This window comes from Novosphingobium sp. PASSN1, assembly GCF_002278815.1.
In genome coordinates, this window is record NZ_NKIS01000016.1 from 1 (window position 1) to 54,518 (window position 54,518).

The window sequence follows — 54,518 nt, forward strand, 5'->3', positions numbered from 1 at the left end:
ACAAGATGCTGTTCGGCAGCGATTTTCCGCTGATCCACCCGCAAAAGTGGATCGATGCGGCGCTGAAGGTCGGCTTCCGCGACGAAGTGCTGCCCGGCATCATGAAGGACAACGCCGTGCGCCTGCTCGGGCTGGGCTGACCGCACATGACGGGCGATCCGGCCGATATCCGGGGCTGGCAGCGGCTGGGCGGCGAGGTCACCACTTCGGGGCGGATCGAGGAAGCCGATGTTGCAAGGCTTGCTGCGCTGGGCGTGAAGCAGGTCGTCAATCTGGCGCTCGATAGCCATCCCGAAGCGCTGGCGGACGAGGCAGGCAAGTTTGCAGCGGCAGGCATTGCTTACACGCATATTCCCGTGCCGTTCGATGCGCCGGAGGAGGCACATTTTGCGGCGTTTCGTGCTGCGGTGGAGCAAGGGCCGAAGCCGGTTCATGTCCACTGCATCATGAACTGGCGGGTCTCAGCATTCTTCTACCGGTTGCACCGCGATCATCAGGGCATGGCCGAAGCTGAAGCGCGGGCGCTGATGGCCCAGCAATGGGTGCCGGATTCGCCGGATAAACCTGACTGGCGCGCTTGGGCAGAGTTCATCGCATGACCGATCTTTCCGGAAAGCATATCGTCATCACGGGCGCATCCACCGGCATTGGCCGCGCGGCTGCTACATGTTGCGTGGCAGCCGGGGCGCGCGTCACGCTGATTGCGCGGCGGGCGGATTTGCTGGCGGAAGCTGCGCGCGAATTGGGCGGGGCCACGGCCTTTGCGGCCGCCGATGTGGCAGACAAGGTGGGACTATTTGCAGCGCTCGATCAGGCGGTGGCGGCCAATGGCGCGATTGACGGCCTGTTCCTCAATGCCGGGATCGGCGGCATGTTCGCGCCCATCGAGAGCTACACCGACGAAGCGTTCGATGCGGTGATGACGGTCAACGTGCGCGCGGTGTTCTGGGCGATCCAGCATGTGCTGCCTGCGATGAAGACGCGCGGATCGGGCGCGATCCTTGTCACCGGCAGCCTTGCCAGCGAGCGCGGTTTGCCGATGAACGCGGGCTATGTCGCCAGCAAGCACGCGGTGCTCGGCCTTGCGCGTGCAGTGGCGAACGAGGCAGCGGAGTTTGGCGTGCGCTGCAATTGCATTCTGCCCGGCCTGATCGAGACGCCGATGCTGGATGGATTGCCGCCCGAAGCTGCCTCGCAAATGGCCAAGGCCGTGCCGCAAGGCCGCACCGGATCGGCAGCCGAAGTGGCCGAAGTCGCCGCCTTCCTTCTGTCTGATGCGGCCAGCCATGTTACCGCGCAAGCCTGGGCGGTGGATGGCGGGATGCTGGGAACCATGCGAGTCTGAACCCATGACGCTCAAATACTATCACGCCGAACCGCTGGCCAATTCGCTCAAATCCATGGCCCCGCTCAAGGAGAAGGGGCTGGATTACGAGAGCATCTACGTCGATTTGCACAAGTTTGAGCAGCACCAGCCGTGGTTCACCGCGATCAATCCCGAGGGGCAGGTGCCCGTGCTCGATCATGACGGCACGGTGATCACGCACACCACGGTGATCAACGAATATCTGGAGGACGTGTTTCCCGATGCGCAGCCCGCCGATGGCCCGCTGCGGCCGCGCGATGCAGTCGGCGCGGCGCGGATGCGCTACTGGAACAAGTTCGTCGACGAACACGTGATGAACTTCGTCTCGATGCACGGCTGGCACCGCATGGTGGGCGTGATCGCGCGCAACATCGAAAGCGGCGAGTTCGAGAAGCTGCTCGAGAGCATTCCGCTGCCCGACCAGCGCAAGAAATGGGCGACGGCGCGTTCAGGCTTTTCGGAAGGCGATCTGGCGAATGCCACGGCCAAGATCGAATACGCGGTGGACAAGGTGGAGAAGCAGCTGGCCGAAACGCCGTGGCTGGCTGGTGCGACCTACACGCTGGCGGACATCAATTTCTATTCGCACTGCGGGATGATGGTGGAGCGTATGTTCCCAGAAATGGAGATCGCCAAGCGCGCGCCGCGTCTGGTTGAATGGCGCGACCGCGTTACCGCGCGGCCGGGCACGGCGGCGGCGCTGAAGAGCGAAGATCGCACCGCGCCGGGCCTGCGTACCTGGTCGGGGCATGTACGCTGATGGCGGGTTTCGTCCTCATTCATGGGTCGTGGCATGGCGGCTGGTGCTTTGATCCGGTTGCAGCATTGCTGCGCGCGCGCGGGCATACCGTGGTCGCGCCGACGCTGCCCGCGATGGGCGGCACGGCGGAGGAAATGGCAGCGATAACCCTTGGCGAATGGGGTGAATTTGCTGCGCAGCATTGCCGCGATCTGAAGGCTGAGCTGGGCGGTGCGCCGGTCGTGCTGGCAGGCCATTCGCGCGGTGGGTTGGTGGTCAGCACAGCGGCAGAGCGCGATCCTGCGGCGATGGATTCGCTCGTTTATATCTGCGCGATGATGCTGCCTTCGGGCAGTTCGCGCGCCGAGTTCAAGACCATGGAAGCGCCCAATCCCGATTTCGACGCGATCATCAGCAAGGTGCATGGCGGGGTGGCGACGGTGGTCGATCCGGCGCGCGCCGGGCCGGTCTTCGCGCAGCTTTCGCCGCCGGAACTGGTGGCTGGCGTGCTGCCGCGCCTTGTGGCGGAGCCGCATGGACCGCGGGCGGAGCCGCTGGTGCTGACGGCGGAGCGCTGGGGCTCGCGCCCGCGCACCTATGTCGAATGCACCGAGGACCGCACGATTCCGATCAGCAGCCAGCGGCGGATGCAGGCGATGAGCCCCGGCGCGCGGGTGGTGACGCTGGACGCCGATCACAGCCCCTACCTCTCGCGCCCGGTGGAACTGGCCGATGCGCTGGAAGCGGCAATTCCGGCATGATGGGGCATCGCCGTGCGTGAGGTAAGGCTCAGCCCGCAAGGCGATTTCGACAACGCGGCGCGCCGCTATGCCCATATCACCGCGCATCCGCTGACCGCCGCGATGGGGGCGGAGATTACGGGCGTGCATCTGGGCGAGAGCCTGACGGACGCGGCCTTCGCGGAAATCCGCGATGCGCTGTGGCGGCACAAGATGGTGTTCCTGCGCGGGCAGAACCTCACCCATGCCGAGCACGAGGCATTCAGCGCGCGGTTCGGGCCGTTTGCGGTCGATGCCTATACACAAGGGGTCGCGGGGCACCGCAATGTCCACCCGTTGATCAAGGAAGCGGACACGCGGACCAAGGCGCTGTTCGGCAGCGGCTGGCACACCGATTCGCCGTTTCTGGATGAGCCGCCTTCCGTCACGATCCTGCGCGCGGTGGAAGTGCCGCCCTATGGCGGGGATACCGTCTGGGCCGATACGCAGCTGGCGTGGCGGATGCTCAGCCCCGCGATGCAGGCCATGCTGCGCCCGCTGAAAGTGCATATGTCGGCCGAGGCGAACATGGCGACACAGGAGCGGATTACCGGCAAGCCGATGGCCTTTGCCAGCGAAGACCGGCGCACGGCGGCGGTGCAGGGCAATTTCCATCCGCTCGTGCGCATGCATCCCTTCACCGGGCTGCCCTCGCTTTATGTGGATGAAGTCTATGCCGTGGGTATCGAGGGGATGACCCAGGCGGAGAGCCGCCCACTGCTCGATTTCCTGACGCGGCATATCACGCAGGCTGGCTTCAATTGCCGCCTGTGGTGGGAGCCGGGCATGATCGCGATGTGGGACAACCGCGCGGCGCTGCATCTGGCGCCGAATGATTATGATGGGTTCCGGCGCGAGATGTACCGCACGACGATGGCGGGGGAGCGGCCGGAGTAGGTGCCGCCGCCTCGTTACCCCGGATCAGGTCCGGGGTGCGTTGTCTGATGTGGTAGTGCTTGCTCTCAATCCCCGAAGAAATTGAGTTCCAGCAGCACGTTGTTGGGATCGCTGACGAAGATCTGGCGCAGGCCGATGGCATCCACGGTGTTGCGCTGGAAGGGCGTGCCGAGCGATTCCACGCGCGTCATCAACTCGTCATAGCCCGAGCAATTCAGCGCGACGTGGTGCACCGCGCCCGTCAGCGCGCCGGGTTCGACGTGGCGGTCGAAGGCGCGGGGGCAATCGACCGAGTTGATGTGGACGATGGCCTTGCCGCCCGCATCATACATCCACTGCGCGGTCTCTGGCGTCAGCGGCGGGGGCGCGTTGCGGCGTTCGAGGTTCAGCAGCGCCTTGTAGAACTCGGCGGTTTCATCGAGCTTGTCGGTGATCACGTTGACGTGATCGAGCCAGTTGACCTGCATTGTTCTCTCCCGTCCGATATTTCCTTGGCGGCGTGCTGGCGGCAGCATCACATGCCGCCGCCAGCCTTGCAATCAGCTCCGGAACACCACCGTCTTGGTGCCGTTGAGCAGTGCGCGGTCTTCCAGATGGAGGCGCACCGCTTCGGCAAGCACGCGGCGCTCCACGTCGCGGCCCTTGCGGACGAGGTCTTCGGGCGTGTCGGCGTGAGTCACGGTCGTGACGTCCTGGTGGATGATCGGGCCTTCATCGAGATCGGTCGTGACGTAGTGGCCGGTCGCGCCGATCATCTTCACGCCGCGCGCGTGGGCCTGGTGATAGGGCTTCGCGCCCTTGAAGCTCGGCAGGAACGAGTGGTGGATGTTGATGCAGCGCCCGTTGAGGAACGAGGCCATGTCGTCCGAGAGGATCTGCATGTAGCGCGCGAGCACGACGAGCTCTGCGCCGGTTTCGGTAACGATCTGCTTCACCTGCGCTTCCTGCTGCGGTTTGGTGTCCTTGGTGATCGGCAGGTGGTGATAGGGCACATCGCCCAGCAGCGTGATGTTGAGCGCTTCCTTGGGGTGGTTGCCGATGATCGCCACGATCTCCATCGGCAGCTCGCCAATGCGCGTGCGATAAAGCAGATCGCCGAGGCAGTGATCGAACTTGCTGACCATGAGCACGGTGCGGCGCTTTTTCGAGCTATCGCGCATCGTCCATTCCATGCCGAACTGCTCGGCCACTGGCGCAAACGCGCTGCGCAGCGTTTCCTGATCGCCCGAGCCCGGATCGAGCACGACGCGCATGAAGAAGCTGCCGCTTTCGGTATCGTCGAACTGCTGCGCTTCGAGAATGTTGGCCCCGGCCTCATAGAGGTTGCCGGTCACCCGGGCGACAATTCCGGGCTTGTCCTCGCACGAAAGCGTCAGGATCACTGGTGCAGTCATTCAATCTCTCCCCATTCACTCGTTTGTGCGCCGCAGGCCCCATAGAGCGCGCGGGCGTTGGCTGCCAGCCGTGCTTGGGGGCCGCATGGGCCTTGCACAATTTGGCATTGCGAATCTGTCGTGATATTGTATGTGTTGCATACAAATTTCAACCAGCCATTTTTTTGATCGGGAGAGAAACAGTGGCAGCCAACCTCGAACAGGTCCTTCAGGGCCAATCCAATATCGTTGAAATGCTGCGCAACTCGCAGCTGGGTGCCTATGTCTACCCGGTGGTTGCGCCGGAATTTTCCAACTGGCGCTCCGAGCAGTGGGCCTGGCAGCACTCGGCGGTGCTGTTCGACCAGTCGCACCACATGGTGAACCTCTACATTCGCGGCAAGGACGCGGCGAAGCTGCTGTCGGACACGATGATCAACAGCTCGAAGGGTTGGTCGGTCAACAAGGCCAAGCAGTATGTGCCCACCACGCCTTATGGCCATGTGATCGGCGATGGCATCATCTTCTGGGAAGAAGAGGAAAGCTTCACCTACGTAGGCCGTGCACCCGCTTCGAACTGGCTGCGCTATCATGGCGCGACGGGCGGCTACGATGTCGAGATCGAGCTGGATGACCGTTCGCCGATGCGCCCGATGGGCAAGCCCGTCACCCGCAAGGAATGGCGCTTCCAGATCCAGGGTCCGCAGGCGTGGAACGTGATCGAGAAGCTTCACGGCGGGCCGCTGGAGCAGCTCAAGTTCTTCAACATGAGCACGATGAACATTGCCGGCAAGACCGTGCGCACGCTGCGCCACGGCATGTCGGGCGCGCCGGGCCTCGAAATCTGGGGCCCCTATGCCGAGCAGGAAGAAATCCGCGCCGCCATTCTGGAAGCGGGCAAGGAATTCGGCCTGATCGCTTGCGGCAGCCGCGCTTATCCTTCGAACACGCTGGAGAGCGGCTGGATCCCCTCGCCGCTGCCCGCGATCTACACCGGCGAGAAGCTCAAGGGCTTCCGCGAGTGGCTGGGCGCTGACAGCTATGAGGCGACCGGTTCGATCGGCGGCTCGTTCGTGGGTGAGAGCATCGAGGACTACTACCTCAACCCGTGGGAGCTGGGTTACGGCCCGTTCGTCAAGTTCGACCACGATTTCCATGGCCGCGAGGCACTGGAGAAGCTCGACCCCGCCGCGCAGCGCAAGAAGGTAACGCTGGCGTGGAACCCGGAGGATATGGCGAAGATCACTGCTTCGCTGTTCAACCCGGACGGCGACCAGTACAAGTTCTTCGACGTGCCGCTGGCGAACTATGCCTCGTCGAACTACGACCGCGTGGTCGATGCAGGCGGCAAGACGGTCGGCCTCTCGATGTTCACCGGCTATTCCTACAACGAGAAGCAGGCGCTTTCGCTTGCCACCGTTGATCCGGAAATCCCGGTCGGCACCGAAGTGCGCGTCGTTTGGGGTGAGCCTGATGGCGGCAGCCGCAAGACCACGGTTGAGCCGCACAAGCAGATCGAAGTGCGCGCGATCGTCTCCTCGGTGCCCTACAGCCGCGTGGCGCGTGAGAACTACGCCGAAGGCTGGCGCACCGGGCGCTAAACTCAGCAAGCGGGCTCTTGGCCCCCCTCCCGGAGGGGAGGGGTCGGGGGAGGGGGTTCGACCTTTCCTGCAAGCGCTGCGCACCCCCACCCAACCTCCCCCGACCGGGGGAGGGGCAGGTTCGCGTGATTTGAGGAACGCAGCTTATGGCCACGCCGCTGATCCATCCCAACTGGGACAAGCCGCCGCTCGGGATTACCGACGGTTTCAGCCTTGAAATGACCGCCAAGGACGAGGCTTCGCTGCGCGATGCTGCGCACCTGATCCCCGCCGATACGCCGATTGCCGTCACCTTCCTGCCCGGCGAGGATGTTGCCGCGCGGGTGAAGGCGACAGTCGCGGTGCGCGAACTGGGGTTCGAGCCGATGCCGCACTTTTCGGCGCGGCGGATCACCTCGGAAGATGACTTCGAAGGTTATCTCAAGGCCGTGGTCGGGCAGGCGGGGGTGAGCCGGGCCTTCATCGTTGCGGGCGATCCGCCCGAGCCGGTCGGTCCGTATTTTGATACCTCCGCGCTGATCGCCACGGGTGCGTTCGAGCGCAGCGGGATCAAGGCCATCGGCATCGGTGGGCATCCGGACGGGCACCCCAACATGACCGAGCAGCAATGCTGGGATGTGCTGGTGAAGAAGGTGACGGAGATTGAGGCACGCGGTATGGCGCCCTTGATCGTGACGCAGTTCGGGTTTGATCCCGATGCGTTTTTGGCATGGCTGCTGAAGCTGCGCGCGCTGGGCATCGATGCGCCGGTGCGGATCGGGGTGCCGGGTCCGGCGGGCATCAAGCGCCTGCTGGCGTTCGCTGCGCGCTGCGGTGTTGGCGCTTCGACTTCAGTGCTGAAGAAGTACGGGATTTCGGTGACCAACCTGCTCGGCAGCGCCGGGCCGGACAAGCTGGTCGACGCTTTCGCCAAGGGCCTCGGCCCGCAGCATGGCCGCGTGCGGCTGCACTTCTATCCGTTCGGCGGGATGGTGAAGACGCTGGAATGGGTCCACGCCTACAACGCGAAGCATGGCCTGTGACGGACTACGTCCTCGTCCATGGCGCCTGGGGCGGCAGCTTCGGCTATGACCGGGTGGCAGCCGAATTGCGCGCGGCAGGGCACCGCGTGGTGCTGGCGCAGTTGACGGGGCTCGGCACGCGCAAGGGCGAGTTCCATCCCGGCATCACGCTGACGACGCATATCGATGATGTCTGCAACCAGATCACCTCAGCTGGCTACGACAAGTTCGTGCTCGTCGGCCATTCCTATGGCGGGATGATCGTGACCGGCGTGGCGACGCGGCTGGGCGCGCGGATCACGGCGCTCGTCTACATCGATGCGTTCCTGCCGCAGGACGGCCAGTCGCTCTGGGATCTCACCGGCGATTTCGAGCACCATCACTACATCGACAGCCAGAAGTTCACGCCGGGCGCCGTCGCACCGCTGCCGGGGCTGGAAAACCCGGTGCTGAGCCGACATCCGTTGCTGACCCTGCTCGAAGCGGTGAAGTTCACCGGTGAGGAGGCCAAGGTTGGCCGCCGCATCTACGTGTTCGCCAATGCGTGGGAGCCGACCCCGTTCCGCAAGTTCGTGAAGCGCGTGACGAGCGAGAAGGGCTGGGAATACCACGAGTCCAAGGCCAGCCACAACGTGATGGGCGATCAGCCCGAGCAGACCCTGGCGATCCTGGTGGGCTGTGCTTAGATCTCGGGCCAACTGGTGAACCCGTCGGCCCGTGCTTGACACGGGCCTTGGCTTTTCCTTCGGGAGCTGCGCCGGAAGAACAGCCTAACCCCGTGTCAAGCACGGGGTGACGGGGAAGAGGTGACACTCAGAACTTGGCGTCCCGCGACTTCCGCCTAGCCTCCGCAAACGCATCGCGGCGGAACTTCTCGAACGCCACGCGCTGGTCGTGGCCGGGGTCCTTCGGGTAGTCCTGATACTCCGCGATGATCTCGTCGAAGATCTCGCGCATCTCTTCCTTGTGGTCCGGATGGCTGAAGATGTGCAGGCGGTTCGCCTTCATCGCTTCGATCACCCGCGCGCCGATCACGTCTGGCTCCATGCCGAATTCGTGGATGCCCGCAAGGCGCTCGACCGCTTCCGAATTGACCGGCTTCATCGCGCCTTTCAGTTCATCCGGGCGGATATCATCGCTGGCGTAGATGTAGCTCTTCACGAGGCCGGGGCAGAGCACCGAGACGCCGATTTCATATTGCAGCAGCGAATAGTGCAGCGATTCGGAAAGGCCGCGCACGGCGAACTTGGTGGTGTTGTAGATGCCCGGCGTGCCTGCTGCGAGGAACGCGGCCATCGACGCGGTGTTGACGACGTGGCCGCCTTTCTGCTCGCCCGCCTTGATGCGCTCGACCATGCGCGGGACGAAGGTCATCACCCCGTTGATCACGCCGTGGAGGTTGACGCCCAAGAGCCAGTCCCAATCGTCGAACGAGCTTTCCTCGATCGGCTGGAACAGGTTGACCCCGGCGTTGTTGCACAGGATCGAAACCGGGCCGAACTTGGCCTCGACTTCATCTGCCGCGGCCTTGAAGCCGTCGCGGCTGGCTACATCGAGCTGGACGCCCATGACCTCGCGGTTGTCGAGCGACTTGAGCGCCTGATCGATCGAGTCCTGCCGGATATCGGCGATGGCGACCTTGCAGCCTTCGTTCAAAAGCTGGCGGACGAGCCCGATGCCGACGCCATTGGCGCCGCCGGTGACGAAAGCGGTGCGGCCTGCAAAGTCCTTCATGCTGCGGTTCCTTCTGCACGGGCAGCCTTCAGCGAATCCTGCCGGGCGATCTCGGCAGTGATCGCCGGATTGCGGAACAGCATCGCGAACGTCTGCTTGTATTCGTCGTTTTCAGGGAGGTGCGTCTGCACGGCTGCCGTGGTCGCCTCGCCGCGCTCGCGCACGCCGCCCAGGAATTCGCTGTGGGTGAGGATGTAGAGCTCGTCGTTCAGGATGCCCTCCAGCACGCGCTGGCCGACTTCTTCCTTGGTCTGGTAAAGGTGCATGAAGTTGCCGCCCGAAGCGCGGCGCTTGTCGGCTTCGGCATAACCGGTTTCGGCAAGGTCGGCGGGGCGGGTCTTGCCGGCGTCCGCAATGTTCGATTGCACCGCGCCGGGGCAGAAGGCAGAGCAGATCACGCCGCGCGATTCGAGTTCGGGGCGCATGCATTCCATCATCGAAGTGACGGCAGCCTTGCCAGCGGAATAAATCGTGGTGCCGCCGACGGGCACGAGCGCCGACATCGAAGCGGTATTGACGATATGCCCGCCTTCGCCGTGGGCCAGAATGCGCGGCAGGATCGTCACGATGCCGTTGATCGTGCCGCCCACGTTCACGCCCATCACCCAGTCCCAATCGGCGAAGGTGGCGAGGTCAGTGGGCCCGACAACCGCGACACCGGCGTTGTTGCACAGCACGTGGATCTTGCCGAACTTCGCTTCCGTCGCGTCAGCCGCAGCGGCAAAGGCGGCGCGGTCGGTCACGTCGAGCTTGAGCGGCAAGACCCTGTCGCCGCCCGCCAGCTCGGCTTCGGCGGCGGCAAGGTGATCGTCGCGGATATCGGCGATGGCCACGTTCATGCCCGCGCCCAGCAGCGCCTTGGCGATGCCGAGGCCGATGCCGCTGGCACCGCCGGTGATGAAGGCTGTCTTGCCGGGGAGGTTCTGCATCATCGCTCTCCTGAGGGCGTGGGGAGCCTTTTCTGACTCCACCGATTGTTAGGTTGCCTTTTCTATTCACCACAGCGAGATTGTATGCAAGACTAACAATTATTCCGAACGAAAAAGGCTGCGCGGTTCCTGCGTAGCGGCCAGCGGGTGAGAGGAGAAGGCATGGCAGGTCCCACGGTTGTGGCCGATCCGGCGGCGGCGGAGAGCCGCGGCGCAGAGCGCGAATGGCCCTCCACCGGCGCGGCCTACTGGGCGCTCACGGTGATCGTGCTGGCCACGTTCCTCACGTTCTTCGATGCGGTGACCTTCGGTATGCTGGCCGAGCGGATCAAGCACGATTTCGGCCTCACCGATTCGCAGCTGGGCTTTCTGGCCGGGCCGGCGAGCATCATCTGCTATCTGTTCGTGGGCATTCCGCTGGCGCGGCTGGCGGATATCTACCCGCGCAAATATGTGCTGGCGGGCGGCGCGGCGGTGGTGGGCGTGATCATTTCGCTGGGCGGCTTCGCGCAGACTTTCGTGCAGTTCGTCGGCAGCCGGGTGTTTCTGGCGGCGGGCGGTTCGGCCCATGCGCCTTCGTCCTACTCGCTGCTGGCCGATGCGTTCCCGCCCAAGAAGCTCACCCGCGCGTTTGCGCTGCTGCAGTTCGGCTTCATCGGCGGGACCACGCTTGGACCGCTGATCGGCGGGGCGCTGGTGGTGATGACCGCCAACTGGGAGCCCGCGCAGCTCGGCCCGCTGACCATTCGCGGCTGGCAGTGGATCCTGATGTTCATGGGTCTGCCCGGCCTGCTGGTGGGCCTGCTGTTTCTGACCGTGCAGGAACCGGTGCGGCTGGCCCCTGCTGCCGATGCGCCCAAAGTGCCGCAAGGCGCCGGGCTGGGCCGCAAGATCCTGACCTTCATGGGCCTCGATGCCCTGCGGGCGATCAACGCCAAGCCGCGCGTATACTATCCGCTGTTCGGTGCGCTGGCCTTGAGCGCGGTCGAGGTGTTCGGTCTCCAGTTCTGGCGCGTGCCGTTCATGATCCGCACGTTTGGCTGGAACGAGCAGCAGATCGGCGCGGCGTTGGGGATCACGGTGCTGGCAGGTTCGCTTTCAGGCCTGCTGCTCGGCAGCGTCCTGGTGGAATGGCTGGCGAAGCGGCACAAGGACGCCAATGTGCGCGCCGCCGCCATCTGCTTTGCGGGCACCACGGTCAGTTCGATTGCCGCGATCCTGATGCCGACAGCCTGGGGCTCGATGATCCTGTTCGGCTTTTCGGGCATGTTCGGGCTAGCGGGCGCAGTGCCGCAAAACGCCGCGGTGCAGCGCGTGGCCCCCAACGACATGCGCGGGCAGGTGACGGCGTTCTATCTGTTCATGTTCACGTTCTTCGGCGCGATGGGCAGCTTCGTGGTGGGCCGGGTGCAGGACGTGATCATCGGTGATCCGACGCAGCTGTGGAAGGCCCTGCTGATCACGGCCTGCACGCTGCTGCCGCTCGCCACGTTCCTGATGATCCGCGCGATAAAACCCTACCGCGAGGAAGTGGAGCGGCTGGAGGCTGCCGGGCTCTGACCTGAACGGCGTTGACAGCACCGCGCCGAGTGATGATTGTTAGGTATACGAACTAATTGGGAGACGTCCGATGTCTGAAGACCGCATTTCCGCGCTGGAAGGCAAGCTCGCCGAAATGGAGCGCCGCCTCACGGTGCGCGAGGATGAGCTTGATATCCGCAAGCTGCAGCACCTCTATGGCTATCTGATCGACAAGTGCCTCTACAACGAGACGGTCGATCTGTTCACGCCGGACGGCGAAGTGCGCTTCTTCGGCGGCGTGTGGAAGGGCCAGGAAGGCGTGCGGCGGCTTTATGTGGAGCGGTTCCAGAAGCGCTTCACTTATGGCAACAACGGCCCGATCGATGGCTTCCTGCTCGATCATCCGCAATTGCAGGACATCATCAACGTGCAGCCCTGCGGCGAAATCGCCTTCGGCCGCGCGCGTTCGATGATGCAGGCCGGCCGCCACAAGGACTATGAAGGCGATGCGCCGCACCTCAAGGCCCGCCAGTGGTGGGAAGGCGGCATTTACGAGAACACCTACAAGAAGGTGGACGGGGTGTGGCGGATGCACATCCTCAATTACATGCCGATCTGGCATGCCGATTTCGAGCACGGCTGGGCGCATACCCCGCACGAATACGTGCCGTTCCCCAAGGTCACCTACCCCACCGACCCGACCGGGCCGGACGAGCTGATCAAGGATCACTGGCTGTGGCCCACGCACAAGCTCAACGCGTTCCACATGAAGCACCCGGTGACGGGCCAGGAAATCGTGGCGCAGCGGTGGCAGGGTGATATCGACCGTGAAAACGCCAAGGCCAAAGGCTGATCATTCCATGACATATCCTTCGCTGCACATGATCATCGCCGGGGAACGCATCTCCGGCGGTGGCCGCCGCACCCATGCGGTGGTCAATCCGGCCACGGGCGAGACCATCGGCGAACTGCCGCTGGCCGAGCCCGCCGATCTCGATCGCGCGTTGGAGACGGCGCAGCGCGGGTTCAAGCTGTGGCGCAAGTCTACCCCGCATCAGCGCGCCGCCGTGCTCAATGGCGCAGCGCGGCTGATGCTGGAGCGGCAGGAAGATCTCGCCCGGATTGCCACGCTGGAGCAGGGCAAGACGCTGGCGGAAACCCGCATCGAAGTCATGATGAACGTGGGGCTGTTCCAGTTCTACGCGGGCGAGGTGTTCCGCATCTATGGCCGCACGCTGGTGCGCCCGGAAGGCATGCGCTCCACCGTGACGCACGAGCCAGTCGGTCCGGTGGCGGCGTTTGCGCCGTGGAACTTCCCGCTCGGCAATCCGGGGCGCAAGCTCGGCGCGCCGATCGCGGCGGGCTGTTCGGTGATCCTCAAGGCTGCGGAGGAAACCCCGGCCTCGGCGCTCGGCGTGCTGCAATGCCTGCTCGATGCGGGCCTGCCGTCCGAGGTGGCGCAGGCGGTGTTCGGCGTGCCCGATGAAGTGAGCCGCCACTTGCTGGGCAGCCCGATCATCCGCAAGCTGAGCTTCACCGGCTCGACGGTGGTGGGCAAGCACCTTGCCAAGCTCGCCGCCGAGGACATGAAGCGCACGACGATGGAACTGGGCGGACACGGCCCGGTGCTGGTGTTCGGCGATGCGGATCTGGAGCGCGTACTCGATACGGTCGTCACGCAGAAGTACCGCAACGCCGGGCAAGTCTGCGTCAGCCCGACGCGGTTTATCGTCGAGGAAAGCGTCTACGACCAGTTCCGCAATGCCTTTGCGCAGCGGGCCAAGGCCATCACCGTGGGCAATGGTCTGGATGAGGCGACGCGGATGGGGCCTATGGCCAATCCGCGGCGGCCTGAGGCGATGGACCGGCTGATCGGCGATGCCGTGCAGCGCGGCGCGAAGCTGCATACGGGCGGCGAGCGGCCAAAGGGCGAAGGGATTGGCAATGCCGGGTTCTTCTATGCGCCCTCGGTGCTGTCGGACATTCCGCCCGATGCGGCTGTGATGAACGAGGAGCCGTTCGGCCCCGTCGCGTTGATCAACGCCTATGCGGGCGAGGAAGCGATGATCGCGGAGGCGAACCGGCTGCCCTATGGCCTCGCCGCCTTTGCTTGGACCACGGACGGCAAGCGCCAGCAGCGTCTGGCGCGTGAAATCGAGGCGGGCATGGTCGGCATCAACACCAACATGATCGCGGGCGCCGATTCGCCCTTCGGCGGCGTGCGCTGGTCGGGCCACGGCGCGGAGGACGGGCCGGAAGGCGTGCTGGCGTGCATGGTGACCAAGGCGGTCCACGAAGGATAGGAAAGCGACATGACCGAACTCAAGACCGGCGGCGCGCAGGGCTATTTGCGCATCGCGACCGAAGAAGCCTTCGCCACGCGCGAGCAGGTCGATGTGTTCCTGCGCATGATCCGCGATGGCACGGCGGACAAGGGCATGGTCTCGCTCTGGGGCTTCTACGCCACCAGTCCTTCCGAGCGCGCCACGCAAATCATGGACCGGCTGCTGGACCTTGGCGAACGGCGCATTGCCGATATGGATGCCACCGGGATCGACAAGGCAATCTTGGCGCTGACTTCGCCCGGCGTGCAGCCGATGCTCGATGCAGACGAGGCCAAAGGCATTGCGCGCCGCGCGAACGACACCCTCGCGGCGGCCTGCGAAAAGTATCCGGACCGCTTCATCGGCCTCGGCACCGTGGCACCGCAGGATCCGGAATGGTCCGCCGCCGAGATCCGGCGCGGGGCGAGCGAACTGGGCTTCAAGGGCATCCAGATCAACAGCCACACGCAAGGCGAGTATCTCGACGATCCGAAGTTCGATCCGATCTTCCGGGCTTTGGTGGATGTTGGCCAGCCGCTCTATATCCATCCCGCCACGCCGCCCGACAGCATGATCGGCCCGATGCTCGATGCAGGGCTCGATGGCGCGATCTTCGGTTTCGGGGTGGAGACGGGGATGCACCTCCTGCGCCTCATCACCATCGGCATCTTCGACAAGTACCCGGACCTGCAGATCATGGTCGGCCATATGGGCGAGGCGCTGCCCTACTGGCTCTACCGGCTGGACTACATGCACCAGGCGGGCGTGCGCTCGCAGCGCTATGAGCGGATGAAGCCGCTGAAGAAGACCATTGCCGAATACATGCGCTCCAACGTGCTGATCACCAATTCGGGCATGGCGTGGGAACCGGCGATCAAGTTCTGCCAGCAGGTGGTGGGCGAGGACCGGGTGCTTTACGCGATGGACTATCCCTATCAGTATGTGGCGGACGAAGTGCGCGCGATGGATGCGATGGACATGAGCCCCGAGACCAAGAAGAAGTTCTTCCAGACCAACGCCGAGCGCTGGTTCAAGCTGTGAGCGAAGCCGGCGCGCCGTCGCTTCCCACGGTCGTTGCCAAGGGCGGGCGCTATGCGCTGGTGCTGCTGGCGCTGACGCAGGCGATGAGCCTGCTCGACCGGCAGATCCTCGCGATCCTCGCGCCCGCGATCAAGAAAGACCTCGGCGTCGGCGATGCCGAGATGGGGCTGCTTTACGGCACCGTGTTCGCGCTGTTCTACGCGCTGTTCTCGCTGCCGGTGGGGCGGCTGGCCGATGGCTGGGTGCGCACGCGGCTGCTGGCGATCAGCCTGCTGTTCTGGTCGGCCGCGACGGGCCTCGCGGGGCTGACGACGAGCTTTGCCATGCTTGCGCTTTCGCGGCTGGGGGTGGGCATCGGCGAGGCGGCGACGTCTCCGGCGGGCACATCGCTGCTCTATGATTATTGGCCCCGGCCGAAGCGCGGGTTTGCGATGGCGGTCATGGCCTCGGCGATTGCGCTGGGACTGGGCGGTTCGCTGATCCTGGGCGGGTTGGCAGCAAACTGGTGGGATACGGCGCATCCCGGCGCGGCGCTGCGCGGCTGGCAGTTCGCGTTTCTGGTGGCGGCTGCGCCGGGCTTCGTGCTGGCCGCGTTCCTGTGGATGCTGCCCGAGCCGGAGCGCGGGGTGATGGATGGTATTGCCACGCCGCCCGATCCGCGGCCCTTTGCCGCCAGCCTTGAAATGCTGGGCGCGGTAATGCCGGGCTTTCACCTGCTGGTGATGCGTGCGCGGCATGCCGGGGCGGCGATGATCGCACGCAACCTTGTGGCTATCGGCGTGATTGCCGCGGTAATGATGGCGCTCATCGTGCTGACCACCGGGCTTTCGCCGCGCCCGCCGCTGGTGTTCGGCAGCGTGGCCATCAATCCCCATGCGCTGCAATGGGCGGTGATCGGCTTCGGCCTTATCGTGATCGTCAATCTGGTGCAGAGCGTGAGCCTCAGTGACCCGCAGGCCAGCCGGGTGATCCGGGGATCGCCCACGGTGATCCTGTGCATGGCGGTCGGCATGCTGCAATCGGTGATCAACTACGGGATGATGGCCTTCAACCCCACGTTCCTGATCCGCACCTATCACCTCTCGCTGGGCGAAACGGCGCTGAAATTCGGCTTTCTCTCGGCAGGGATGGGGATCATCGGGCCGCTCTTGTGGGGGCCGCTGTCCGATCGGCTGCAAAAGCGCTGGCCGGGTTCGGGCCGCGCAGGCGTGGCGGCGTTTGCGATGATCGCTTCGCCGCTGATGTCGCTGTGGGTCTATACCGCGCCCGATGCCGAGACCTTCTTCTGGCGCTTCCTGCCCTACAGCTTCATCCTCACCGGCTGGATGCCGCCGCTCTACGCGATCATGTACGAGCAAGTGCTGCCCCGGATGCGTGGGCTGACCTCAAGCCTCTACCTGCTGGTGATGACGATCCTCGGGCTCGGCATCGGGCCTTATGTGGTGGGCCTGCTCTCTGACGCCACGGGTGATTTGCGCTTCGCGATGCTGAGCATCCAGTGGGTGGCGGTGCCGATTGCGGTGCTGATGCTGGTCATCGCTCTGCGTGCGGAGCGCGACGAGCAGGGGCTGCTGGGAAGGGCTGAGGGGTAGGTGCTTACGATTGCGCGGTTGCTGTAGGCTTGGGCTTTGCTAAGTCTTAAGCCATGGCTATACCTGACTACCAATCATTGATGCTTCCTGTGCTCACTGCTGCCGCAGAGGGACAAATCCGAGTGCCGGCAGCCGCGGAGATGATTGCAGACCGACTTGGCCTCACTGAAGAAGAGCGTGAGGAGATGCTGCCAAGCGGCAAACAGCGGCTCTTTCACAATCGGGTGCATTGGGCAAAGTTCTATCTGACCAAGGCTGGGCTGATCGAAAGTCCGAAGCGCGGAGTGTTCGTCGCATCTGCTGCTGGACGGGGCCTTCTCGATCAGAAACCCACGAGGATCGATCTCGACACCCTGAAGCAGATTCCTCTATTCAGTGATTACTACAGCCAATTTGCCAAGTCTGGAAAAAACTCCGATGACATTGAAGTGCTGGTTGCTTCATCGGCATCAGAGGCGACGCCAGAAGAGCAGATTGATGCGGCCTACGCACTGCTTAATACGACCTTGAAGATCGATCTCCTGACCCGGGTCCTTGAGCAGTCACCATCATTCTTCGAGCGGCTGATTGTCGATTTGCTGGTGGCAATGGGCTACGGTGGTTCCCACGAAGATGCTGCCCGCAAGTTGGGTAAATCTGGCGATGGCGGGATCGATGGCATCATTGATGAAGACCGGCTTGGTCTTGATCGAATTTACGTTCAGGCAAAACGCTATGGAGCCGGTTCGGTGGTTGGCCGTCCAGAGGTTCAGGGATTTGTCGGAAGTCTTGTAGGCCTCGGTGCGAACAAAGGTGTTTTCGTCACGACTTCGACCTTCAGCAAACAAGCATTGGACTACGCGAGGGCCTTGCAACAGCGGGTGATTTTGATCGACGGTTCACGGCTTACTGAATTGATGGTCGAGTTCGGTGTCGGGGTACGTGCCAGTCGAGTGATCGAGGTTCGGCGCCTCGACGAAGATTTCTTCGCAGATGAAGGGTAAGCCTGCCTCTCACCGCCCCTTCTTCGCGATGCTCGCGTTGAAATCGGGATCCTTGTTTGCCACCCAATCGACGAACTTGCGCACGGACGGGTTCGCCAGCAGCTGATCGACATCCATCCCGGCGCGTTGCAGTTCGGAGTTGGTGAAGTTCGTGATCAGCGTGTTCTGGCAAATCGCGTGCATCGGCACGGTATCGCGCCCGCCGCGGCTTTTGGGCACGGGGTGATGCAATACGATGGTCGAGCCGCAGGGGCGGCCGCAGAGCCAGCAGGGCGGCGGGGGCGGAGCCTCGGCGGCTTCGTCCTCATCGTCTCGCCATCCGCCTTTGGAATGCTTGCGGGCCATGCACTTGCCTTTGCTACCGGGTTCGCGGGTGCCATACCCGCCGAGCGCGCGCGCGGCTAGGGCTGTTCACCTTCGGCCATGAGCCGTTCCAGCCACGCCCGCGCCTGCTTGGGTTCGCCCACCGCCTGCGCGCGCACCGGGCCGCGCGCGGCAAGGAATTGCTGGTGCAGCGCGAAGGGTTCATCGATCATGAGCTGCTCGCGCAAGTCTGCGATCTCTTCGGCCAGTTCTTCCAGTTCTGCCACAGCCGGTGCCGCGCGGGCGCGGTCGTGGCGGTCCTGCCGGTGATCGAACAGGCCCCAGTTGCCCGCAGCGGTTTCCTTGAGCGCGGCGATCAGCGCCTCGCGGTAGTCTTCCTCCAGCCCTTCGCGGCGGCGGTCGAGGCGTTCGAGGCGGTCGGCACGGGCCATGACGGTGTCCTTGGTTCGCCGGGCCGCGCGATCACAGGACGCGCCACACCCAGAGCTTGATGCCAAGGGGATAGCGCGCGCCCGAGCAGATGAAAATGGAGCGGTTCATCCAATCGTATGGCCCCTCGGGCGCGATGAATTCAGGCACAGTGCGGAAGTAGTAAGCGGCAGGGTCCACGTCCTCCCCCGCCGCCAGCCGCGCCATCACTTCGGGCGGGCCGTGGCGCAGGCCGCGATTGCGGATCTGGATCACCACGCCGTCATCGGTTTCGAGCGCGTAGATCGCGTCGGCCACGGTCACGCCATCGGGCCGGGTCAGCTGCCAATCGGCCGCGTTCCCGATCAGCTTGCCCTTGATGCGCGGGCCTTCGACGCGCCCGCCGCCCACAATGGGGATGATCCGCCGCGTGCCGTCATACGTCGTGCCGATGGCGACCGGCGGTTCGAGATCGCCGGTCGCTTCGTAGACGAAGTCGAGATCGGGCTTGATCATGGTTTTGTCGGCGTGCGCGCGATGGCGTGGAAGTAGTCCAGCACTTCGCCCGTCAGCCATTCCGGCTCCACCGGCGGGTTGTAGCTCAGCTTCACGATCACCGTGCGCGTGGTGGGGTGGACATAGATAAACTGTCCCGCGAGGCCGACCGCGCTGTAGGCGCCGGGCTCCTTGTCCACCTGCCAGGTCTGGTAGCCATAGCCCTCGAACTCGGCCTTGCGGCCATAGGCGGCGGGGAAGGGGATCATCGTGGTCATTTCCTTGACCCAGCCGGCTGGGATCACCTGCTGCCCATTTGCCTTCCCGCCATCGAGCATCATCTGGCCGAGCCGGGCAAAATCGCGCAGCACCGCGTTGTAGCCCATGCCATTGAGCGCGCGGCCATTGCCCGGCGGGCCATCGGCCATCCAGAACGCGCCCGATTCAGCGCCCAGCGGGCCCCACAGGCGGCTGGCAGTGAAGGCTTCCAGCTTCTCGCCCGTCGCGCGCTCCAGAATCCACCCCAGCACCGCAGTATCAAGCGTGGCGTAGTTGAAGGTGCTGCCGGGTGCGGTTTTCTTGCCGATCGTCACGGCCGGATCGGCAAAGCGCATTTCATTGCGCACGATCGCCTTGGTGTGGATCGTCGCAGCAAGGCTGGGGTTCACGCCGAAATCATAGCGTTCCTCGTAGTCCACGCCCGAACGCATCTGGAGGATTTGGCGGATCGTGGCATCGCCGTAGCCGCCGCTCTTGAGTTCGGGAACATAGTCACCCGCCTTGTCATCGAGCGAGCGGATCTTGTGTTCGCTGAGCGCGATGCCGACGAGCAGCGCGGTGATGGTCTTGGCCATCGAGAACGAGACGAAGTGCGTCGCCGCGTCCGACTTGTTGCGATAGTCCTCGAAGACGACCTTGCCGTCCTTCAGCACCAGCAGGGCGTTGGTGAAGGTGCGGTCAGCCCAGCCATCGTAACCCATGGTCATGCTGCCGGTGCTGTGTGCGGGCATGGTCAGCGCCGCGCCTGCGGCCAGCGGCGCAACCGGGCCTGAGCGCGGCACATCGCGGCTTTCGAAGACCTTGTTGGTCTCGCGGAAGGTGAAGCTGTTGACCGCCGGGTTGAGCCACTGCTCGCGCATCGAGATGACGGCGGGGGAGGGGCCTGCAGGGGCGGTCTGCGCCGAGGCGGCCAAGGGGGCCAGGGCAACGCTTGCCGCCAGCACGGCATTCCACAGGCGAACGGACATCAGATTCTCCCTCTCCGGTTATTGTTATATAAAATAGCAATGACCGGAGAGGTGGAAAAGCTCTTTCAGGCGGCAAGCCCGATTTCGGCCGCATCGGCCCAGTTGCCATGCAGGCCGAAGCGCAGGCGGATGGGGATCTGCACCGTGGCGACCGGGCCTTTCGCGATCTCCAGCGCATCGAAAATCAGCAGATCGCTGCGGTGTTCCTCCAGCCGGTTGCACACTTGCAGGATCCAGCCGTCGCCTTCAGGCGCGTCCTTGCTGCGGGGCACGAAGCAGGGTTCCTGCAAGCTGGAGACGGGGCCGCACCACCAGTGCTGTTCCGCGCCGGTCTCCAGATCCTTGTAAAACAGGCAGTTCATGATGAGCCCGCCCGCGCTGCCGCCCTTGAGCTCGACCGGGCGGCGCACGTCCATTTCGAGGAACCAGCCGTGGCGCGTCTTCGTACCCGTGAAGCGGTCGTCGATGCGGGGGAACTCGCCCATCGCATCGGAGAGCTTGTTGATCTCGGCAAAGTCCTCGCCGTTGCTCGCCATATCGACCACCCAGTCGGTGGGATGGCTCATCGCCTCCATCCCGTTGAACGGTGCGCCGTGGACGTCGGGGAAGAAGGGGAACATGTTGTTCTTCGCTTCGCAGGTGACAAAGTGGACTTTCGTGCCCTCCTGCCATGCGTTGAGGACGTGGCTGGCAAAGCAATTATCCCGCTTGAACCAGCGGATATCGTCCTGCGTCACCCCATCCCGGCGCGGGATGATCCCGAGATAAACCGGCATCGTGGTGTCGAACCCGAAGTGCGGCAGGCCCTGTTCGAGCCGCTCCCAGCTGCCGATCGAGGGCACGATGTGGAGCACGAGGTAATCCTCGGTGATCCCGAAATCGTGCATCATGCAGTAGTAGGGCACCTTGAACCACACCTCGCGGACGAGATCGCCTTCGGGGCTGACTTCCATGTAAGTCACATCATCGGTGCACAGGCCGCTGGCGGCATAGCCGATGGCGACCATGTTGCCGGTCTTCGGATCGACCTTGGGGTGCGCGGTGAAAGTCTGGCCGGTCATCTTGCCGCCGAACTTCTCGTAGCCATGGGTTTCCATGGTGGCCGGGTCCATCACGAGGCCGGGGCTGTCTTCCTTCAAGGCCCAGAGCTTGCCGCCGAAGACGAAAGCGTTGGTGTTTGCCGTGCCGCGGATTTCGCCCTTCACGGCCTCGTCGTCCGTCAGCGGATTGCGGTAGGCGCCGAACAGGCCCTTGCCCGCCGCGTTTTCCAGCTTCCACTTGTCGGTCTTCGCCCAGCGCTGGCAGAAATCGACCTGGCCATCGTGGATGTGGAAGCGGGTGATCATGCCGTCGCCGTTGAACGCGATATCGTCGCCCAGACGCGGAGGAAATTGCGGGTCGGGCTGGACGCGGAAGAACGCGCCGTTTAGCTCTTTGGGGATCGTGCCTTCGTGCGCGAGGTCTGCAATGTCGGCCTCGATCCGCGAAGGTGTGTTGAACCCGGTGAAGCTAGGGCTGTTGGGGAAATGGGCCATGGCGCGTCCTCTTGGGCTTTTTTGCTTGGGTCGGGATTGTAAGTGTTGCTAACAAATAGGCAAGGCGCATCAAGGGGCCAGATGTAAGGATGGGGCATTGATCAAGGACAAGTTTGCCGATGCGGTGACGACCAAGCCCCTTGGGCCGCCGCCGCCCCATGCCGAGGCTGCGGACGAAGCCGATATCGGCGCGATCAAGGACATTCTGGGGTTCCACATCCGCCTCGCGCATGGCGCGTGCCTGCGGCATTTTACCGAGACGTTCACCGATCTCGATCTCACGCAGAAGCAGGTTTCGGTGCTGTGGCTGGTGGACGATCATCCCGGCATCGCGCAGACCGATCTGGCACAGCGCCTGCGCATGGACCGCGCCACCACGATGGCGATCATCAACCGGCTTCAGGCCAAGCACTTCCTGCGGCGCGACCGGTCTGACAAGGATGGCCGCAAGCAGGCGCTGTTTCTCGATCCGGCGGGCAAGGCGATGCTGGCGCGCGCCAAGACCGCGATTGGCGAGCATGAGGCCTGGGTGAAAAGCCGCTTCAACGACAAGGAAGTGCGCCTGCTGATTGAACTGCTTTCGCGGATTCACGAATAGAAGCCGCCAACTTCCAAACCCCGGATCAAGGCTCCCTCGAGCGGGTCGAAGGGGCCGGGGTGACGAAGAAAAGAAGAAATGAATTGGACAGCGATGTCCTCGGGAGAATGCCAATGACCACCGATCCGCGCGAGATCATTCGCGAGACGACCATGAGTGCGGCGCAATGGATCGCCGTCGTGCTGATGATTGCGCTCAACGCGCTCGACGGGTTTGACGTGCTCTCCAGCGCCTTTGCCGCGCCCGGCATCGCCAAGGAATGGGGCATCGCGCGCGATGCGCTCGGCGTGGTGCTGGCGATGGAACTGGTCGGCATGGGTGTCGGCTCGATCCTGCTTGGCGGCGCGGCAGACCGGTTTGGCCGCCGCCCGACGATGCTGGGCTGCCTTGTCGTGATGGCCAGTGGCATGTGGCTCGCCACCACGGCGCAGAACCCGCAGATGCTGGGGCTGTGGCGCTTCATCACCGGGCTTGGCATTGGCGGGATGCTGGCGGCGATCAATGCCGTCACGGCAGAGCTTTCCAGTGCGAAGGGCCGCAGTCTTGCGATGTCGCTCATGGTCATCGGCTATCCGCTGGGCGCGACCATCGGCGGGATCATCGCGGCCCTGCTACTGAAGGCCGGCGATTGGCGCGTGGTGTTCGAATTCGGCGCCATTGCGACCGTGGTGTTCATTCCGCTGATCTGGTTGTTCGTCCCCGAAACCCCGGCCTATCTCCTCGCGCGGCGACCGGAAGGCGCGCTGGCGCGGATCAACGCCTCTATGGCCAAGCTGCGCCTGCCCACTATCGATGCGCTGCCGCCGGTGGATGTGCGCGATAGCAAGGCGAGCGTGCTCGATATCCTGAAGCCCGGCCTCATCGGCACGACGATGGTTCTCACCATCGGCTATTCGCTCCATGCGATCACCTTCTACTATATCCTAAAATGGTCGCCCAAGATCGTGGCGGACTTCGGCTTTGCCGCGCCGCAGGCGGCCAGCGTGCTGGTCTGGGCCAATATCGGCGGGGCAAGCGGCGGGGCGCTGTTCGGCTTCCTGATGCACCGCTTCGGGATCAAGTGGCCGACCATCGTGATGCTGCTGCTGGGGGCGGCGGCCGTGGTGGTGTTCGGGCTGGGCGGCAGCGAAACCTCGCTGGTCGGCTGGCGCTTTGCGGTGTTCTGCACTGGCTTTGCCACCAATGCGGCCATCGTCGGCTTCTACAGCGCCTTTGCCCACGGCTTCCCGGCGCATGTGCGCGCCACTGGCACGGGCTTTGCCATCGGCGCGGGGCGCATCGGTTCGGCCGGATCGCCCATTCTGGCGGGCACGCTGTTTACCGCAGGCGGGATGAGCCTGTTCACCGTTTCGGCGATCATGGCATGCGGTTCGGTCATGGCCGCAGCGCTTATGCTCATGCTCGCCCTAAGAGAGGCTGATTGAGCCGCGAACCTGATTGAACACACGGCCCGCTTTGCCTATCGGCAGGGCTGATATTTTTCCGGGGGAGGATTACCCATGAAGACCCGCGCCGCTGTTGCGTTTGAAGCCAAGAAGCCGCTCGAAATCGTCGAGCTTGATCTCGAAGGCCCCAAGGCGGGCGAAGTGCTGGTCGAGATCATGGCGACCGGCATCTGCCACACCGATGCCTACACGCTCGACGGGTTCGACAGCGAAGGCATCTTCCCGAGCGTCCTCGGCCACGAAGGCGCAGGGATCGTGCGCGAAGTGGGCGCGGGCGTGACGTCCGTGAAGCCCGGCGATCACGTGATCCCGCTCTACACGCCCGAATGCCGCCAGTGCAAAAGCTGCCTTTCGGGCAAGACCAACTTGTGCACCGCGATCCGCGCCACGCAGGGCAAGGGCCTGATGCCGGACGGCACCAGCCGCTTTTCGTACAAGGGCCAGACCGTGTTCCACTACATGGGCTGCTCCACTTTCTCGAACTTCACCGTCCTGCCCGAAATCGCGCTCGCCAAGATCCGTGAAGACGCGCCGTTCCAGTCCTCGTGCTACATCGGCTGCGGCGTGACCACGGGCGTCGGCGCGGTGATCAACACCGCCAAGGTGCAGGTGGGCGACAACGTCGTGATTTTCGGCCTCGGCGGCATTGGCCTCAACGTGATCCAGGGCGCGCGGCTGGCCGGTGCGAACAAGATCGTCGGCGTCGATATCAACCCCGACCGCGAGGAATGGGGCCGCCGCTTCGGCATGACCGACTTCCTCAACACCAAGGGCATGAGCCGCGAGGACACCGTGGCGGCGATCGTCGCGCTGACCGACGGCGGCGCGGACTACACCTTCGACGCCACCGGCAACACCGAAGTGATGCGCACCGCGCTGGAAGCCTGCCATCGCGGCTGGGGCACCTCGATCATCATCGGCGTGGCCGAAGCGGGCAAGGAAATCGCCACGCGTCCGTTCCAGCTCGTCACGGGCCGCAACTGGCGCGGCACAGCGTTCGGCGGGGCCAAGGGCCGCACCGATGTGCCCAAGATCGTCGACATGTACATGCAGGGCAAGATCGAGATTGATCCCATGATCACCCACGTCATGGGCCTCGAAGAAATCAACACCGCGTTCGATCTGATGCACGCGGGCAAGTCGATCCGTTCGGTCGTCGTGTTCTGAACCAAGGAAACCAAAGCATGTTTACCCATACCGTTCTCGGCACCAACGACATTGAAAAGTCGCGCGCCTTCTACACCGCCGTGATGGGCGCGCTCGGCCATCAGGCTGTGCCGCTGCCGAATGGCACGCTGTTCCCCTCCGCCGCTGGTGCGCTGATGATCCGCACGCCTGCGAATGGCGAGCCGCAGACCTGGTCGAACGGCTACACGCAGGGTTTTGCTGCCAAGACCTTTGCCGAAGTCGATGCGTTCCACGCCGCGGGCCTTGCCAATGGCGGCACCTGCGAAGGCGCGCCGGGCGTGCGTGAAAACGCGCCGGGCAAGCAGTATGGCGCTTATTTGCGTGATACCGACGGCAACAAGATCTGCGCCTTCGCGCCGAACCCCAACGCCTGATTTCAGGCAAGATCACGACGCCCGCGCGGGTCCGTCCACATCAGGCGGCCCTCGCGGGCGTTGTCGCGTTCAGGCCAGCCGCAGCAGCATTGTCCCCCCGGCAATGATCGCCGCCGCCGTGATCCGCGCCGGGCCGACCCGTTCGCGCAGGATGAACGCCGAGATCGCGGTGGCGAACAGGATCGAGGTTTCGCGCAGCGCCGCGACCATCGCGATGGGGGCCATCGTCATCGCCCAGAGCGCGATGGTGTAGGACACGATCGTCCCCAGCCCGCCGATCAGCCCGACATGCCAATTGCGCCGGGCATAGCTGACCAGCGCGCCGCCGCGCGCCGGGATGGCCCAGACCGCCATGGCGATGCCGGTCAGCAGCGAAAGCCACAGCGTATAGGCCGCAGGCGTGCCCGAAGCGCGCGCACCCACGCCGTCGATCAGCGTATAGGCCGCGATAATCGCCGCATTGACGAGGGTCATGGCAAGGCCCGACAGGCTCAAGGCCCCGCGCGCGCCCATGGCCATCGCCAGAATGCCGATGCAGATTGTGGCGATGCCGATCCAGCCGATGCCGGGCAGCACTTCGCCCAGCCACAGCGTGCTGATCAGCGCCACCGTGAGCGGCGCGCTGCCGCGCATCAGCGGATAGGCAAGGCTCATGTCCACCGTGTGGTAGATCCGCACGAGCAGCACGAGATAGACCACCTGCATCGCGGCGGAGACCGCCAGCCAAGGCCAGCTTGCCGGCGCTGGGGCGGGCAGGAAGGGCAAGGCTACGACTGCAATCAGCGCCGCGCCGCCCATCACCAGCGTGGTGGAAAGCAGCGTATCGCTGCTGCCCTTGAGGAAGGCATTCCAGCTCGCGTGCAGGGCCGCGGCAAACAGGATGAGGCCGAAGACCGGCAGGCTTATCATGGGTCAGTGGTCCTGTTCAGGACCGATCACATCGCCGAGATGCCGCCGTCCAGCTTCAGCTCCGCGCCGGTCATGAAGCGGCTTTCGTCGCTGGCGAGGTAGAGCACGCCGTTGGCGATGTCGTTCGGCTCGCCCACGCGGCCTAGCGGGATCTGGCGCGCCAGCTTGCCCATCACCACGTCCTTCTCGATCCCGGCGTTCTTGCTGATGCCGTCAAGGATCGGCGTATCGACAAACGTCGGGTGGACCGAATTGCAGCGGATGTCCCACCCGCGCTTGGCGCAATAGAGCGCGACCGACTTGGTCAGCATCCACACCGCTGCCTTGCTGGCATTGTAGCCGGGCATGGTGTGCGAGGCGATGAGGCCCGCGATCGAGCTGATGTTCACGATCGAGCCGGGCTGGTTGTCCTTCATGAGCGGCAGCGCCTTCTGGCAGCCGAGGAACACCGAATCGACGTTGATCGCAAAGCCGCGGTGCCATTCCTCCAGCGTGCAGGTCTCGATATCGCCGCGCACGCCGACCCCGGCGTTGTTGACGAGCACGGAAAGCCCGCCGAGCTTATTCGCCGCCATCGCGATGGCGGCGTCCCAATCATCGGCGCTGGTCACATCATGGCGCATGGCGAACGCAGTGCCTGCGCCAAGCTCGGCGTTGATCGCATCTGCCTGCGCAGCGGCAGCATCGCCTTGAATGTCGGTCAGCAGCACGCGCGCGCCCTCGCGCGCCAGCAGCCAGGCATGGGCCGCGCCCAAGCCCTGTGCCGCGCCGCTCACCAACGCCAGCTTGCCTGAAACCCTGCCCATACCCCGCGTCCTCTCGTTTATTTCGTTAGCCACTCAGGGCTTAGCAGCATCAGCATGCGCACGTCGATGGCATAGCCTTGTGCCCGCTTCGCCGCGAGGAAATCGGCCAGCTGCGTGCGCGGCACGTGGTGCACGGTGATACCTTCGCCTTCCACCCCGCCGCCGGGGCCAATGCGGGTGAGGTCGTAGGCGCGGAACAGCGTGAAGGCTTCCGTCACCATGCCGGGGCTGGAATAGTATTCGCCGAGATCTTCCATGCGCGCGGCGTGGTAGCCGGTTTCCTCTTCCAGCTCGCGGATCGCGGCGGTAGCGGCGTCCTCGTCCTCGCCGCCGGCATCGTCGCCGATCAGGCCAGCCGGAAGCTCGATACAGGGGCGGCCCAGCGGCACGCGGAACTGTTCGACCAGCACGACTTCGTCCTCGGGCGTGAACGCGAGGATCACCGCCGCCTTGATGCCGCGCGCGCGGGAGACATATTCCCAGCGTCCCCGCGTCTTGGCGGCGATGAAGCGGCCCTGCCAGCGCGTTTCCTCGGGCACGTCGCGAAATTCGTCTTCAAGGCTCATACTTCGATCACCCGGTCTGGCAGTTCGTTGTCGTCGTCTGCCGCGCGGGGCAGGTGTTCGGCGAGCACCGCGCCGACCTTGGCGATGGCGGCTACCATGCCCTCGCCGATCTGGCCGGCGCGGATCGGCACCAGCAGCGCATGCATGGCATCACCCCAGACTTCGGGGGTGACTTTGCTGGCGATGGCCTCGTCGGCGATGATTTCGGCGCGGTGCTCGGCGAGCGAAAGGTAGATGAGGATGCCGGTGCGCCCGGTCGTCCGCCCTTCCGCGCCGATGCGGAAGCACGTGAGCGCGCGGGCATGGACGCGCGCGGCCTTGATCGGCGCAGGCGTGAGGAGGAGACGCAAGGGCCGCCACGCCATGAGCAGCAACATGCCGAGGAACTTGAGCACCGCGACGGTCAGCGCGATTCCCAGCACCGCGCGCGGCGTCCATTCGTGCGCCCACAGGCCCAGCAGTCGCTCGATCAGGCCGAGGTAGAAGCCGGGCGCAAACTCCAGCGCGGCGAGCGCGAGGAACGCGATGGCGATACTCCACGCCAGCGCGACATCGCGGTAACTGTCGGATTGCAGCGTCACGATCGTGACGATTTCGCCCGCGCTGGCGGCTTCAGCCGCAGACACGGCCTCGGCAATGCGCTTGCGGTCTTCGTTCGTCAGCATCTCACCAACTCCCCGAAGAACCGCCGCCGCCGAAGCTGCCGCCGCCGCCCGAAAAGCCGCCGCCGCCGCCCCAATCGCTGCCGCCGCCCCAGTCCGATCCGCCGCTGCTCCAGCCGCCGGAGGGGAAGATCATCACGCCGGAGGAGCCATAGCGCTTCCCGCCGCCGCGCATCGCACGGATGAAGGGGAGCACGAAAAACAGGAAGAAGATCACGAGGAAGATCACCGTGCCCGCATCGAACTGGATGTCCTCGCCCTTCGAGCCCGCCTTGGCGGCCACTTTGCGCGCCTCGTCCTCGGGCAATTGCAGCTGCGCGATCAGCTGATCCGTCGCCGCCGCGATGCCGCCGGGATAGTCCTTCGCCTTGAAGCGGGGGACAACCTCGCGGCTGATGATCACGCTGGAGAGGGCATCGGTGATGATGCCTTCGAGGCCATACCCGACCTCGATGCGCACTTTGCGTTCGGTGGGCGCGACAAGCAGCAGCACGCCGTCGTTGCGCTGCTTGTCGCCGATCCCCCACGCGCGGCCGAGCCGGTAGCCATAGTCCTCGATCTCGTAGCCTTCGAGGCTGGGGACCGTGGCGATGACCATCTGGCGCTGGGATTGGGTTTCCAGCGCCGCCAGCTTGGCATCGAGCGCGGTGACTTGTTCGGGCGAGAGCAAGTGCGCTTCATCGACCACGCGGCCGGTGAGCTTGGGGAACGTCTGCGCGGCTGCTGGTCCGGCAAGCAGGACCAGCACCGCGAAGACGAAATGAAAGAGACGCTTCATCGCCGGGGCTCCGTGCCCCGGATCAGTTCGCGCCCGCCTTGCTCGCGCCGCTGTTGTCGCCCGCCTGAGCCGCCGGGCCATCGAAGCTTACGGTGGGGGCGGTGTCTGCACCCGGCGTGGTTGCCGCAAACGGCACCATCGGCTTGGCGCCATAGACGACCTTGGCGGCGATGATCGCGGGGAAGGTGCGGATCGTGGTGTTATAAGCCTGCACCGCCTCGTTATAATCGCGTCGGGCGACGGCGATGCGGTTTTCCGTGCCTTCAAGCTGGCTCTGCAGCGCGAGGAAGTTCTCGTTCGACTTGAGGTCCGGATAGGCCTCGACCGAAGCGAGCAGGCGGCCAAGGCCCTGCGAAAGCTGGCCTTGGGCTGCCTGATACTGCGCGACCTTGTCAGGATCGGTGAGGTCTGCGGCGGAGATCTGGACTGAAGTCGCCTTGGCGCGCGCCTCGGTCACTTTCACCAACGTGTCCTGCTCCTGCTTGGCATAGCCCTTCACCGTGGCGACGAGGTTCGGCACCAGATCGGAGCGGCGCTGGTACTGGTTCTGCACGTCGGCCCACTTGGCCTTGGCGGCTTCCTCGGCCGTGGGGATCGCGTTCACTCCGCAGCCGGCCAGGCCTGCGGCAGCTGCGGCGACGAAGGCAAAACGGGTGAAGCGGGCAAGCAGTGAAGCGGCCATCGAGATGTGTTCCCTAAAGGATCCCCGACGTGGTCGCCGGGCATTGGATCGCAGGTAGATGTAGCGGGTCCGTGTGGCGGTTCAAGGGCTACCGGGCGGCGGTGACTTGGCCCGGATCGGAGCAGCACCCCCCTTGTTGCAAAGGATTGCGGCTGGCAGGAAGCGCATGGGTGAATATGCCTAACAGGAGATAAGACATGGGCATGATGGGAGAATTCCGGGACTTCGTGGCGCGGGGCAACGTGCTCGATCTGGCGGTGGGTGTGATCATCGGCGCAGCATTCGGCAAAGTGGTGACATCGCTTACCGAAGACCTGATCATGCCGGTGATCGGCTTCCTGACCGGCGGGGTCGATTTTTCGAGCAAGTTCATCGTGCTGGGCGCAATTCCAGATACTTACACCGGTTCGCTCACCGATTACGCCGCGCTCAAGAAGGCGGGCGTCGCCATGCTGGGCTATGGTGCGTTCGTCACCGCGATCATCAGCTTCCTGCTGATGGCCTTCGTGATCTTCCAGATCGTGCGCGCGGCCAACAAGATGATGCCTGCCAAGCCCGAAGCGCCCGCCGCGCCTGCAGGTCCGAGCGAGGTCGATCTCCTCACCGAAATCCGCGATGCGCTGAAGAAGGCCTGATCTTTTGCGCCAATGATCTTTTGGAGTTGGAAGGGGCAACCCCTTCCCATCCGCGTCCGCTCCGCCTATATCAGCGTTGCCGGGTTCGCCCGGCTATGACGATAAATTGTACCGTACAATAGGCGCAGCGGACCCGGGGGCGGTACCCGGCGGCTCCACCATCACCACCGGCTGGAATAGGCCGGGCTCTGTTGTCGCAGGGGTGTTGATGGGGCCGAACTAGGATCGACGTGTGTTGAAAAGCGGTGTTTTCGTCCGGGCTGAGTAACCCGTTAAAGGCTCAAAACCCACAAGTGCCAACGACAACGAAGCACTCGCTCTCGCAGCGTAATCTGACGGCTTAACGGCCTGATCTTACAAAGCAAAAGCGCGGTTGAACCCACCGGGCAACAGAAGGGAATTCAGCGGCTCGGGGAGGGCCGGGCAACAGAACCTCCCCACCCTATTCTGCGCAGCCTCGGCGCCCGGCCTGCCCCAAATCGAACGATGCAGGCGTACCGGGCAACAGAAACGCCTCCACTTTCCTCACGCTTCAGCTTCTGCCTTCACGGCAAGCGCCCGGCCTTCGCGCTCGTACTTCATTGCGTCCATGATCTTCGCGCCGGCCATGAACACGGCGACGCAGCTGGCGAGGAACAGCAGCTTGCCGCCAAAGCCCGGATACTGCGACAGATAAATCTGCCCCCGCTCTGCCGAACCCAGCGCCAGCGCATAGATGATGGCGCTGGCCTCGAACCGGTTCTTGATCACGAACAGGCGGCCGATCTTGCGCAGGAGGGGCGTTTTTTGTTTCATTGCATCCCTCTCCGCAACCTTCGTGCCAGATCAGCAATGGCTGGCCCAGCAGGCAGATCATAGCGTGGCAGTGTAAAGCACGGCGACAGGCCATGGTAAAGCCGGGCTTAACCCGCCTGAAGCAGACCGTACCGTTTCAGGCCAGTACGGAAAGCTCCAGCGCCTCAAGCAGCGCAGCGCGGGCGGCGATCACGCTGGAAGCGAGCGAGTCGCGCCCCAGATCGGCAGGGTCGATCTGCTCTGGCCAAGCCTTGGCAATCAGTGTTTCCAGCAGATCTGCGCGCGGTTCGGTGAGGAGGAAGCGCGGATCGACGGTGGCAGGATCGGCGACAACGCGCAGGCGCAGGCAGGCTGGGCCGCCGCCATTGGCCATCGACTGGCGCACATCGACCGGCAGCACGCGGCGGATCGGGCCGTTGGAGGCCAGCATCCCATCGAGCCACGCGCGGACGGCCTTGTGTTCCCACGCCTCCAGCGGGATGACGAGGCCCATTTCGCCGGAGGGGAGGGTGAGCAGCTGCGCATTGAACAGATAGCTCGCGATGGCATCGGCGAGGCTGACTGCGCTGGCCGGAACCACCACGATTTCCGCCTCGGGCAGGGCCGCGCGGATCGCCGCATAGGTGCCGTCGGGATCGGCGAAGGCCTGTTCGTGGGTGAACAGCACCCGCTCGTTGGCCACGGCGACGACATCGTTGTGGAACGCGCCTGCCGCGATGGCCTCGCCCGATTGCTCGACAAACAGGCAGCGCGCCGGATCGAGGCCGTGGAGGCGGGCCACCGCGCGGCTGGCCTGTTCGTGCTGGCGCGCGGGAAATGCGCCGCCAGTCTTGCCGTAGACGAAGATTTCGAGGCCCGGCGCGGCGTGGCTGGTGCCTATGCGCATGTGGTTTGCCGCGCCTTCATCGCCGAAGCAGGCGGGCACGGCATCGTGGACGGCAAAGTGGGCGCTATCGGCAAAGGCTACGCGCAGCTGGCGCACGGTATCGGGCCATTCCTGCGAACGATGCGGCATGGTGACCAGGTTTGCCGCCGTCAGGTGACAACGCCCGTCGGCGCAATCGGGCGCGGGCGAGACGGTGGCGGCATTGGCCGTCCACATCGAGCTGGCCGACCATGCAGCGGCGCGCAGGCGGCGTTCGGTCTCATCAGCGGGTTCGGTGATACCCAGCGCGCCAAGGAAGGCATGGTTGGGGCGCGGCAGCGGGCAGAGCAGCCCTTGCACGAGGCCCAGCGCCATGTTGTGCCGCATCTTGGCCACGCCCTGCAGCGCGGCGGCGCGGGGATAGGACACGGTGCCGCCGTGCTTCGCCGAAGCGAGGTTGCCGAGGCTGAGCCCGGCGTAGTTGTGGCTCGGCCCGACGAGGCCGTCGAAGTTGATCTCGACAAGGTTGCTCATCACCCGTTCCCTCAGCGCGCCACGTGCCACACGGTATCGCCGGGGCCGGCGCCCAGCGCCTGCGCGGCGGCGGGATCGAGCGCGACGCCTTCTTCACCGGGCATGATCTGCGCAAACGTGCAGCGGAAATCGCCAAGACGGCCCGTGGCGGCCAGCGCGCGGGTGGCGGTGTCGTCTGCTGGGCGCACTTGCGTGACCTGCATCATCTTGGCTTCGGCGATGGAGCGCACGCGGTCGGTGCGCGCGGTCATCGTCGGGCCGCCATCGAAGATGTCGATATAGCCTTCCGCCGCAAAGCCTTCGGTTTCGAGCATCCGCATGGCCGCGCGGCCGCTGGGGTGCGGCAGGCCGATGGCGGAGCGCGCGGTTTCGGGCAGCATGGCGATGTAGACGGGGTGCTTGGGCATCAGATCGGCGATGAACTGGTTGCCGTTGATCGCGTTGAAATAGTCGGCATCCTGGAAGTTCATGCCGAAGAAGCGCCCGGCCACGCCGTCCCAGAACGGCGAGCCGCCGCGTTCGTCGATCACGCCGCGCAGTTCGGCAAGGATGCGATCGGCAAAGCGTTTGCGGTGCATGGCGATGAACAAGTAGCGGCTGCGCGCTAGCAGCATGCCGAGGCCACCTGCGCGCTCGCCCGGATGGAGGAACAGGCCGCCCACTTCGCTCGATCCTTCAAGGTCGGTCACGAGGTTGAGCATTTCGGCGCGGAAGGTGCGGCCCAGTTCCTTGGAATGCTGCGTCAGCGTGGCGTGGCGGTAGGAATAGAACGGCCACGTCTGCCCGACGCGGGTGAAGATCTGGCAAGTGCCGCGCACTTCGCCCGTGGCGGTATCCTCAAGGATCAGCACGAACAGCTCATCCCGCCCGGAGTGTTCGGGGGGCTCGGCATCGCCGTCATCGTCATGGGCGAAGGCCGTGGCAGCACGTTCGAGCTTGGCGGTGAGCGCGCGGCGATCGGGCGGCAGGTTGGTGAACCCGCCGCCGGTGAGCTTGGCCATTTCGTAGAGATGTTCGAGATCGGCGGCGCGGGCCGCGCGGATAACGTGAGTCACGCTGGTTATTTCCCTCCGGAAAGGCGGTGCAGCACGAGCGCCGAGAGCGCGGCCCGCTCGGCCAGTGATGGCACGATCATGTATTCCTGCGGCGAATGGATCGCCCCGCCGCGCACGCCCATCGTATCGACGACGGGCACACCGAGCGCGGCGATGTTGTTGCCATCGCAGACCCCGCCCGAGCTTTGCCAGCGGATGGATTGCCCCAGCGCCGCGCCGCACGTGCGGACGAGATCGAACAACTGCTCCGCTGCGGGGGTGAGCGGCTTGGGCGGGCGGCTGATCCCGCCGTGGAGGTGAATCGAAACCTCGTGCGCCAGTTCCACCTCACGCAGCAGGGGGCCGATGGCGGCGGCAAAGCGCGCCGCGTCTTCTTCGGCACGGGGGCGGATGTTGAAGCGCAGCACGGCGTGATCCGGCACGACGTTGTTCGCCGAACCGCCATCGATCCGCGCCGGGTTGATGGCGAGGCCGTCTCCCTGCAGCGCCTTGAGGCCGAGCGCGAGATCGGCGGCGGCGACCAGCGCGTTGCGCCCATCCTGCGGGTTGCGCCCGGCGTGGGCGGAGCGGCCCGTCACGATGGCGCTGTAGTTGCCGCTGCCCCCGCGTGCGCCCGCCAAAGTGCCATCGGGCAGTGCAGAGGGTTCGTAGGTAAGCGCCGCCGCCTTGCCCTCGGCCAGCTCTGCGATGAGCGGGGCGGAAGCGAGGCTGCCGGTTTCCTCGTCCGAATTGATCAGCACATCATAACCGACATAAGGCGAAACGAGGCTGGTTTCGAAGGCTTGCAGCGCGGCTAGGATGACTGCAATGCCGCCCTTCATGTCGGCGGTGCCGGGGCCGCCGAGGGTTTGCTCGTCGAGCCAGGTCAGCGTCTGGAACGGGTGGTCCGCCGGATAGACCGTGTCCATGTGCCCGGTGAGGAGATAGCGGCGCGGGGCGTGGGGGCGGACGACAAGCACCATATGCGCGCCGTGGTCTTGTTCCACCGCGCGGCCATCGGCGGCAATCGCCTCAACCGGGGCGGCGGGCACGAGGCGGACTTCGCCCGGCAGCCCGGCAAAGGCATCGGCCAGAAGCGCGGCCTGCGTTTTCAGCCCGGCAAGGTTGCGCGTGCCGGTGTTGATGGCGCACCACCGCTCCACATTGGCCAGCATGGCTGCGGCATCGATCCCCTCGACGAGGGCGGCCTCGGTGGCGGCAAGTGTTCCCATGACGCCGTTCTAGCCTGCCCGCGCGCCGGGGTGAACCCCCCCGTCCGGAGGGATTGTTTCATCTGCAACCGTGGGCGGATGGGCTCGCCGTAGGATCTAGCGTGAAAGCAGGCCCGCGATGGCGACGAAATCGGTGATGGCCAGCGTTTCGGCGCGGCGCTGGGGATCGAGGCCGAGGGTTTCCAGCGCCTCGAGCGCGCCGGGCAGGCCCTTGAGCGACTGGCGCAGCATCTTGCGGCGCTGGCCGAAGGCGGCTTCCGTAACGCGCTCGAGCATGCGGGCCGAGACGCCTGCGGGCATCGCGGCGGGCTCAACGTGGATGATCGCCGACATGACCTTGGGCGGCGGAGTGAAGGCGCTGCGGTGGACGCGCATGGCGATGCGGGGTTTTGCGCGCCACTGGGCCAGCACCGCGAGGCGGCCGTAGGCATCGCTGCCGGGGGCGGCGATGATGCGTTCGGCCACTTCCTGCTGGAACATCAGCGTCAGGCTGCGCCACTGCGGCGGCCAGTCCGGGCCGGAAAGCCAGCCGACGAACAACGCGGTGCCGACGTTGTAGGGCAAGTTGGCGACGACGTGCCACGGCGCGTCAAACAACGTTTCGGGCGCGATTTTCGTGGCATCGCCTTCGATCACGGTTAGCTGGCCGGGGAAGGCTTCGGCCAGTTCGGCGAGCGCAGGGAGGCAGCGGCGGTCCATTTCGATGGCGGTGACGTTCGCGCCCCGGCGCAGCAGCGCGCGGGTGAGGCCGCCGGGGCCGGGGCCGACTTCGAGGACGTTCTGCCCCTTGAGATCGCCGGGGACCATGGCGATGCGGGCGAGGAGCTGTTCGTCGAACAGGAAGTTCTGGCCGAGCGCCTTGGTGGCAATGAGGCCGTGTCGCTGGACGACTTCGCGCAAGGGGGGGAGATCGGGAAGGTTGGTCATGCGGTGGCGGCGGCTCTGCGCGCGGCGCATTGTCCGGCCATGCGGATCGCGGCGATGGTCGCGCCGGGGCGGGCGACATTGGTGCCGGCGATGCCGAATGCGGTGCCGTGATCGGGCGAAGTGCGCACGATCGGCAGGCCAAGCGTGACGTTTACGCCTTCATCGAAATCGAGCACCTTGATCGGGATCAGCGCCTGATCGTGGTACATGCAGATCGCCGCATCATACGTGGCGCGGGCCTCTGCGTGAAACATCGTGTCGGCCGGCAGGGGGCCGCGCGCATCGATCCCGGCGGCTTGCAGGGCGGCGATGGCGGGGGCGATGATCGCGGCGTCTTCCGTGCCCATGCGGCCATCCTCTCCGGCATGGGGATTGAGCGCGGCGACGGCGAGGCGCGGCGCGGCAACGCCGAAATCGCGCACGAGCGCGGCGGCGGCAATCGCTGAACGGCTGCGAATGAGCTCTGCGGTGAGCAGTCCGGGCACGGCGGCAAGCGCGACGTGGACCGTGATCGGCACGACCCGCAAGTGCGGCCCCGCTAGCATCATCACCGCGTTTTCGGGCGTGATCCCGCACGCCTCCGCCACGAATTCGGTCTGTCCCGGCTGGTTGAACCCGATGCGGGCAAGGCGGCTTTTCGCAATCGGGCCGGTGACGAGCGCAGCCGCCGCGCCTTGACGGACGAGGCTGGTGGCGACTTCGAGCGCGCGCAGGGCCAGCGCCGCCCCGGCATCATCGGGCTGGCCGGGCGTATAGGCCGCCACGCCGACATCGAGGACGGGGAGCGCGTGAGGGAATACGGCGGCGGCTTCATCGGGCGCGGCAATGGCGACGATGGGGATCGTCAGGCCGCGCGCCGCTGCTGCCGCCGCGATGAGATCGCGGTTGCCCACAGCGAAGAACGGCGGGAGCGCTTCGGCATCGCTCAGCGCCCAGGCGGCGGCGATGAGCTCTGGGCCCACACCGGCGGGATCGCCGAGGCTGATGGCCAGCGGCAGCGATGGGGAGAGGGGCGAGTTCATGCCCCCTGCCTCAATTATACTCGATCACCGCATCGCGGCGCAGGTCGCGCAGGTAGGTCTGGGCGCGCTTGTTGACGCGGTCGTCTTCCATCTGGGACTGGAGCTGCTCGAAGTTGGGACCGCTTTCGACCTTCGGGTCATCGCGGCCGCAGAGCATGAGGACGCGCACGCCGTCTTCGATCGAGCCGAAGGGCGGGGTCGTTTCGCCGACCGAGAGCTTGAGCATCGTATCCTGCAGCGCGGTGGGCAGGTCTTTCACGCGGATCTGGTCGTTGGCAACTACAGTTGCACCGATCGGCGCAGCGGCGGCTTCGGCAGCGCCGCAGCCCTTGATCTCCTTCACCGCCTTGGCGAAAGCGGAGGCGCGGGCGGCGCCGTCCTTTTCGGGGGTGCCCTTGGCGAAGCTGATCGAGATCTGCTTGAGGCTGAGGATCGCATCGCGCGGATCGGCGGTGAGGACCTGACGCTTGTCGATCAGATAGAGCAGCGAATAGCCCGAGGCGAGTTCGATTGGACCGACAAGCTGGCCCGGGGTCATCTGGGCGGCGGGCGTGCCGAGTTCGGGCGGGAGCTGGGCGAGGCGGATCCAGCCGAGATCGCCGCCGACGGAGGCCGAGGACGACTGTGAATACTGCCGGGCATAGGCGACGAAGCTGCCGCCGCCCTTGAGCTGCTCCAGAATTTTCTGCGCGTTGGCGAGGACCTGCGGCTTGGTTTCCTGCGTGGCAGCGAGGTAGATTTCGCCGATGCGGTATTCCTCGGTGCCCTTGGCGGCCTTGAGGCGGTCCATCATTTCGCGGACTTCACCGTCCGACACGTTGATGAACGGCTGGACGTTGCGGCGCAGCAGGCGCTGCCAGGCGAGTTCGCCCTTGATCTGGCGCTTGAGCGAGCCTGCGGACGAGCCGATGCCGGTGAGGTATTTTTCGAGCGCGGCAGGGGTCTGGCCGAAGTTCTGCTGGGCGACGCGGTTGAAGGTCTGCATGACTTCCTCCTCGTCGACATCCGAGTTGGCGGCCTTGGCTTCCTGAATCTGGAGCGTTTCGTCGATCAGGTTGCGCAGGACCTGAAGGCGCAGGCGCTCCATTTCCTCGGGCGCGACTTTGCCGCCATTGGCGCTGATGATCAGCGCGAGGCGCTGGTCGACATCGGTTCCGGTGATGATTTCACCGTTCACGATGGCCGTGGCGCGGCGCAAGTGCGGATCGGCCTTGCCGAAGATGGTGGGATTGGCGGGCAGATTGAGATCGCCGCCTGCCGGAGACGCGGTTTCATCAGCGAGGCTCTGCGCCTGCGCGAGCGAACCGGCAATCGGTGCGGCGGCAACTGCGAGGGCACCAAGGGTGAGCGCGGCGCGCGCCGAAACAGAAAACAAGCGAAACCCGGTGATCATGGCAATCCGATAGTCCTGTCTCTTGGCGCCGTGCGGTGTGTGCCACATGGTCCCCGCGCCGTCATTTCCTTGCATGGTTCGGCTGAACCCAAGGTGAGTGGCGCGGCGATAGACCGATTGCAACGCTGATGGAAGCGCAGCGGGGGAAAAACAGGAGAGCGCCTGATTGCAGAGCCGGGCAAAGGCGCGCCGGATCAGCGCACGCCGAGGCCCTTGAACGCGATATTGAACTGGATGGTGTTGCCGCGCGTCGCATCGCCGGTGGTGATATAGTCGCGCCGCCAGGTGAGCGCGAGATCGAGGCAATCGTCGGCATAAGCGAAGCCGAGGCGGTGGCGCAGCATCTGGAAGCCGTCCGAAGTCTTGCTCGGATCTTCGGCCTTGCGGGTGAGGTTGGACACCCCCGAACCGAACACCGACCAGTTGCGCGCGAAGGCGATGCGGCCCGAGACGCGCAGTTCCTCCCGGTCACGCAAGTCCTCGAACGTGGCGGGGATGTTGCGGTTGAGGCGCAAGTAGCCGATCTCGGCATAAGTGCGGTGGTTGCCGATGGTCGCGTCGAATTCGTTGCGCCGCAGCTTCAGGCCGTCCTTGTCGAGCCGGTAGCGGTGGGTGAACTGGACGATATCGCGAAAGCGCAGGTCGGTGCGCCCGACGATATCCGAAGCGCGCGAAGACAGGCCCGTACCATCGGGCAGCACGGTCTTCTGGGTCGAGAGGCGATAGCTCTGGCCGATGGTGCTGGAAACGCGCCAGCCGGGCCGGGTGAGCTTCCAGTCCGCGCCATACGTCACGCGCACGCCGTCCTCGATGCGGTCGTAGCCGGGGAAGCGGTTGAGCGAGAAGAGGTTGGAATCCTCCAGCTCCACCGAACGCGAATCCTCGTTGGGAATGGCGAGGTTGCGGATATTGGGGATCGCGACGATCTGGACGCGCGGGGTGAACACGTGCGTGCCGCCGAGCGCTGCGCCGACCAGCGGCCACTTGATATCGAGCGCGGCGGTGGCGATGCCGCGGCCCTGCCAGCCCGATTGCCCGCGATAGAGCAGGTTGCTGGTGAGATCGTTCTGCCGCGAATGGTACACATCGCCGCGGACGAGGCCGGTCAGCGTGATTTCCTGCCCCATGCGCGTGATCGTGCGCAGATCCCATTGCGCCTTGGCGAAGGCGCGCTGGGTATCCTGACCGCTGCTGCGGGTGAGCGCGAGCGTATTGACCTGCAGTTCGAGCGTGCCGCCGATCCTGGGCGGCACGATCCGGCGACGATATTCGAGCGCGGGGAGCGCAATGGGCACAAGGCCCTGACGATCGCCGCTGCGCAGGGTTTGCACCGCCCACCCGGCGAGGCTGAAGTAGCTGTTCGCGTCGAGCCGTTCGAGGTTGATCGTCGAGCGCAGGCGGTCATCGCGGCTGATATCGTAGCGGCGCAGGAATGTGCGGTCGCTGGCGTACCGGCCATAGCCGGTGAGGCTCCAGTGTTCGCCGAACTGGAAACGGCCATTGGATTCGACGTAGCCGCGGAAGACCTGCTCTTGCGCGTTGACATCGGTGACGTTGCCGCCGCCGACGTTGATGCGCGCGCTGCGGGTGAGATAGGCGGTGGACTGGAACGCGCCCTTGTCGGTCAACTGGCGGTAGCGGGCCGAGATCATCGGCAGCGCGCCGGTGAAGACCGAGCCGGTGAGCGCGAGGTCCTTGTTGCTGGCAAGGCGCCAGTAATAGGTGTCGCTGATCTGCGCGCCGTTGGCCGCGCTGAAGCGGAAATCGGGGATCAGCAGTCCGCTTTCTGCACGGAAATCCGAAGTGTGGGCAAGGCCGGGCAGCGGCAGGATCGGCAGGCCGAACACGCGCAGCAACGCGCCCTTGTAGCGAACGCGCTGGTCCTTCGCGTCATAGGTGACGCGGGCCGCGGTGACTTCCCAACTGGGGCGCTTGGCGCAGCCGTCCTCGCCTTCGACCGCACAGCCTGAGAAAGCGGCATCGCGCAGGATCATGTCGCCGTTGCCGTCCCGCGTGCCGCTGCGCGCGGCGAGGCGGCCGCCCTGGCGCAGGACGAGGAGCAAGTCCTCCACCGCGCCGGCCTTGAGCGCGTCGGTCAGCTCCACCTTGTCCGTATAGAGCACGTTGCCCGCATCATCGACGAAGCGGATGTTGCCGCTGGCTTCGATCAGGCCGGACTTGCGGTTCCACGTGACGACATCGGCGCGCACGGTCTGTTCTTCGCGGCGCAGGACGACATTGCCGGTGGCCGTTACGGTTTCGGCATCGCTGGCATAGGAAACACGGTCTGCCTGAAAGCGGATTTCGGGCGACGCGTTTGCCCCCTCAGCGGGCGCGGTGGCGGTTTGAGCGTGCGCGGCGGCGGGCACTGCGGCCAGAACAAGCACACTGAACACGCCGCAGGCCGGGCGGAAGGCCGCGACGCGCGCACGCCGCAAGCATCGGGACAAGGCTTGCGGCAAGGGCCGCGCGGGGGCTCGCATGGCCTTGCCTATCGCACCGGTGCCGCTTAACTGCAAACCCACAATTCGCCTAGGGCGCGCCGAAGCCTTCGGGGTGTGCCCTTTTTCCGGCAGGAGCCTTTCATGATCATTGCATTCGCCGCCGCCGATACGGCCCTTCCCCGCCTTGTTGCCAAGCTGGTGGTGCAGGACGGGCTCCCCGCCGATGCGGGCGCGCTGGTGCAGGCGGCTGCGGCTGCGGCGCGCTTTACCGGCAAGGCCGGGCAGCTGTTTGATGTGCTGGTGCCTGCGGGCGATGGCACCGCACGGCTGGCCTTTGCCGGGATCGGCGAGCCGGGCGCAGCCGGGCGCAAGTCCGCGCTGGAACGGGCAGGCGGCGGGATCACCGCGAAATACCTCACCTCGGGCGAGACCGAGCTGGCCATCGACTTTGCCGGGAGCGGGCTTACGGCTGAGGAAGCGACCGCCGTGCTGCTGGCGGGGCGGCTGCGGGCGTGGCGGCATGATGTGTATCGGACCAAGCTGAGCGACGAGCAGAAGCCTTCGCTGGCGAAGATCGTGGCAGTGGGCGCGCCCGATGGCACCGACGAGCTTTGGGAAACCGAAGCCGCGATCGCCGAAGGCGTGGAGTTCACCCGCGAACTGGTGACCGAACCGGCTAACGTGATCTATCCGGCCAGCTTCGTGGAGCGCTGCAAGGCGCGGCTGGAAGGCACCGGCATCGAGATCGTGGTTCTGGGCCTTGAAGAAATGACCGCGCTCGGCATGGGCGCGCTGCTGGGCGTGGCGCAGGGTTCGGTGCGCGAGCCCAAGATTCTCGCCATGCGCTGGAAGGGCAAGGCGGGCGCGCGGCCGACGGCGTTCGTGGGCAAGGGCGTGACCTTCGATACCGGCGGCATCTCGATCAAGCCGGCTGGCGGCATGGAAGACATGAAGTGGGACATGGGCGGCGCGGGCGCAGTTGCGGGCACGATGCTCGCGCTGGCGCGGCGCAAGGCGCAGGCCGACGTGATCGGCGTGTGCGGGCTCGTTGAGAACATGCCCGACGGCAATGCGCAGCGTCCGGGTGATGTCGTCACTTCGATGTCGGGCCAGACCATCGAAGTGATCAACACCGATGCCGAAGGGCGGCTGGTGCTGTGCGATGCGGTCACGTGGGTGCAGAAGGAATACAACCCGGCCACGATCATCGATCTCGCCACGCTGACCGGCGCGATCATCATTTCGCTGGGGCATGAACATGCAGGCATGTTCAGCAATAACGACCTGCTCGCAGGCCAGCTCGATGCGGCGGGCAAGGCGAGCGGCGACACGCTGTGGCGCTTCCCGATTGGCCCGGCCTACGACAAGCTGATCGACAGCCCGATTGCCGACATGAAGAACGTTGGCCCGCGCTATGGCGGTTCGATCACGGCGGCGCAGTTCATCCAGCGCTTCGTCGACAAGGGCGTGGCCTGGGCGCACCTTGATATCGCGGGGACGGTGTGGGTCGACAAGCCCGGCGCGACGCATGACAAGGGCGCGACCGGCTTTGGCGTGCGGCTGCTCGATCGCTACGTGCGCGACGTGCTGGAAAGCTGATGCCCAAGATGCGCCGCAAGGCGGACTTGCCGAGCAAGCTCTGCGCCGCCTGCGGCCTGCCGTTCACGTGGCGCAAGAAATGGGAGCGCGATTGGGACAACGTGAAGTTCTGCTCGGATCGCTGCCGCGGCGGCAAGGGCCAGAAACCTCTGAAGGGTGCGGCATGAACGGCGGGCTTTCCCGGCGCAGGATGCTGGCAGGGGCGGGCGGCCTGGCGGCGCTTTCGGCCTTGCCGCTCTCGCCGCTGCGCGCGGCACCCGCTCGCCTCGCCGATGCGGCGGTGCCGATCACCCCCGCCGAGCGCATGGCGCGGATCGCCAAAGTGCAGGGGCTGATGGCCGAGCAGGGCGTGGCCGCGCTGCTGGTGGAGAGCGGCAGCAGCCTGACCTACTTTACCGGAGTGCGCTGGTCGCGTTCGGAGCGGATTACGGCGGCGGTGATTCCGGCAAGCGGCCAACCGATCATCGTGACCCCGTTCTTCGAGGCGCCTTCGGTGCAGGAAACGCTGGCGGTTCCGGCGGAACTGCGGACCTGGCACGAGGACGCCAGCCCTTTCGCGCTGATTGCCGATGCGCTGAAGGGCCGCACCGGCCCGGTGGCGGTGGAGCAGACGACGCGGGCGTTCATCACCGAAGGTCTGGCGCGCGAGGGCAAGTTCGCGGTCGTTTCGGGCGCGGGGCTGGTGGGTGCCTGCCGCCAGATCAAATCGCCTGCCGAACTGGCGCTGATGCGGATCGCCAATGCGGTGACTCTGGCGGCGCTGCGCGAGGCGCGCGGCGCGGTGCAGAAGGGGATGAGCGCAGCGGACATCGGCGAACTGGTGGGCGCGGCGACCACGCGGATGGGGGCCGAGCATGATTTCGCGCTGGTGCTGCTGAATGAGGCGAGCGCCTATCCGCATGGCTCCAAGACGCCGCAAGTGGTGCGCGAGGGTTCGGTAGTGCTGATGGACTGCGGCTGCGTGGTTGAGGACTACCAGTCCGACATTTCGCGCACCTTCGTGTTCGGCGAGCCGAGCGCGCGGCAGCGCAAGGTGTGGGACACGGTGCGGCGCGGGCAGGGCATGGTGTTTGGCGCGGCCAAGGTGGGCACGCCGGTCAGCGCGCTCGATGCGGCGGTGCGGCGGTTCTATGAACGCGAGGGCTGGGGACCGGGCTTCGCGCTGCCGGGGCTTTCGCACCGCGCGGGGCACGGGATCGGGATGGATGGGCACGAAAGTCCCTACCTTGTCGGCAGTGATTCCACGCCGCTCGCGCCGGGCATGTGTTTTTCGAACGAGCCGGGGCTCTATATTCCGGGCGAATTCGGGATGCGACTGGAGGACTGCTGGGTGATGACCGCGGCTGGCCCGCAGAGCTTCACGCCGCTCGCGCGTTCGCTCGACGATCCGATCTGAACGTGCGCGTCGACTTCTATCAGCTTTCGCGCGATCCGGCGGAACTGGTGCTGCCGCGCCTTGCGCAAGGCACGCTGGGCGCGGGCGAGCGGTTACTGGTGGTCTCAGAAGACGCCGCGCAGCTGGGCCGGATCAGCGAGGCGCTGTGGACGCGCATTCCCGAAAGCTTCCTCGCCCACGGCATGGCGGGCGGCGAGCACGATGCGCGCCAACCGATCCTGCTTTCGCATGAGGCAGCGCCCGCCAACGGCGCGCGCTATCTGGCGCTGGCGGATGGGGTGTGGCGCGAGTTTGAGGACGCGGCGCGCGTGTTTCTGCTGTTTCCGCCCGAGCGGATCGACGATGCCCGCGCGACCTGGCGGATGCTGGGCAAGCGCGAGGGGGCGGAGCGCAAATACTGGCGGCAGGAAGGCGGCAAGTGGCTTGAGGGGCCCTAACCGCCCTCAACCTTGCAGTGCAGCACAAACCCCGCTAGGGGCGCGGCCAGCAAAACACCCCCCAAACATCGCAAGGAACATCCCATGGCGGTTACCCGCACCTTTTCGATCATCAAGCCCGATGCCACGCGCCGCAACCTGACCGGCGCGGTCACCAAGATGCTCGAGGAAGCCGGCCTGCGCGTCGTCGCTTCGAAGCGCATCCACATGAGCCGCGAGCAGGCCGAGGGCTTTTACGCCGTCCACCGCGAGCGTCCGTTCTTCAACGATCTGGTTGAATTCATGATTTCCGGCCCTGTCGTGGTGCAGGTGCTCGAAGGCGAGAACGCCATGCAGCGCAACCGTGACATCATGGGCGCGACCAACCCCGCCAATGCCGAGCCGGGCACGATCCGCAAGGAACTGGCCGAGTCGATCGAGGCGAACTCGGTCCACGGTTCGGATTCGGACGAGAACGCGGCGATCGAGATCGCCTATTTCTTCAAGCCGGAAGAAATCGTCGGCTGATCCTGCCCTTGGCAGTTGCTATAGCAGGGGCCGTCGGAGCGATCCGGCGGCCTTTTGCGTTTGAGGGTGATACACGATGATGGGAATGGGGGACGGTTCCTGCCCGTTCGAATTCAACTTCGATCCGGCCACGTTCAAGGTGGGCGATATGGTGAGCTACCGCGTGACGGGCAGCCTTGAAGGGATGCCGTTCGTGGGCACCTTGCTCGAAGTGCATGAGGACCACGTGGTGATCTCGCCCGGCGAGAGCGAACCCGATGCGCGCTATCGCGGCACGCGCGAGGATCGGCCGGTGGTGGAGATCAGCGAGATTTAGGCGCTTAGCGCGCGGCGTGCGTACCAGCGGTCGAGCATCAGGGCCATTGTCGCAATGGCTATGAGGCCGAGCAGGATCGGCAGGCGGAAGCTGGCCCCGCCCGCCAGCATGGCCGCCGCGATCAGGCAGGCGGCGGCGCAGCCGAGGTCCCAGCCGCCTTCGGTCGCCATCGAGAAGCGCAGCACGCAGGGGCTCTGCCGTGCCATCGCATAGAGCGGGGCAAGCATGGCGGTGCTGGTCATCGGCACGACGAGTGCGCCCAATGCAGTGGCGATCACGGCGAGGAGGGGATGCGCGAACGCCGCGCCCTTGAGCGCGAGGGCCAGCGCGGCGGCGCCATAGGCGATTCCCAGCGAATGGCGCGGGTGGCCGCCATCGATCAGCCGGCCCATGGCAAGGCTGCCCGCCGCAGCGGCGATCCCGGCAAAGGCGATGGCCCCGCCGAACGCATCGAAGTGCTGCCCCAGCGAAGCGAACAGCGCGAGGTTCCAGATCACCACGCCGCAGCCGGAGTGGAACCCTTCCCCCAGATAGAGCCGCCGGGCATGGGCCGCGACCGCAGGATCAAGCGCGGCGTCCGCGTCCACCACCGGGTTGGGCGCGCCGAGCAGCGGGAGCGCGGTCGCTAGTTGCAGCGCGGCGATGGCGAGAAACGCGGCGAGCGGCCCGGCATGGGCCAGCAGCAGCCCGCCGCTGACTGGCGCGAGGATGCCGACGACGGCGCTCGTCGCCTGCTGGATGCTGACCTGCCGCCCGCCTTTGCCGGTTTCGGTGAGCGCGGGCATGAAGGCGTGCCACGCCGTCCAGTAGAGCACGCTGCCCAGACCGCTGACGGCGAGGAACAGCACGAGCAGCGGGCCGACGCTGGTGACGAAGGGAAGCAGCGCGAAGCTCAGCGCGCGGATCACGACGCCGATCAGCAGCGTACCCTTCAGCCCCGTGCGAAGCGCCAGCGGCAGGACCAGCGGGCGCAAGCCAAAGCGCGAAAGCACGATGAGGGCGAAGCTGGCGAGCGCGGCGGGATAGGAAAAGCCCCGCGTCACGAGGAACCCGGCGACGAAGATGCCGCCGCTGGCCTCTACAAACGATTGCAGGCCTGAGTGAACATATACGCGCTGCAAGGGTGTGATCGCAATGGCGGGCATGGGATCAGAATTCCATCATCGCCGCGAGCTTGCGCGGCGCTACGGCTTGCCACGAGCGGCGCAGCCATTCGCCGATATCGTCCCAGTCGACATCGCCGAGGTCAAGACGAATAGCTATCCACCCATCGCCGAAATAGACGGGCCGGAAGAAGCGTTCCGGATCGCTTTCGATGAGCTGTTCCTGCTCGTCGACGCCGCTGATCTTGACGAGGAGCGCGGTTTTCCCGTCCGCGTGATGATCGGCCCTGACCCACGCGAACTTCTTGCCCTTCACGATGCCGAAGCAGGCCATGCCGTGGCTGAGGCTTTCCTCAGCTTCGGGAAGCGCCATGGCGCGGGCGCGGACCTGCTGGGTGAGCCAGGCGGGATCGGCTTCGCGCGTCACCAGTTCGGCAAGGCAGCGTGCATAGAGTTGGTGCTCGGCGAAGAGGACACGCGCGGCGAGGGTATCGGCCGTATCGCCGGGGAGGATCGCGACGGGGATCTGGCCGAGGACCGGGCCTTCATCGAGATCGGCGGTGACGAGGTGGACGGTGCAGCCTGCATGGCTGTCGCCCGCCGCGATGGCGCGCTCGTGGGTGTGTAGGCCGGTGTATTTCGGCAGGAGCGAGGGGTGGATATTGACCATCCGCCCCTCCCAGCGCCCCACGAACTCGGGGCTGAGGATGCGCATGTAGCCCGCCAGCGCGATCCACCCTGCGCCGTGGCGGCGGACCTCGGCTTCCATCGCCGCATCATGCTCGGCGCGGGGCACGCCCTTGTGCGGGAGCACGAAGGTGGGCACGCCCTCTGCCGCCGCCAGCTTCAGGCCGCCCGCTTCGGGGTTGTTGGACAGCACGAGGACGATCTCGAACGGGCAGGCGGCGAGGCGGCTCGCGTAAAGCAGTGCGGCCATGTTGGTGCCGCTGCCCGAGATGAAGACGGCGACTTTGGCGCGTGCTTCAGCCAATGTGGACCGCTTCCCACGCATCGCGCGCGGACCACGCTTCCTCGCTGCCGAAGACGGTGCAGCCCTTTTCGCCCGCCACGATCTCGCCCACGGTGAAGGCGGTTTCGCCAGCGGCGGTGAGATCGGCGATGAGGGGCCCGGCTTCATCGGCGGCGACGGCGAGGATCATGCCCACGCCGCAGTTGAAGGTACGGGCCATTTCCTCGGGCTCGATCTGGCCCTGCGCTTGCAGGAAGGCCATCAGGCGCGGCTGCTCCCATGCGTCCGCATCGATGCGCGCGTGGAGCCCCTTCGGCAGCACGCGGGGCACGTTTTCGAGAAGGCCGCCGCCGGTGATGTGGGCGAGCGCGTGAATCCGTCCCGAACGGATGAACGGCAGCAGGCTCTTCACATAGATGCGCGTCGGCTCGATCAGGTGGTCGATCAGCAGGCGCTCATTATCAAACAGGGCGGGGCGATCGAGCTTCCAGCCCTTGTCTGTCGCAAGGCGGCGGACGAGCGAATAGCCGTTGGAATGGACGCCGGAGGAGGCGAGGCCGATCAGCACGTCTCCGGCCGCGACGCGGTTGCCGTTGAGCTGTTCGCCGCGCTCCACCGCGCCGACGCAGAAGCCCGCAAGGTCATAGTCACCCGGAGCATACATGCCGGGCATTTCGGCGGTTTCGCCACCGATCAGCGCGCAGCCGGCCATGCGGCAGCCTTCGGCAATGCCCGCCACGACTCGCTCGGCAACGCCGGTATCGAGTTTGCCCGTGGCAAAATAATCGAGGAAGAACAAAGGCTCTGCGCCCTGCACGATCAGATCGTTGACGCACATGGCGACCAGATCGATGCCGATGGCATCGTGCCGATCATGGTCGATCGCAAGCTTGACCTTGGTGCCGACACCATCGTTGCCCGCAACCAGCAGCGGGTCCTTGTAGCCCGCCGCCTTGAGATCGAAAAACGCGCCAAAACCGCCGAGTTCGGCGTCTGCGCCGGGGCGTGCGGTCATCCGCGCGAGGGGACCGATGGCCTTTACCAGCGCATTGCCGGCAGCGATGTCTACCCCCGCCTTGGCGTAGGAGTAGGACTGCTCTGCTTTATCGTTCGAAGACATGCGCAGCCGCCTAGCGCTTTCCTGCTTGGATTTCCACTTGCCTTTGGGCAAAAGCGCAGCCAGCCGAAGACCAGCGCATGCCCGCGTCCGCAGATGGAGTTCCCTTGGCCGCCTTGCGCCTCACATTGCCCGGATCGATGGCCAGGCCAGACCTGTCTCGCAAAGCGCGCCTTGCGCTGCTGGCGGGCCTCGGGCTGCTGCTCGTGGGCGCAGGCGCGGCGATCTATGCGCAAATCGAGGGTGATCGTGGGATCGCGCCGATTGCCAGCAACGGCGATTACGAAGTGACCGGGATCGAAGTGAACGTGACCGGCAAGACCGCCGAGGACGCGCGCGCCAATGGCTGGAAGCAGGCGCAGCGGCTGGCGTGGGAAAAGCTGTGGAAGTCCAACGGCCTTGGCGGCGGGAGCGCGCCGGGGCTGGATGATGGCACCATCGAAGGCATGGTTTCCGCCGTGGTGGTGGGGCAGGAGCAGATCGGGCCGCACCGCTATATCGCAACGCTGGGCGTGATCTTCGACCGCACGCGGACCAGCGGCTACCTTGGCATGCAGGGCCAGATTGCCCGTTCGGCGCCGCTGCTGGTGATTCCGGTGCTCACGCAAGGCGGGGTGACGGCGGTGTTCGAAACGCGCACGCCCTGGCAGAAGGCGTGGGCCGAGTTTCGCACCGGCGCGAGCGTGATCGATTATGTGCGCCCGAACGGGGCCGGGGCGGATTCGCTGCTGCTGACCGCCGGGCAAGTGAGCCGTCGCAGCCGCAACTGGTGGCGGCTGGTGCTCGATTCGTTTGGCGCTGCAGATGTGATCATGCCGATGGCCAAGCTGGAACGGCTGTGGCCGGGCGGCCCGGTGCGCGGCACGTTCACCGCGCGGCGCGGGCCGGACAACCAGTTCATCGGCAGTTTCGAACTGACCGCGCCCAGCGAGGACAAGCTGCCTGCGATGCTGGCCGAGGCGATCACGAAGCTTGATGCGCTCTATGCCGGGGCGTTGGCGGCGGGGCAGCTCGCGCCCGATCCTTCGCTTTCGATGCGGCCCGATCTCGATCCGGCGCTGGTGGAAAGCATCGTCGCCAAGCTGGGGCCTGCTCCGGCGGCGACGGCGGCGGCTGGCCCCGATGCGGCTGCGACCACGGCGGCCGTGCCGACGACGGTGGTGACGGTGCAGTTCGTGACGCCTGATGGCGCGGCGGTCGATGCGGCGCTTGGCGCGCTGCGGCGGGTGGACGGCGTGAAGGAAGCGGCAACCACCAGCCTTGCCATCGGCGGGACTTCAGTGATGCGCGTGACCTTTGCTGGCGAGATCGACGCGCTGGCCGCGGCCCTGCGCGCGCAGGGCTGGCGCGTGACCCAAGGGGCCGGTGCGCTCAGCATCCGCAAGTAGCTGCCGCATGAGCCAGATTGCCTTGCCCCTCGTCACGGCGACCAGTGCCGAGACGGTGCTGACCGGACCGAGCCTTGAACCCGTGCTGGTGCTGTTGGCAGGCGCAGCGGACTGGCCATTTCGCGCTGCCGTGCTGGCCGGGCCGCCGCGTTCGGGCAAGAGCCTGCTGGCGCGGTGGTTTGCCGCAAGCGGGCTGGGCGATGCGCTGGATGATGCCGATAGCCTGCCCGAAGACGCGGTGTTTCACCGCTGGAACCGCGCGCAGGCCGATGGACGGCCGCTGCTGATCGTGGCGAACCGCGCGCCGGGGACATGGGCGGTGGCGCTGCCCGATCTGGCCTCGCGGCTGGGCGCGGCGCTGATGATCGAGATTGCCGCGCCGGACGATGACTTGCTGCGCGCGCTGGTGGAGACCCACGCGGCGCGGCGCGGGCTGGCGCTGGGCGAGGCGGTGCTGGGCTATATCCTGCCCCGGCTGGAGCGCAGCCATGCGGCGGCCGAGGCGCTGGTCGAAACAATTGATCGCCTGTCCCTTGAGCGCAAGGCCGCCGTCACCATATCCCTTGCGCGGGATGCGCTGGCCGAGCGGGTACATGGGGTGCCCGAAGCCGAACGGCAGCCCCGGCTTTTATAGGCCCGCTTGCTTTGAGGGGCCAAAAGGGGGTATCTGCACGCATGTTTGCTAGCCTCACCACCTATCTGGACTCGATCCGTGCGCGCGATCCCGCGCCGCGTTCGCGCTGGGAAATCCTGCTTTATCCGGGGCTTCATGCGGTGGGTTTTCATCGCGTTGCGCACTGGCTGTTCGTGCGGCGGATGTTCTTCCTCGCGCGGTTCGTGAACCATCTGGCGCGGTTCTTTACCGGCATCGACATTCACCCCGGCGCGACGATCGGGCGGCACCTGTTTATCGACCACGGCTTTACCGTGATCGGTGAGACGGCCGAGATCGGCAACAATGTAACGATCTATCAGTGCGTTACCCTGGGCGGCACGAACCCGGCCAATGGCGTGCCGGGCAAGCGGCACCCGACGCTGAGCGACAATGCGATCATCGGTTCGGGTGCACAGATTCTGGGTCCGATCACCGTTGGGCCGCGGGCGCGTGTGGGCGCCAATGCCGTGGTAACTGAAGACGTGCCCGAAGGCGCGACGATGGTAGGCCTCAAGGCGCGCTCCACGCTGGTGCCGGTCGAAACCTGGCTCAAGGACTTCATTCCCTATGGCACGCCCTGCAAGGAGCCGTGCGAGCCCACCGGCGGGACGCGAGTCGACGAACTGGAGGCTGAAGTTGCGCTGCTCAAGGCGCAAGTCGCAGCGCTCTTGGAGCGGCAGGGCGAACCTGCTGAGCCGGGGCGCGGCGGGCCGCAGCGCAGGAGCCGCAGCTGAGCGTGATCGGCAGCGATTTGGGCGGGGCGGGCAGCCCCACGGTTCTGACGTTTCCAAACCAGCGCGGCGAGCCGCAGGTCGGGTTTGACCGGGCGGAGCTGCAGCGCATTCTCGATCTCTATGGCCGCATGGTCGCTGCTGGCGAATGGCGCGATTATGCGATGAGCTTCGGCAAGGATGCCGCGCACTTTGCCGCGTTCCGGCGCACGGCGGAGCGCCCCACCGCGCGCATTGAAAAACGCCCAGCCTTGCGCGCGAAGCAGGGCATGTGGACGCTGTTTGGCGAAGCGGGGCAAGTGCTGAAGCGCGGGCACGAGCTGGCCGGAGTGCTTGCCGTAATGGAGCGCAAGCTGCTGAAGATCGTCGAGGATTGAGAAGCGCGCTGGCGCTGGCGGCGTTGCTGGCGCTGGGCGCCTGCGATGCTGCTCCCGCTCCTCGCAGCAAGCCGGATCAGGGCTCTGCGCTGCTGCGCGTCGTCTACCGCGATGCCGATGCCGACATGGTGCTGATGGTGCCTGAAAAAGGCAGCCGCAAGGCCGTGCCCAAGGCTGTCGAACGCGATTGCGCAGCGCCGCTGCTCATCGATGGGCGCACCAAGGCAGTGCGCGTTCTGGACGAAGCCGAAGTGCAGGCGCGGCTGAAGACGATGCAACTGGCGGGGGCGACGCGCGGCGCCTGTCCTTGACCTAACATGCCCCCGCCCGTGATCGATCAGCGTTTCATCGCTGCCTGAAGCTGCACCAGAATCGCCTGGCTCTGTTCCGCGCCCGATTGGGGCACGAAATCGCCGGTGCGGTCCGAGATCTGGTCCCAGTGCGCGGCGAAGCCTTCGACTGTCCGCTCTTCGGGGGGCAACAGCACGCCCTTGTTCATCGTTACCCACGCCGAGTGATAGGCCCCTGCGCCCGCGCCGACGATGGCGTTGCTGGGCGCATCGTCAGAGACGAGGAAGAGCGCGGCAGGTGCGACGTTTTCGGGGCCGAACAGCTTGAAAGCTTCCTCGGGGAAGATGTCCTCGGTCATGCGCGTGGCGGCCACGGGCACCAGCGTGTTGACCTTGATGTTGTTCTTTGCGCCTTCAAGGTAGAGCGTCTTGGTCAGGCCCGCGAGGCCGAGCTTGGCCGCACCGTAGTTGGCCTGGCCGAAATTGCCGAACAGGCCAGTGGACGAAGCGGTCATCAGGATGCGGCCGTAGTTCTGCTCGCGCATCGTGTCCCAGCAGGCCTTGGTGGCGAAAGCGGAACCGATGAGGTGGACCTTCACGACCATCTCGAAGTCCGCCGGGTCCATCTTGGTGAAGCTCTTGTCGCGCAGGATGCCGGCGTTGTTGATGAGGATGTGGACACCGCCCCACTTTTCCTTCGCGCGTGCGACCATCTCGGCCATCTGCTCGAATTCGGTCACCGAGCCGCCGTTCGACATCGCTTCGCCGCCAGCGGCCTGGATTTCCTCTACGACCTTGAGCGCGGCATCAGAATGGCCCGTGCCATCGCGCGCGCCGCCGAGATCGTTGACGACGACCTTGGCGCCGCGGCGGCCGAGTTCGAGGGCATATTCACGGCCGATCCCGCCGCCTGCGCCCGTGACGATGGCGACCTTGTCCTTGAACGAAATGCTCATGGCATACCTCTCCCACGCGCCCTAACTGGGCGATTAAGGGAAGGGCGATGGCACGGCGCAAACGCCTTGGCAACAGCAGGATCAGCCGATGCGGTGGACCCAGCCGTGGGGGTCTGCCGCTTCGCCGCGCTGGATCGAGACGAGGCGCTGGCGCAGCTTTTGCGTGAGCTGGCCGGGGCCGCCGCTGCCGATCACGAAGCTGTCCGCCGCGCTCGTCACCTTGCCGACCGGCGTGACCACGGCAGCGGTTCCGCAGGCGAAGGTTTCGGTGAGCGCGCCCGAGGTGGCATCGGCCTGCCACTGCTCCAGCGAATAGCGTTCCTCGCGCACGGTGAGGCCTTCTTCCCGTGCCAGCTTGATCAGGCTTTCGCGGGTGATGCCGGGCAGGATCGTGCCGCCCAGCGGCGGCGTGATGATCGAGCCATCGGCCATCACGAAAAACAGGTTCATGCCGCCCAGTTCCTCGATCCACTTGCGCTCCACAGCATCGAGGAACAGCACCTGATCGTGCCCGCGCGAAAAGGCTTCTGCGGTGGGGACGAGGCTGGCGGCATAGTTGCCGCCGCACTTGGCCGCGCCCGTGCCGCCGGGGGCCGCGCGGCTATAGTCGCTCACCCAGAGCGAGACGGCGGGCGCGCCGGACTTGAAATAGTTGCCGGCCGGGCTGGCGATGACGAGGAAACGGTACTGCTTCGACGGGCGCACACCGAGGAACGCCTCGGTCGCGAACAGGAAGGGGCGCAGATAGAGCGAGCCGCCTTCGACCGTCGGGAACCAGTCCTTGTCGGCGCGGACGAGCTGCTCGACCGCTGCCACGAGCAGGCCATCGGGCAGCGCAGGCATGGCCAGCCGTTCAGCCGAGGCGTTGAAGCGCGCGGCGTTCGCCTCAGGACGGAACAGGGCAATACCGCCATCGGCGAGGCGGTAAGCCTTCAGCCCTTCGAAGATTTCCTGCGCATAGTGGAGCACGGCGGCGGCGGGATCGAGCGCGATAGGGCCATATGGCAGCACTTCGGCGCTGTGCCAGCCCTTGCCCTCTTCATAAGTGACGGAGACCATGTGGTCTGAAAAGGCGGTGCCGAAGCCCGGATTGGCGAGGATTTGCGCGCGCACGTCTGCCGCGATGGGCGAGGGATGGGGCAGGTGCGTGAAGGAAAACGGGGCAGCGGTTGCGGGCGTCGCCATCGGGCGGTCCTTTGGGAATGGTTAAGCGTCAGGGCGCGCCGTGAACGATTGTTGCGCAAATGGCAAGCGGTTTGCAACAAATGTGAAGGGCCGCTTCCGGCAATCGGAAGCGGCCCTTCGCATGGTCAGCGGCCGGAAGTGCCGCCCACGGATGCCTTTATCGCTTGAACAAACTATCGATAATGCTCCGCGATGCGCAATGCCGACCCCTCTGCTGAACCATGAGACATCGGATCACCTCCTTTCGCGCTGTTGAGCCAAAGTGCCGCCTTGCCGATCCCAAGGACATTCGACCCCAGTGGCATCGGTGTGCGGCTCGGCCGGAGGGTTGCAGCCCTGTACCGACCTTGAGGCGGAATGTGATTCATCCCGGGGCCAAGAACAAGACTTGCATTGAATTTTTTTGCGGTCAGGATTGGAGCTTCGCGCTGGGGTGGTGGATAAGTCCCGCAAGCTTCCTGCTCAGCGGCAATCCTCGATCACGCGGCCCAGTTCCGACCACGCGGGCAGGACCAGCGTCTGCGCGCCGCCCATCTCGACCATGAAGCGCCCGCGGCTGAAGGCCATGGCATCGAGCAGCGGATCGCGGACGTTGAACGTGATCTCGAAGGGAATCGCGGCGTTCCGCACCGTGCCCGCATCGCCCACGGGCGCGGCGGTCAGGCGGCGGACGGCGGCGCTGGTGGTGATCGTGGCGGGCACTTGGGCCGAAC

General features: G+C 65.6%; 60 protein-coding genes and 1 other RNA gene (1 of these 61 running past the window's edge). 32 read left to right on the forward strand and 29 right to left on the reverse strand.

What is annotated here, in order from left to right; genetic code table 11:
- Positions 1-5: 5 nt before the first annotated feature.
- From CFE35_RS20055 to CFE35_RS20080, 6 genes are read left to right on the forward strand one after another with little or no spacing between them, the layout of a single operon-like run.
- Complete coding sequence (locus CFE35_RS20055) at positions 6-140, forward strand: amidohydrolase family protein (protein WP_292933487.1); 135 nt, start codon at positions 6-8, stop codon at positions 138-140.
- A 6-nt stretch (positions 141-146) separates the two neighbouring features.
- On the forward strand, positions 147-599 hold the full coding sequence (locus CFE35_RS20060; RefSeq protein ID WP_292933353.1) for a protein tyrosine phosphatase family protein: 453 nt from the start codon (positions 147-149) through the stop codon (positions 597-599).
- The gene (locus tag CFE35_RS20065; protein WP_292933354.1) at positions 596-1,345 is read left to right on the forward strand and encodes an SDR family NAD(P)-dependent oxidoreductase; all 750 of its coding nucleotides are present in this window, start codon (positions 596-598) and stop codon (positions 1,343-1,345) included. The genes CFE35_RS20060 and CFE35_RS20065 overlap by 4 nt, the downstream gene beginning before the upstream one ends.
- A 4-nt stretch (positions 1,346-1,349) precedes the next feature.
- Positions 1,350-2,126 carry a glutathione S-transferase family protein gene (locus CFE35_RS20070; RefSeq protein ID WP_292933355.1) on the forward strand — a complete coding sequence of 259 codons (777 nt, stop codon included), beginning with the start codon at positions 1,350-1,352 and terminating at the stop codon, positions 2,124-2,126.
- The gene (locus CFE35_RS20075; RefSeq protein ID WP_292933357.1) at positions 2,126-2,866 is read left to right on the forward strand and encodes an alpha/beta hydrolase; all 741 of its coding nucleotides are present in this window, start codon (positions 2,126-2,128) and stop codon (positions 2,864-2,866) included. The genes CFE35_RS20070 and CFE35_RS20075 overlap by 1 nt, the downstream gene beginning before the upstream one ends.
- Before the next feature lie 12 nt (positions 2,867-2,878).
- Complete coding sequence (locus tag CFE35_RS20080; protein WP_292933359.1) at positions 2,879-3,781, forward strand: TauD/TfdA family dioxygenase; 903 nt, start codon at positions 2,879-2,881, stop codon at positions 3,779-3,781.
- A 65-nt stretch (positions 3,782-3,846) separates the two neighbouring features.
- Here the strand turns inward: CFE35_RS20080 and CFE35_RS20085 are convergent, their stop codons facing one another.
- Both CFE35_RS20085 and purU read right to left on the reverse strand, forming a co-directional pair.
- Complete coding sequence (locus CFE35_RS20085) at positions 3,847-4,248, reverse strand: VOC family protein (protein WP_292933361.1); 402 nt, start codon at positions 4,246-4,248, stop codon at positions 3,847-3,849.
- A 72-nt stretch (positions 4,249-4,320) separates the two neighbouring features.
- Entirely contained in the window at positions 4,321-5,175 is an 855-nt protein-coding gene (gene purU, locus CFE35_RS20090) for a formyltetrahydrofolate deformylase (RefSeq protein ID WP_292933362.1), read from the reverse strand.
- Positions 5,176-5,408: 233 nt separating this feature from the next.
- Between purU and CFE35_RS20095 the strand changes: the two genes are divergently transcribed.
- From CFE35_RS20095 to CFE35_RS20105, 3 genes are all read left to right on the forward strand, one after another.
- Positions 5,409-6,755 (forward strand): aminomethyl transferase family protein, encoded by a 1,347-nt coding sequence (locus CFE35_RS20095; protein ID WP_292933489.1) that lies wholly within the window; start codon positions 5,409-5,411, stop codon positions 6,753-6,755.
- Between the two features lie 146 nt (positions 6,756-6,901).
- The gene (locus CFE35_RS20100) at positions 6,902-7,777 is read left to right on the forward strand and encodes a methylenetetrahydrofolate reductase (RefSeq protein ID WP_292933363.1); all 876 of its coding nucleotides are present in this window, start codon (positions 6,902-6,904) and stop codon (positions 7,775-7,777) included.
- Positions 7,774-8,442 carry an alpha/beta hydrolase gene (locus CFE35_RS20105; RefSeq protein ID WP_292933364.1) on the forward strand — a complete coding sequence of 223 codons (669 nt, stop codon included), beginning with the start codon at positions 7,774-7,776 and terminating at the stop codon, positions 8,440-8,442. Before CFE35_RS20100 ends, CFE35_RS20105 begins: the two co-directional genes overlap by 4 nt.
- 127 nt (positions 8,443-8,569) lie before the next feature.
- On the opposite strand, the gene CFE35_RS20110 is transcribed toward CFE35_RS20105, so the two are convergent.
- Positions 8,570-9,490, reverse strand: coding sequence for an SDR family NAD(P)-dependent oxidoreductase (locus tag CFE35_RS20110; protein WP_292933366.1), 921 nt, complete (start codon positions 9,488-9,490; stop codon positions 8,570-8,572).
- The gene (locus tag CFE35_RS20115) at positions 9,487-10,419 is read right to left on the reverse strand and encodes an SDR family NAD(P)-dependent oxidoreductase (RefSeq protein ID WP_292933368.1); all 933 of its coding nucleotides are present in this window, start codon (positions 10,417-10,419) and stop codon (positions 9,487-9,489) included. Before CFE35_RS20115 ends, CFE35_RS20110 begins: the two co-directional genes overlap by 4 nt.
- 162 nt (positions 10,420-10,581) lie before the next feature.
- On the opposite strand from CFE35_RS20115, the gene CFE35_RS20120 reads away from it, so the two are divergent.
- The 6 genes from CFE35_RS20120 to CFE35_RS20145 all read left to right on the forward strand — a co-directional run bounded on the left by CFE35_RS20120 (position 10,582) and on the right by CFE35_RS20145 (position 17,880).
- On the forward strand, positions 10,582-11,979 hold the full coding sequence (locus CFE35_RS20120) for an MFS transporter (RefSeq protein ID WP_292933370.1): 1,398 nt from the start codon (positions 10,582-10,584) through the stop codon (positions 11,977-11,979).
- 70 nt (positions 11,980-12,049) lie between these two features.
- Positions 12,050-12,793 carry a nuclear transport factor 2 family protein gene (locus CFE35_RS20125; RefSeq protein ID WP_292933371.1) on the forward strand — a complete coding sequence of 248 codons (744 nt, stop codon included), beginning with the start codon at positions 12,050-12,052 and terminating at the stop codon, positions 12,791-12,793.
- A 7-nt stretch (positions 12,794-12,800) separates the two neighbouring features.
- Positions 12,801-14,243 carry an NAD-dependent succinate-semialdehyde dehydrogenase gene (locus tag CFE35_RS20130; RefSeq protein WP_292933373.1) on the forward strand — a complete coding sequence of 481 codons (1,443 nt, stop codon included), beginning with the start codon at positions 12,801-12,803 and terminating at the stop codon, positions 14,241-14,243.
- A 9-nt stretch (positions 14,244-14,252) separates the two neighbouring features.
- On the forward strand, positions 14,253-15,305 hold the full coding sequence (locus tag CFE35_RS20135) for an amidohydrolase family protein (RefSeq protein ID WP_292933375.1): 1,053 nt from the start codon (positions 14,253-14,255) through the stop codon (positions 15,303-15,305).
- Entirely contained in the window at positions 15,302-16,897 is a 1,596-nt protein-coding gene (locus CFE35_RS20140) for an MFS transporter (protein ID WP_292933377.1), read from the forward strand. The genes CFE35_RS20135 and CFE35_RS20140 overlap by 4 nt, the downstream gene beginning before the upstream one ends.
- 53 nt (positions 16,898-16,950) lie before the next feature.
- Positions 16,951-17,880 carry a restriction endonuclease gene (locus CFE35_RS20145; protein WP_292933379.1) on the forward strand — a complete coding sequence of 310 codons (930 nt, stop codon included), beginning with the start codon at positions 16,951-16,953 and terminating at the stop codon, positions 17,878-17,880.
- A gap of 9 nt (positions 17,881-17,889) precedes the next feature.
- On the opposite strand, the gene CFE35_RS20150 is transcribed toward CFE35_RS20145, so the two are convergent.
- The 5 genes from CFE35_RS20150 to CFE35_RS20170 all read right to left on the reverse strand — a co-directional run bounded on the left by CFE35_RS20150 (position 17,890) and on the right by CFE35_RS20170 (position 21,889).
- A complete protein-coding gene (locus tag CFE35_RS20150) occupies positions 17,890-18,225 on the reverse strand; it encodes a hypothetical protein (protein ID WP_292933381.1) in 336 nt (111 codons plus the stop codon).
- Between the two features lie 56 nt (positions 18,226-18,281).
- Positions 18,282-18,635, reverse strand: coding sequence for a hypothetical protein (locus CFE35_RS20155; protein ID WP_292933383.1), 354 nt, complete (start codon positions 18,633-18,635; stop codon positions 18,282-18,284).
- Between the two features lie 31 nt (positions 18,636-18,666).
- Positions 18,667-19,128 (reverse strand): DUF3237 domain-containing protein, encoded by a 462-nt coding sequence (locus CFE35_RS20160; RefSeq protein WP_292933384.1) that lies wholly within the window; start codon positions 19,126-19,128, stop codon positions 18,667-18,669.
- Complete coding sequence (locus tag CFE35_RS20165) at positions 19,125-20,354, reverse strand: serine hydrolase (RefSeq protein WP_292933386.1); 1,230 nt, start codon at positions 20,352-20,354, stop codon at positions 19,125-19,127. The genes CFE35_RS20160 and CFE35_RS20165 overlap by 4 nt, the downstream gene beginning before the upstream one ends.
- Positions 20,355-20,419: 65 nt before the next feature.
- Positions 20,420-21,889, reverse strand: coding sequence for a carotenoid oxygenase family protein (locus tag CFE35_RS20170; protein WP_292933388.1), 1,470 nt, complete (start codon positions 21,887-21,889; stop codon positions 20,420-20,422).
- A gap of 97 nt (positions 21,890-21,986) precedes the next feature.
- Between CFE35_RS20170 and CFE35_RS20175 the strand changes: the two genes are divergently transcribed.
- The 4 genes from CFE35_RS20175 to CFE35_RS20190 all read left to right on the forward strand — a co-directional run bounded on the left by CFE35_RS20175 (position 21,987) and on the right by CFE35_RS20190 (position 25,494).
- Positions 21,987-22,487, forward strand: a complete 501-nt coding sequence (locus tag CFE35_RS20175) for a MarR family transcriptional regulator (RefSeq protein ID WP_292933390.1) — start codon at positions 21,987-21,989, stop codon at positions 22,485-22,487.
- Between the two features lie 113 nt (positions 22,488-22,600).
- The gene (locus CFE35_RS20180; protein WP_292933392.1) at positions 22,601-23,911 is read left to right on the forward strand and encodes an MFS transporter; all 1,311 of its coding nucleotides are present in this window, start codon (positions 22,601-22,603) and stop codon (positions 23,909-23,911) included.
- Positions 23,912-23,986: 75 nt separating this feature from the next.
- Positions 23,987-25,099 (forward strand): S-(hydroxymethyl)glutathione dehydrogenase/class III alcohol dehydrogenase, encoded by a 1,113-nt coding sequence (locus CFE35_RS20185; protein WP_292933394.1) that lies wholly within the window; start codon positions 23,987-23,989, stop codon positions 25,097-25,099.
- Between the two features lie 17 nt (positions 25,100-25,116).
- Positions 25,117-25,494, forward strand: coding sequence for a VOC family protein (locus tag CFE35_RS20190; RefSeq protein WP_292933396.1), 378 nt, complete (start codon positions 25,117-25,119; stop codon positions 25,492-25,494).
- Between the two features lie 69 nt (positions 25,495-25,563).
- Here CFE35_RS20190 and CFE35_RS20195 read toward each other — a convergent pair whose 3' ends face one another.
- From CFE35_RS20195 to CFE35_RS20220, 6 genes are read right to left on the reverse strand one after another with little or no spacing between them, the layout of a single operon-like run.
- Positions 25,564-26,403: a DMT family transporter gene (locus CFE35_RS20195; RefSeq protein WP_292933398.1), complete on the reverse strand. Its 840-nt coding sequence runs from the start codon at positions 26,401-26,403 to the stop codon at positions 25,564-25,566.
- Between the two features lie 26 nt (positions 26,404-26,429).
- On the reverse strand, positions 26,430-27,209 hold the full coding sequence (locus CFE35_RS20200; RefSeq protein WP_292933400.1) for an SDR family oxidoreductase: 780 nt from the start codon (positions 27,207-27,209) through the stop codon (positions 26,430-26,432).
- Between the two features lie 17 nt (positions 27,210-27,226).
- Positions 27,227-27,775 (reverse strand): NUDIX hydrolase, encoded by a 549-nt coding sequence (locus CFE35_RS20205; protein WP_292933402.1) that lies wholly within the window; start codon positions 27,773-27,775, stop codon positions 27,227-27,229.
- Positions 27,772-28,440, reverse strand: a complete 669-nt coding sequence (locus CFE35_RS20210) for a hypothetical protein (protein ID WP_292933404.1) — start codon at positions 28,438-28,440, stop codon at positions 27,772-27,774. Before CFE35_RS20210 ends, CFE35_RS20205 begins: the two co-directional genes overlap by 4 nt.
- 1 nt (position 28,441) lies before the next feature.
- Entirely contained in the window at positions 28,442-29,215 is a 774-nt protein-coding gene (locus CFE35_RS20215) for a TPM domain-containing protein (protein WP_292933405.1), read from the reverse strand.
- Positions 29,216-29,237: 22 nt separating this feature from the next.
- Positions 29,238-29,897 (reverse strand): LemA family protein, encoded by a 660-nt coding sequence (locus tag CFE35_RS20220; protein ID WP_292933407.1) that lies wholly within the window; start codon positions 29,895-29,897, stop codon positions 29,238-29,240.
- Between the two features lie 203 nt (positions 29,898-30,100).
- Between CFE35_RS20220 and mscL the strand changes: the two genes are divergently transcribed.
- Together mscL and ssrA are read left to right on the forward strand one after the other, a co-directional pair.
- Positions 30,101-30,532 (forward strand): large conductance mechanosensitive channel protein MscL, encoded by a 432-nt coding sequence (gene mscL / locus CFE35_RS20225; protein WP_292933491.1) that lies wholly within the window; start codon positions 30,101-30,103, stop codon positions 30,530-30,532.
- Between the two features lie 39 nt (positions 30,533-30,571).
- Positions 30,572-30,974: a transfer-messenger RNA gene (gene ssrA, locus CFE35_RS20230) on the forward strand.
- Positions 30,975-31,057: 83 nt separating this feature from the next.
- Here the strand turns inward: ssrA and CFE35_RS20235 are convergent.
- The 8 genes from CFE35_RS20235 to lptD all read right to left on the reverse strand — a co-directional run bounded on the left by CFE35_RS20235 (position 31,058) and on the right by lptD (position 40,772).
- On the reverse strand, positions 31,058-31,327 hold the full coding sequence (locus CFE35_RS20235) for a hypothetical protein (protein WP_292933409.1): 270 nt from the start codon (positions 31,325-31,327) through the stop codon (positions 31,058-31,060).
- Positions 31,328-31,463: 136 nt separating this feature from the next.
- A complete protein-coding gene (locus tag CFE35_RS20240; protein ID WP_292933411.1) occupies positions 31,464-32,726 on the reverse strand; it encodes an N-succinylarginine dihydrolase in 1,263 nt (420 codons plus the stop codon).
- Positions 32,727-32,737: 11 nt separating this feature from the next.
- Positions 32,738-33,781 carry an arginine N-succinyltransferase gene (locus CFE35_RS20245; RefSeq protein WP_292933413.1) on the reverse strand — a complete coding sequence of 348 codons (1,044 nt, stop codon included), beginning with the start codon at positions 33,779-33,781 and terminating at the stop codon, positions 32,738-32,740.
- Between the two features lie 5 nt (positions 33,782-33,786).
- Positions 33,787-34,992: a hydrolase gene (locus CFE35_RS20250; protein ID WP_292933414.1), complete on the reverse strand. Its 1,206-nt coding sequence runs from the start codon at positions 34,990-34,992 to the stop codon at positions 33,787-33,789.
- A 96-nt stretch (positions 34,993-35,088) separates the two neighbouring features.
- The gene (rsmA, locus tag CFE35_RS20255) at positions 35,089-35,919 is read right to left on the reverse strand and encodes a 16S rRNA (adenine(1518)-N(6)/adenine(1519)-N(6))-dimethyltransferase RsmA (protein WP_292933416.1); all 831 of its coding nucleotides are present in this window, start codon (positions 35,917-35,919) and stop codon (positions 35,089-35,091) included.
- Entirely contained in the window at positions 35,916-36,941 is a 1,026-nt protein-coding gene (gene pdxA, locus CFE35_RS20260) for a 4-hydroxythreonine-4-phosphate dehydrogenase PdxA (protein WP_292933418.1), read from the reverse strand. The genes rsmA and pdxA overlap by 4 nt, the downstream gene beginning before the upstream one ends.
- A 10-nt stretch (positions 36,942-36,951) precedes the next feature.
- Entirely contained in the window at positions 36,952-38,334 is a 1,383-nt protein-coding gene (locus CFE35_RS20265) for a peptidylprolyl isomerase (protein WP_292933420.1), read from the reverse strand.
- Between the two features lie 194 nt (positions 38,335-38,528).
- Complete coding sequence (lptD, locus tag CFE35_RS20270; protein ID WP_366557169.1) at positions 38,529-40,772, reverse strand: LPS assembly protein LptD; 2,244 nt, start codon at positions 40,770-40,772, stop codon at positions 38,529-38,531.
- 147 nt (positions 40,773-40,919) lie between these two features.
- Between lptD and CFE35_RS20275 the strand changes: the two genes are divergently transcribed.
- The 6 genes from CFE35_RS20275 to CFE35_RS20300 all read left to right on the forward strand — a co-directional run bounded on the left by CFE35_RS20275 (position 40,920) and on the right by CFE35_RS20300 (position 45,033).
- Positions 40,920-42,377, forward strand: coding sequence for a leucyl aminopeptidase (locus CFE35_RS20275; RefSeq protein WP_292933423.1), 1,458 nt, complete (start codon positions 40,920-40,922; stop codon positions 42,375-42,377).
- The gene (locus tag CFE35_RS20280) at positions 42,377-42,544 is read left to right on the forward strand and encodes a DUF2256 domain-containing protein (protein ID WP_292933425.1); all 168 of its coding nucleotides are present in this window, start codon (positions 42,377-42,379) and stop codon (positions 42,542-42,544) included. Before CFE35_RS20275 ends, CFE35_RS20280 begins: the two co-directional genes overlap by 1 nt.
- On the forward strand, positions 42,541-43,773 hold the full coding sequence (locus CFE35_RS20285) for a Xaa-Pro peptidase family protein (protein WP_292933427.1): 1,233 nt from the start codon (positions 42,541-42,543) through the stop codon (positions 43,771-43,773). The genes CFE35_RS20280 and CFE35_RS20285 overlap by 4 nt, the downstream gene beginning before the upstream one ends.
- A 2-nt stretch (positions 43,774-43,775) precedes the next feature.
- Complete coding sequence (locus CFE35_RS20290; protein ID WP_292933429.1) at positions 43,776-44,210, forward strand: DNA polymerase III subunit chi; 435 nt, start codon at positions 43,776-43,778, stop codon at positions 44,208-44,210.
- 84 nt (positions 44,211-44,294) lie between these two features.
- Positions 44,295-44,717 carry a nucleoside-diphosphate kinase gene (gene ndk, locus CFE35_RS20295; protein ID WP_292933431.1) on the forward strand — a complete coding sequence of 141 codons (423 nt, stop codon included), beginning with the start codon at positions 44,295-44,297 and terminating at the stop codon, positions 44,715-44,717.
- Between the two features lie 76 nt (positions 44,718-44,793).
- Positions 44,794-45,033, forward strand: coding sequence for a hypothetical protein (locus CFE35_RS20300; protein ID WP_292933433.1), 240 nt, complete (start codon positions 44,794-44,796; stop codon positions 45,031-45,033).
- On the opposite strand, the gene CFE35_RS20305 is transcribed toward CFE35_RS20300, so the two are convergent.
- The 3 genes from CFE35_RS20305 to purM are packed head-to-tail and all read right to left on the reverse strand — an operon-like array spanning position 45,030 to position 48,226.
- A complete protein-coding gene (locus CFE35_RS20305) occupies positions 45,030-46,154 on the reverse strand; it encodes an MFS transporter (protein WP_292933435.1) in 1,125 nt (374 codons plus the stop codon). The two genes, CFE35_RS20300 and CFE35_RS20305, sit on opposite strands and share 4 nt — an antisense overlap.
- A gap of 28 nt (positions 46,155-46,182) precedes the next feature.
- Positions 46,183-47,127: a phosphoribosylglycinamide formyltransferase gene (gene purN, locus CFE35_RS20310; protein WP_292933437.1), complete on the reverse strand. Its 945-nt coding sequence runs from the start codon at positions 47,125-47,127 to the stop codon at positions 46,183-46,185.
- Positions 47,120-48,226, reverse strand: coding sequence for a phosphoribosylformylglycinamidine cyclo-ligase (gene purM / locus CFE35_RS20315; protein ID WP_292933439.1), 1,107 nt, complete (start codon positions 48,224-48,226; stop codon positions 47,120-47,122). Before purM ends, purN begins: the two co-directional genes overlap by 8 nt.
- Before the next feature lie 137 nt (positions 48,227-48,363).
- Here purM and CFE35_RS20320 point away from each other — a divergent pair, with 137 nt between their 5' ends.
- Genes CFE35_RS20320 through CFE35_RS20340 form a run of 5 tightly spaced genes read left to right on the forward strand, consistent with a single transcriptional unit; the run spans position 48,364 to position 51,685 of the window.
- Positions 48,364-49,611 carry a heavy-metal-associated domain-containing protein gene (locus CFE35_RS20320; protein WP_292933441.1) on the forward strand — a complete coding sequence of 416 codons (1,248 nt, stop codon included), beginning with the start codon at positions 48,364-48,366 and terminating at the stop codon, positions 49,609-49,611.
- A 7-nt stretch (positions 49,612-49,618) separates the two neighbouring features.
- On the forward strand, positions 49,619-50,245 hold the full coding sequence (locus CFE35_RS20325) for a DnaA/Hda family protein (RefSeq protein WP_292933442.1): 627 nt from the start codon (positions 49,619-49,621) through the stop codon (positions 50,243-50,245).
- Positions 50,246-50,286: 41 nt separating this feature from the next.
- Complete coding sequence (gene epsC / locus CFE35_RS20330; protein WP_292933444.1) at positions 50,287-51,000, forward strand: serine O-acetyltransferase EpsC; 714 nt, start codon at positions 50,287-50,289, stop codon at positions 50,998-51,000.
- A gap of 17 nt (positions 51,001-51,017) precedes the next feature.
- Positions 51,018-51,374, forward strand: coding sequence for a DUF2794 domain-containing protein (locus CFE35_RS20335; protein ID WP_292933492.1), 357 nt, complete (start codon positions 51,018-51,020; stop codon positions 51,372-51,374).
- Positions 51,371-51,685 (forward strand): hypothetical protein, encoded by a 315-nt coding sequence (locus tag CFE35_RS20340; RefSeq protein WP_292933446.1) that lies wholly within the window; start codon positions 51,371-51,373, stop codon positions 51,683-51,685. The genes CFE35_RS20335 and CFE35_RS20340 overlap by 4 nt, the downstream gene beginning before the upstream one ends.
- 26 nt (positions 51,686-51,711) lie before the next feature.
- Here the strand turns inward: CFE35_RS20340 and CFE35_RS20345 are convergent, their stop codons facing one another.
- The 3 genes from CFE35_RS20345 to CFE35_RS20355 form a co-directional block, all read right to left on the reverse strand.
- On the reverse strand, positions 51,712-52,620 hold the full coding sequence (locus tag CFE35_RS20345; protein ID WP_292933448.1) for an SDR family NAD(P)-dependent oxidoreductase: 909 nt from the start codon (positions 52,618-52,620) through the stop codon (positions 51,712-51,714).
- 81 nt (positions 52,621-52,701) lie between these two features.
- Complete coding sequence (locus CFE35_RS20350) at positions 52,702-53,805, reverse strand: branched-chain amino acid aminotransferase (RefSeq protein WP_292933450.1); 1,104 nt, start codon at positions 53,803-53,805, stop codon at positions 52,702-52,704.
- Positions 53,806-54,267: 462 nt separating this feature from the next.
- On the reverse strand, positions 54,268-54,518 hold the final stretch of the coding sequence (locus tag CFE35_RS20355; RefSeq protein ID WP_292933451.1) for a hypothetical protein. Its footprint extends 364 nt past the window's final position; only the last 251 of its 615 coding nucleotides appear in the window; the start codon falls outside the window, past its right edge — the gene reads right to left on this strand; it ends in the stop codon at positions 54,268-54,270.

Bases quoted from the DNA above. Each gene is read 5' to 3' on its own strand.
- CFE35_RS20055 (WP_292933487.1), top strand. From the start codon at position 6: ATGCTGTTCGGCAGCGATTTTCCGCTGATCCACCCGCAAAAGTGGATC.
- CFE35_RS20060 (WP_292933353.1), top strand. From the start codon at position 147: ATGACGGGCGATCCGGCCGATATCCGGGGCTGGCAGCGGCTGGGCGGC.
- CFE35_RS20065 (WP_292933354.1), top strand. From the start codon at position 596: ATGACCGATCTTTCCGGAAAGCATATCGTCATCACGGGCGCATCCACC.
- CFE35_RS20070 (WP_292933355.1), top strand. From the start codon at position 1,350: ATGACGCTCAAATACTATCACGCCGAACCGCTGGCCAATTCGCTCAAA.
- CFE35_RS20075 (WP_292933357.1), top strand. From the start codon at position 2,126: ATGGCGGGTTTCGTCCTCATTCATGGGTCGTGGCATGGCGGCTGGTGC.
- CFE35_RS20085 (WP_292933361.1), bottom strand. From the start codon at position 4,248: ATGCAGGTCAACTGGCTCGATCACGTCAACGTGATCACCGACAAGCTC.
- purU (WP_292933362.1), bottom strand. From the start codon at position 5,175: ATGACTGCACCAGTGATCCTGACGCTTTCGTGCGAGGACAAGCCCGGA.
- CFE35_RS20095 (WP_292933489.1), top strand. From the start codon at position 5,409: ATGCTGCGCAACTCGCAGCTGGGTGCCTATGTCTACCCGGTGGTTGCG.
- CFE35_RS20100 (WP_292933363.1), top strand. From the start codon at position 6,902: ATGGCCACGCCGCTGATCCATCCCAACTGGGACAAGCCGCCGCTCGGG.
- CFE35_RS20110 (WP_292933366.1), bottom strand. From the start codon at position 9,490: ATGAAGGACTTTGCAGGCCGCACCGCTTTCGTCACCGGCGGCGCCAAT.
- CFE35_RS20115 (WP_292933368.1), bottom strand. From the start codon at position 10,419: ATGCAGAACCTCCCCGGCAAGACAGCCTTCATCACCGGCGGTGCCAGC.
- CFE35_RS20120 (WP_292933370.1), top strand. From the start codon at position 10,582: ATGGCAGGTCCCACGGTTGTGGCCGATCCGGCGGCGGCGGAGAGCCGC.
- CFE35_RS20125 (WP_292933371.1), top strand. From the start codon at position 12,050: ATGTCTGAAGACCGCATTTCCGCGCTGGAAGGCAAGCTCGCCGAAATG.
- CFE35_RS20130 (WP_292933373.1), top strand. From the start codon at position 12,801: ATGACATATCCTTCGCTGCACATGATCATCGCCGGGGAACGCATCTCC.
- CFE35_RS20135 (WP_292933375.1), top strand. From the start codon at position 14,253: ATGACCGAACTCAAGACCGGCGGCGCGCAGGGCTATTTGCGCATCGCG.
- CFE35_RS20145 (WP_292933379.1), top strand. From the start codon at position 16,951: ATGGCTATACCTGACTACCAATCATTGATGCTTCCTGTGCTCACTGCT.
- CFE35_RS20150 (WP_292933381.1), bottom strand. From the start codon at position 18,225: ATGGCCCGCAAGCATTCCAAAGGCGGATGGCGAGACGATGAGGACGAA.
- CFE35_RS20155 (WP_292933383.1), bottom strand. From the start codon at position 18,635: ATGGCCCGTGCCGACCGCCTCGAACGCCTCGACCGCCGCCGCGAAGGG.
- CFE35_RS20160 (WP_292933384.1), bottom strand. From the start codon at position 19,128: ATGATCAAGCCCGATCTCGACTTCGTCTACGAAGCGACCGGCGATCTC.
- CFE35_RS20165 (WP_292933386.1), bottom strand. From the start codon at position 20,354: ATGTCCGTTCGCCTGTGGAATGCCGTGCTGGCGGCAAGCGTTGCCCTG.
- CFE35_RS20170 (WP_292933388.1), bottom strand. From the start codon at position 21,889: ATGGCCCATTTCCCCAACAGCCCTAGCTTCACCGGGTTCAACACACCT.
- CFE35_RS20180 (WP_292933392.1), top strand. From the start codon at position 22,601: ATGACCACCGATCCGCGCGAGATCATTCGCGAGACGACCATGAGTGCG.
- CFE35_RS20185 (WP_292933394.1), top strand. From the start codon at position 23,987: ATGAAGACCCGCGCCGCTGTTGCGTTTGAAGCCAAGAAGCCGCTCGAA.
- CFE35_RS20190 (WP_292933396.1), top strand. From the start codon at position 25,117: ATGTTTACCCATACCGTTCTCGGCACCAACGACATTGAAAAGTCGCGC.
- CFE35_RS20195 (WP_292933398.1), bottom strand. From the start codon at position 26,403: ATGATAAGCCTGCCGGTCTTCGGCCTCATCCTGTTTGCCGCGGCCCTG.
- CFE35_RS20200 (WP_292933400.1), bottom strand. From the start codon at position 27,209: ATGGGCAGGGTTTCAGGCAAGCTGGCGTTGGTGAGCGGCGCGGCACAG.
- CFE35_RS20205 (WP_292933402.1), bottom strand. From the start codon at position 27,775: ATGAGCCTTGAAGACGAATTTCGCGACGTGCCCGAGGAAACGCGCTGG.
- CFE35_RS20210 (WP_292933404.1), bottom strand. From the start codon at position 28,440: ATGCTGACGAACGAAGACCGCAAGCGCATTGCCGAGGCCGTGTCTGCG.
- CFE35_RS20215 (WP_292933405.1), bottom strand. From the start codon at position 29,215: ATGAAGCGTCTCTTTCATTTCGTCTTCGCGGTGCTGGTCCTGCTTGCC.
- CFE35_RS20220 (WP_292933407.1), bottom strand. From the start codon at position 29,897: ATGGCCGCTTCACTGCTTGCCCGCTTCACCCGTTTTGCCTTCGTCGCC.
- mscL (WP_292933491.1), top strand. From the start codon at position 30,101: ATGATGGGAGAATTCCGGGACTTCGTGGCGCGGGGCAACGTGCTCGAT.
- CFE35_RS20235 (WP_292933409.1), bottom strand. From the start codon at position 31,327: ATGAAACAAAAAACGCCCCTCCTGCGCAAGATCGGCCGCCTGTTCGTG.
- CFE35_RS20240 (WP_292933411.1), bottom strand. From the start codon at position 32,726: ATGAGCAACCTTGTCGAGATCAACTTCGACGGCCTCGTCGGGCCGAGC.
- CFE35_RS20250 (WP_292933414.1), bottom strand. From the start codon at position 34,992: ATGGGAACACTTGCCGCCACCGAGGCCGCCCTCGTCGAGGGGATCGAT.
- rsmA (WP_292933416.1), bottom strand. From the start codon at position 35,919: ATGACCAACCTTCCCGATCTCCCCCCCTTGCGCGAAGTCGTCCAGCGA.
- pdxA (WP_292933418.1), bottom strand. From the start codon at position 36,941: ATGAACTCGCCCCTCTCCCCATCGCTGCCGCTGGCCATCAGCCTCGGC.
- CFE35_RS20265 (WP_292933420.1), bottom strand. From the start codon at position 38,334: ATGATCACCGGGTTTCGCTTGTTTTCTGTTTCGGCGCGCGCCGCGCTC.
- CFE35_RS20275 (WP_292933423.1), top strand. From the start codon at position 40,920: ATGATCATTGCATTCGCCGCCGCCGATACGGCCCTTCCCCGCCTTGTT.
- CFE35_RS20280 (WP_292933425.1), top strand. From the start codon at position 42,377: ATGCCCAAGATGCGCCGCAAGGCGGACTTGCCGAGCAAGCTCTGCGCC.
- CFE35_RS20285 (WP_292933427.1), top strand. From the start codon at position 42,541: ATGAACGGCGGGCTTTCCCGGCGCAGGATGCTGGCAGGGGCGGGCGGC.
- ndk (WP_292933431.1), top strand. From the start codon at position 44,295: ATGGCGGTTACCCGCACCTTTTCGATCATCAAGCCCGATGCCACGCGC.
- CFE35_RS20300 (WP_292933433.1), top strand. From the start codon at position 44,794: ATGATGGGAATGGGGGACGGTTCCTGCCCGTTCGAATTCAACTTCGAT.
- purM (WP_292933439.1), bottom strand. From the start codon at position 48,226: ATGTCTTCGAACGATAAAGCAGAGCAGTCCTACTCCTACGCCAAGGCG.
- CFE35_RS20320 (WP_292933441.1), top strand. From the start codon at position 48,364: ATGGCCAGGCCAGACCTGTCTCGCAAAGCGCGCCTTGCGCTGCTGGCG.
- CFE35_RS20325 (WP_292933442.1), top strand. From the start codon at position 49,619: ATGAGCCAGATTGCCTTGCCCCTCGTCACGGCGACCAGTGCCGAGACG.
- epsC (WP_292933444.1), top strand. From the start codon at position 50,287: ATGTTTGCTAGCCTCACCACCTATCTGGACTCGATCCGTGCGCGCGAT.
- CFE35_RS20345 (WP_292933448.1), bottom strand. From the start codon at position 52,620: ATGAGCATTTCGTTCAAGGACAAGGTCGCCATCGTCACGGGCGCAGGC.
- CFE35_RS20350 (WP_292933450.1), bottom strand. From the start codon at position 53,805: ATGGCGACGCCCGCAACCGCTGCCCCGTTTTCCTTCACGCACCTGCCC.